The organism is Bacillus fungorum, assembly GCF_002746455.1.
Lineage (GTDB): Bacteria > Bacillota > Bacilli > Bacillales > Bacillaceae_G > Bacillus_A > Bacillus_A fungorum.
Genome location: NZ_NWUW01000023.1, coordinates 1 through 56714 on the forward strand (window position 1 = coordinate 1; position 56714 = coordinate 56714).

At 39.2% G+C, this 56714-nt stretch carries 72 protein-coding genes, 1 rRNA gene and 2 other annotated features (1 of these 75 running past the window's edge); of the genes, 2 read left to right on the forward strand and 71 right to left on the reverse strand.

Annotated elements, in window-relative coordinates; genetic code table 11:
• Together CO726_RS23550 and CO726_RS23560 are read right to left on the reverse strand one after the other, a co-directional pair.
• Window positions 1–103 (reverse strand): 16S ribosomal RNA (locus CO726_RS23550); the annotation flags it as partial.
• 225 nt (window positions 104–328) lie between these two features.
• Window positions 329–547 (reverse strand): hypothetical protein, encoded by a 219-nt coding sequence (locus tag CO726_RS23560; protein ID WP_098759783.1) that lies wholly within the window; start codon window positions 545–547, stop codon window positions 329–331.
• A gap of 170 nt (window positions 548–717) precedes the next feature.
• Here CO726_RS23560 and pdaB point away from each other — a divergent pair, with 170 nt between their 5' ends.
• Window positions 718–1482 carry a polysaccharide deacetylase family sporulation protein PdaB gene (pdaB, locus tag CO726_RS23565; protein ID WP_099685874.1) on the forward strand — a complete coding sequence of 255 codons (765 nt, stop codon included), beginning with the start codon at window positions 718–720 and terminating at the stop codon, window positions 1480–1482.
• A 101-nt stretch (window positions 1483–1583) separates the two neighbouring features.
• Here pdaB and kbaA read toward each other — a convergent pair whose 3' ends face one another.
• Complete coding sequence (gene kbaA / locus CO726_RS23570) at window positions 1584–2204, reverse strand: KinB signaling pathway activation protein KbaA (protein ID WP_099685875.1); 621 nt, start codon at window positions 2202–2204, stop codon at window positions 1584–1586.
• Between the two features lie 139 nt (window positions 2205–2343).
• Between kbaA and gerD the strand changes: the two genes are divergently transcribed.
• A complete protein-coding gene (gerD, locus tag CO726_RS23575) occupies window positions 2344–2961 on the forward strand; it encodes a spore germination protein GerD (protein WP_098759786.1) in 618 nt (205 codons plus the stop codon).
• Window positions 2962–3008: 47 nt separating this feature from the next.
• On the opposite strand, the gene CO726_RS23580 is transcribed toward gerD, so the two are convergent.
• From CO726_RS23580 to mcsB, 68 genes are all read right to left on the reverse strand, one after another.
• Window positions 3009–4076, reverse strand: coding sequence for an Mrp/NBP35 family ATP-binding protein (locus CO726_RS23580; RefSeq protein WP_099685876.1), 1068 nt, complete (start codon window positions 4074–4076; stop codon window positions 3009–3011).
• Window positions 4077–4220: 144 nt separating this feature from the next.
• Window positions 4221–4934, reverse strand: coding sequence for an N-acetylmuramoyl-L-alanine amidase CwlD (cwlD, locus tag CO726_RS23585; RefSeq protein ID WP_099685877.1), 714 nt, complete (start codon window positions 4932–4934; stop codon window positions 4221–4223).
• A 66-nt stretch (window positions 4935–5000) separates the two neighbouring features.
• Entirely contained in the window at window positions 5001–5429 is a 429-nt protein-coding gene (locus CO726_RS23590) for a DUF2521 family protein (RefSeq protein WP_074541893.1), read from the reverse strand.
• A gap of 161 nt (window positions 5430–5590) precedes the next feature.
• Window positions 5591–5983, reverse strand: coding sequence for a 30S ribosomal protein S9 (rpsI, locus tag CO726_RS23595; RefSeq protein WP_000079986.1), 393 nt, complete (start codon window positions 5981–5983; stop codon window positions 5591–5593).
• 21 nt (window positions 5984–6004) lie between these two features.
• Window positions 6005–6442, reverse strand: coding sequence for a 50S ribosomal protein L13 (gene rplM, locus CO726_RS23600; RefSeq protein WP_001260793.1), 438 nt, complete (start codon window positions 6440–6442; stop codon window positions 6005–6007).
• A gap of 152 nt (window positions 6443–6594) precedes the next feature.
• The gene (gene truA, locus CO726_RS23605; RefSeq protein WP_060633077.1) at window positions 6595–7338 is read right to left on the reverse strand and encodes a tRNA pseudouridine(38-40) synthase TruA; all 744 of its coding nucleotides are present in this window, start codon (window positions 7336–7338) and stop codon (window positions 6595–6597) included.
• A 14-nt stretch (window positions 7339–7352) separates the two neighbouring features.
• Complete coding sequence (locus CO726_RS23610) at window positions 7353–8147, reverse strand: energy-coupling factor transporter transmembrane component T family protein (protein WP_098669536.1); 795 nt, start codon at window positions 8145–8147, stop codon at window positions 7353–7355.
• Window positions 8135–9016: an energy-coupling factor ABC transporter ATP-binding protein gene (locus tag CO726_RS23615; protein WP_099685878.1), complete on the reverse strand. Its 882-nt coding sequence runs from the start codon at window positions 9014–9016 to the stop codon at window positions 8135–8137. The genes CO726_RS23610 and CO726_RS23615 overlap by 13 nt, the downstream gene beginning before the upstream one ends.
• On the reverse strand, window positions 8992–9834 hold the full coding sequence (locus tag CO726_RS23620) for an energy-coupling factor ABC transporter ATP-binding protein (protein ID WP_136699833.1): 843 nt from the start codon (window positions 9832–9834) through the stop codon (window positions 8992–8994). Before CO726_RS23620 ends, CO726_RS23615 begins: the two co-directional genes overlap by 25 nt.
• 103 nt (window positions 9835–9937) lie before the next feature.
• A complete protein-coding gene (rplQ, locus tag CO726_RS23625; protein WP_000331490.1) occupies window positions 9938–10300 on the reverse strand; it encodes a 50S ribosomal protein L17 in 363 nt (120 codons plus the stop codon).
• A gap of 35 nt (window positions 10301–10335) precedes the next feature.
• Window positions 10336–11280, reverse strand: a complete 945-nt coding sequence (locus CO726_RS23630) for a DNA-directed RNA polymerase subunit alpha (RefSeq protein ID WP_000569643.1) — start codon at window positions 11278–11280, stop codon at window positions 10336–10338.
• Window positions 11281–11460: 180 nt separating this feature from the next.
• Window positions 11461–11850 carry a 30S ribosomal protein S11 gene (gene rpsK, locus CO726_RS23635; RefSeq protein WP_000101798.1) on the reverse strand — a complete coding sequence of 130 codons (390 nt, stop codon included), beginning with the start codon at window positions 11848–11850 and terminating at the stop codon, window positions 11461–11463.
• 24 nt (window positions 11851–11874) lie between these two features.
• Window positions 11875–12240, reverse strand: a complete 366-nt coding sequence (gene rpsM / locus CO726_RS23640; protein WP_000090788.1) for a 30S ribosomal protein S13 — start codon at window positions 12238–12240, stop codon at window positions 11875–11877.
• Window positions 12241–12261: 21 nt separating this feature from the next.
• Window positions 12262–12375: a 50S ribosomal protein L36 gene (gene rpmJ / locus CO726_RS23645; protein ID WP_000868344.1), complete on the reverse strand. Its 114-nt coding sequence runs from the start codon at window positions 12373–12375 to the stop codon at window positions 12262–12264.
• Window positions 12376–12410: 35 nt separating this feature from the next.
• A complete protein-coding gene (gene infA, locus CO726_RS23650; RefSeq protein ID WP_001029884.1) occupies window positions 12411–12629 on the reverse strand; it encodes a translation initiation factor IF-1 in 219 nt (72 codons plus the stop codon).
• 68 nt (window positions 12630–12697) lie between these two features.
• Window positions 12698–13444: a type I methionyl aminopeptidase gene (map, locus tag CO726_RS23655; protein WP_099685880.1), complete on the reverse strand. Its 747-nt coding sequence runs from the start codon at window positions 13442–13444 to the stop codon at window positions 12698–12700.
• Entirely contained in the window at window positions 13444–14094 is a 651-nt protein-coding gene (locus CO726_RS23660; protein ID WP_001048989.1) for an adenylate kinase, read from the reverse strand. The genes map and CO726_RS23660 overlap by 1 nt, the downstream gene beginning before the upstream one ends.
• A 56-nt stretch (window positions 14095–14150) precedes the next feature.
• Complete coding sequence (gene secY / locus CO726_RS23665; protein ID WP_000490117.1) at window positions 14151–15452, reverse strand: preprotein translocase subunit SecY; 1302 nt, start codon at window positions 15450–15452, stop codon at window positions 14151–14153.
• A complete protein-coding gene (gene rplO / locus CO726_RS23670) occupies window positions 15452–15892 on the reverse strand; it encodes a 50S ribosomal protein L15 (RefSeq protein WP_000766080.1) in 441 nt (146 codons plus the stop codon). Before rplO ends, secY begins: the two co-directional genes overlap by 1 nt.
• 33 nt (window positions 15893–15925) lie before the next feature.
• Window positions 15926–16108 carry a 50S ribosomal protein L30 gene (gene rpmD / locus CO726_RS23675; protein ID WP_001085231.1) on the reverse strand — a complete coding sequence of 61 codons (183 nt, stop codon included), beginning with the start codon at window positions 16106–16108 and terminating at the stop codon, window positions 15926–15928.
• Between the two features lie 13 nt (window positions 16109–16121).
• A complete protein-coding gene (gene rpsE, locus CO726_RS23680) occupies window positions 16122–16622 on the reverse strand; it encodes a 30S ribosomal protein S5 (protein ID WP_000554646.1) in 501 nt (166 codons plus the stop codon).
• A 21-nt stretch (window positions 16623–16643) separates the two neighbouring features.
• On the reverse strand, window positions 16644–17006 hold the full coding sequence (gene rplR / locus CO726_RS23685) for a 50S ribosomal protein L18 (protein ID WP_000628818.1): 363 nt from the start codon (window positions 17004–17006) through the stop codon (window positions 16644–16646).
• 33 nt (window positions 17007–17039) lie between these two features.
• Window positions 17040–17579: a 50S ribosomal protein L6 gene (rplF, locus tag CO726_RS23690; protein ID WP_000086558.1), complete on the reverse strand. Its 540-nt coding sequence runs from the start codon at window positions 17577–17579 to the stop codon at window positions 17040–17042.
• 32 nt (window positions 17580–17611) lie between these two features.
• Window positions 17612–18010, reverse strand: coding sequence for a 30S ribosomal protein S8 (gene rpsH, locus CO726_RS23695; RefSeq protein WP_000245511.1), 399 nt, complete (start codon window positions 18008–18010; stop codon window positions 17612–17614).
• Between the two features lie 29 nt (window positions 18011–18039).
• The gene (gene rpsN / locus CO726_RS23700) at window positions 18040–18225 is read right to left on the reverse strand and encodes a 30S ribosomal protein S14 (protein ID WP_001085700.1); all 186 of its coding nucleotides are present in this window, start codon (window positions 18223–18225) and stop codon (window positions 18040–18042) included.
• Window positions 18226–18258: 33 nt separating this feature from the next.
• Entirely contained in the window at window positions 18259–18798 is a 540-nt protein-coding gene (rplE, locus tag CO726_RS23705; protein WP_001080829.1) for a 50S ribosomal protein L5, read from the reverse strand.
• A 26-nt stretch (window positions 18799–18824) separates the two neighbouring features.
• A complete protein-coding gene (gene rplX, locus CO726_RS23710) occupies window positions 18825–19136 on the reverse strand; it encodes a 50S ribosomal protein L24 (RefSeq protein WP_000558200.1) in 312 nt (103 codons plus the stop codon).
• Between the two features lie 38 nt (window positions 19137–19174).
• Complete coding sequence (gene rplN / locus CO726_RS23715) at window positions 19175–19543, reverse strand: 50S ribosomal protein L14 (protein ID WP_000615912.1); 369 nt, start codon at window positions 19541–19543, stop codon at window positions 19175–19177.
• Window positions 19544–19586: 43 nt separating this feature from the next.
• Window positions 19587–19850: a 30S ribosomal protein S17 gene (gene rpsQ / locus CO726_RS23720; protein WP_000004106.1), complete on the reverse strand. Its 264-nt coding sequence runs from the start codon at window positions 19848–19850 to the stop codon at window positions 19587–19589.
• A gap of 20 nt (window positions 19851–19870) precedes the next feature.
• Window positions 19871–20071, reverse strand: a complete 201-nt coding sequence (gene rpmC / locus CO726_RS23725; RefSeq protein ID WP_000855718.1) for a 50S ribosomal protein L29 — start codon at window positions 20069–20071, stop codon at window positions 19871–19873.
• Entirely contained in the window at window positions 20061–20495 is a 435-nt protein-coding gene (rplP, locus tag CO726_RS23730; protein ID WP_000928969.1) for a 50S ribosomal protein L16, read from the reverse strand. The genes rpmC and rplP overlap by 11 nt, the downstream gene beginning before the upstream one ends.
• Window position 20496: 1 nt before the next feature.
• Entirely contained in the window at window positions 20497–21156 is a 660-nt protein-coding gene (rpsC, locus tag CO726_RS23735; RefSeq protein ID WP_000529956.1) for a 30S ribosomal protein S3, read from the reverse strand.
• Between the two features lie 3 nt (window positions 21157–21159).
• Window positions 21160–21501: a 50S ribosomal protein L22 gene (gene rplV / locus CO726_RS23740; RefSeq protein WP_001148024.1), complete on the reverse strand. Its 342-nt coding sequence runs from the start codon at window positions 21499–21501 to the stop codon at window positions 21160–21162.
• Window positions 21502–21518: 17 nt separating this feature from the next.
• Entirely contained in the window at window positions 21519–21797 is a 279-nt protein-coding gene (gene rpsS, locus CO726_RS23745) for a 30S ribosomal protein S19 (protein WP_000124454.1), read from the reverse strand.
• A 60-nt stretch (window positions 21798–21857) separates the two neighbouring features.
• Window positions 21858–22688, reverse strand: a complete 831-nt coding sequence (rplB, locus tag CO726_RS23750; RefSeq protein WP_000511583.1) for a 50S ribosomal protein L2 — start codon at window positions 22686–22688, stop codon at window positions 21858–21860.
• Between the two features lie 28 nt (window positions 22689–22716).
• Entirely contained in the window at window positions 22717–23007 is a 291-nt protein-coding gene (gene rplW / locus CO726_RS23755; protein WP_001205558.1) for a 50S ribosomal protein L23, read from the reverse strand.
• Complete coding sequence (rplD, locus tag CO726_RS23760) at window positions 23007–23630, reverse strand: 50S ribosomal protein L4 (RefSeq protein WP_001127258.1); 624 nt, start codon at window positions 23628–23630, stop codon at window positions 23007–23009. Before rplD ends, rplW begins: the two co-directional genes overlap by 1 nt.
• A gap of 25 nt (window positions 23631–23655) precedes the next feature.
• Entirely contained in the window at window positions 23656–24288 is a 633-nt protein-coding gene (rplC, locus tag CO726_RS23765; RefSeq protein ID WP_000160207.1) for a 50S ribosomal protein L3, read from the reverse strand.
• Between the two features lie 34 nt (window positions 24289–24322).
• Window positions 24323–24631 carry a 30S ribosomal protein S10 gene (gene rpsJ, locus CO726_RS23770; protein ID WP_001040596.1) on the reverse strand — a complete coding sequence of 103 codons (309 nt, stop codon included), beginning with the start codon at window positions 24629–24631 and terminating at the stop codon, window positions 24323–24325.
• Window positions 24632–25030: 399 nt separating this feature from the next.
• Window positions 25031–26218 carry an elongation factor Tu gene (gene tuf, locus CO726_RS23780; protein WP_098759792.1) on the reverse strand — a complete coding sequence of 396 codons (1188 nt, stop codon included), beginning with the start codon at window positions 26216–26218 and terminating at the stop codon, window positions 25031–25033.
• A gap of 117 nt (window positions 26219–26335) precedes the next feature.
• On the reverse strand, window positions 26336–28414 hold the full coding sequence (fusA, locus tag CO726_RS23785; RefSeq protein WP_000090370.1) for an elongation factor G: 2079 nt from the start codon (window positions 28412–28414) through the stop codon (window positions 26336–26338).
• 207 nt (window positions 28415–28621) lie between these two features.
• Entirely contained in the window at window positions 28622–29092 is a 471-nt protein-coding gene (gene rpsG / locus CO726_RS23790) for a 30S ribosomal protein S7 (protein WP_001137491.1), read from the reverse strand.
• A 29-nt stretch (window positions 29093–29121) separates the two neighbouring features.
• Window positions 29122–29544: a 30S ribosomal protein S12 gene (rpsL, locus tag CO726_RS23795; RefSeq protein WP_001142341.1), complete on the reverse strand. Its 423-nt coding sequence runs from the start codon at window positions 29542–29544 to the stop codon at window positions 29122–29124.
• Between the two features lie 114 nt (window positions 29545–29658).
• The gene (locus tag CO726_RS23800) at window positions 29659–29907 is read right to left on the reverse strand and encodes a ribosomal L7Ae/L30e/S12e/Gadd45 family protein (RefSeq protein WP_098759793.1); all 249 of its coding nucleotides are present in this window, start codon (window positions 29905–29907) and stop codon (window positions 29659–29661) included.
• Window positions 29908–30020: 113 nt separating this feature from the next.
• Window positions 30021–33632, reverse strand: coding sequence for a DNA-directed RNA polymerase subunit beta' (rpoC, locus tag CO726_RS23805; protein WP_099685881.1), 3612 nt, complete (start codon window positions 33630–33632; stop codon window positions 30021–30023).
• A gap of 37 nt (window positions 33633–33669) precedes the next feature.
• A complete protein-coding gene (gene rpoB, locus CO726_RS23810) occupies window positions 33670–37203 on the reverse strand; it encodes a DNA-directed RNA polymerase subunit beta (protein ID WP_000147555.1) in 3534 nt (1177 codons plus the stop codon).
• A gap of 290 nt (window positions 37204–37493) precedes the next feature.
• Complete coding sequence (locus tag CO726_RS23815) at window positions 37494–38093, reverse strand: class I SAM-dependent methyltransferase (protein WP_000763282.1); 600 nt, start codon at window positions 38091–38093, stop codon at window positions 37494–37496.
• A 76-nt stretch (window positions 38094–38169) separates the two neighbouring features.
• Window positions 38170–38529, reverse strand: coding sequence for a 50S ribosomal protein L7/L12 (rplL, locus tag CO726_RS23820; protein WP_000159736.1), 360 nt, complete (start codon window positions 38527–38529; stop codon window positions 38170–38172).
• A gap of 67 nt (window positions 38530–38596) precedes the next feature.
• Window positions 38597–39097, reverse strand: coding sequence for a 50S ribosomal protein L10 (gene rplJ, locus CO726_RS23825; RefSeq protein WP_029439120.1), 501 nt, complete (start codon window positions 39095–39097; stop codon window positions 38597–38599).
• Between the two features lie 39 nt (window positions 39098–39136).
• Window positions 39137–39280, reverse strand: a sequence feature (ribosomal protein L10 leader region).
• 49 nt (window positions 39281–39329) lie between these two features.
• A complete protein-coding gene (gene rplA / locus CO726_RS23830; protein ID WP_099685882.1) occupies window positions 39330–40022 on the reverse strand; it encodes a 50S ribosomal protein L1 in 693 nt (230 codons plus the stop codon).
• Between the two features lie 177 nt (window positions 40023–40199).
• Window positions 40200–40625 (reverse strand): 50S ribosomal protein L11, encoded by a 426-nt coding sequence (gene rplK, locus CO726_RS23835; protein ID WP_001085872.1) that lies wholly within the window; start codon window positions 40623–40625, stop codon window positions 40200–40202.
• Window positions 40626–40792: 167 nt separating this feature from the next.
• Window positions 40793–41326 carry a transcription termination/antitermination protein NusG gene (gene nusG, locus CO726_RS23840; protein WP_000415794.1) on the reverse strand — a complete coding sequence of 178 codons (534 nt, stop codon included), beginning with the start codon at window positions 41324–41326 and terminating at the stop codon, window positions 40793–40795.
• Between the two features lie 131 nt (window positions 41327–41457).
• Window positions 41458–41637 (reverse strand): preprotein translocase subunit SecE, encoded by a 180-nt coding sequence (secE, locus tag CO726_RS23845; protein WP_001241321.1) that lies wholly within the window; start codon window positions 41635–41637, stop codon window positions 41458–41460.
• Between the two features lie 32 nt (window positions 41638–41669).
• Complete coding sequence (gene rpmG, locus CO726_RS23850) at window positions 41670–41816, reverse strand: 50S ribosomal protein L33 (protein WP_002070160.1); 147 nt, start codon at window positions 41814–41816, stop codon at window positions 41670–41672.
• Window positions 41817–41944: 128 nt separating this feature from the next.
• The gene (locus CO726_RS23855; RefSeq protein ID WP_098759795.1) at window positions 41945–42604 is read right to left on the reverse strand and encodes an RNA polymerase factor sigma-70; all 660 of its coding nucleotides are present in this window, start codon (window positions 42602–42604) and stop codon (window positions 41945–41947) included.
• 67 nt (window positions 42605–42671) lie between these two features.
• Window positions 42672–43184, reverse strand: a complete 513-nt coding sequence (locus tag CO726_RS23860) for an NYN domain-containing protein (protein WP_000997883.1) — start codon at window positions 43182–43184, stop codon at window positions 42672–42674.
• A gap of 3 nt (window positions 43185–43187) precedes the next feature.
• Window positions 43188–43931: a 23S rRNA (guanosine(2251)-2'-O)-methyltransferase RlmB gene (gene rlmB / locus CO726_RS23865; protein WP_000093759.1), complete on the reverse strand. Its 744-nt coding sequence runs from the start codon at window positions 43929–43931 to the stop codon at window positions 43188–43190.
• Complete coding sequence (locus tag CO726_RS23870; protein ID WP_000564261.1) at window positions 43928–44335, reverse strand: Mini-ribonuclease 3; 408 nt, start codon at window positions 44333–44335, stop codon at window positions 43928–43930. Before CO726_RS23870 ends, rlmB begins: the two co-directional genes overlap by 4 nt.
• 2 nt (window positions 44336–44337) lie before the next feature.
• On the reverse strand, window positions 44338–45735 hold the full coding sequence (gene cysS, locus CO726_RS23875) for a cysteine--tRNA ligase (protein WP_099685883.1): 1398 nt from the start codon (window positions 45733–45735) through the stop codon (window positions 44338–44340).
• A complete protein-coding gene (gene cysE, locus CO726_RS23880) occupies window positions 45716–46381 on the reverse strand; it encodes a serine O-acetyltransferase (RefSeq protein ID WP_000476500.1) in 666 nt (221 codons plus the stop codon). Before cysE ends, cysS begins: the two co-directional genes overlap by 20 nt.
• 139 nt (window positions 46382–46520) lie before the next feature.
• Window positions 46521–46767: a binding site (T-box leader), on the reverse strand.
• Window positions 46768–46814: 47 nt separating this feature from the next.
• Window positions 46815–48272, reverse strand: coding sequence for a glutamate--tRNA ligase (gene gltX, locus CO726_RS23885; protein WP_099685885.1), 1458 nt, complete (start codon window positions 48270–48272; stop codon window positions 46815–46817).
• A gap of 89 nt (window positions 48273–48361) precedes the next feature.
• The gene (gene ispF, locus CO726_RS23890; protein ID WP_000488386.1) at window positions 48362–48838 is read right to left on the reverse strand and encodes a 2-C-methyl-D-erythritol 2,4-cyclodiphosphate synthase; all 477 of its coding nucleotides are present in this window, start codon (window positions 48836–48838) and stop codon (window positions 48362–48364) included.
• A gap of 115 nt (window positions 48839–48953) precedes the next feature.
• On the reverse strand, window positions 48954–49634 hold the full coding sequence (gene ispD, locus CO726_RS23895; protein WP_099685886.1) for a 2-C-methyl-D-erythritol 4-phosphate cytidylyltransferase: 681 nt from the start codon (window positions 49632–49634) through the stop codon (window positions 48954–48956).
• A 16-nt stretch (window positions 49635–49650) separates the two neighbouring features.
• Entirely contained in the window at window positions 49651–50760 is a 1110-nt protein-coding gene (locus CO726_RS23900) for a PIN/TRAM domain-containing protein (protein ID WP_048526358.1), read from the reverse strand.
• 159 nt (window positions 50761–50919) lie between these two features.
• A complete protein-coding gene (gene disA / locus CO726_RS23905; protein WP_098759801.1) occupies window positions 50920–51993 on the reverse strand; it encodes a DNA integrity scanning diadenylate cyclase DisA in 1074 nt (357 codons plus the stop codon).
• A gap of 3 nt (window positions 51994–51996) precedes the next feature.
• Window positions 51997–53373: a DNA repair protein RadA gene (radA, locus tag CO726_RS23910; RefSeq protein WP_001085212.1), complete on the reverse strand. Its 1377-nt coding sequence runs from the start codon at window positions 53371–53373 to the stop codon at window positions 51997–51999.
• A gap of 96 nt (window positions 53374–53469) precedes the next feature.
• Complete coding sequence (gene clpC / locus CO726_RS23915) at window positions 53470–55905, reverse strand: ATP-dependent protease ATP-binding subunit ClpC (protein ID WP_000971179.1); 2436 nt, start codon at window positions 55903–55905, stop codon at window positions 53470–53472.
• 22 nt (window positions 55906–55927) lie between these two features.
• Window positions 55928–56714, reverse strand: partial view of a protein-arginine kinase McsB gene (mcsB, locus tag CO726_RS23920; protein WP_099685887.1) — the 3' portion only. 278 nt of this gene lie beyond the right edge of the window; 787 of the gene's 1065 nt are visible here — the last part of the coding sequence; its start codon lies beyond the right edge, outside the window; the stop codon is at window positions 55928–55930.

The following is a 56714-nucleotide window of genomic DNA, read 5'->3' on the forward strand; positions in this document are numbered from 1 at the left end:
CCGCTAACTTCATAAGAGCAAGCTCTTAATCCATTCGCTCGACTTGCATGTATTAGGCACGCCGCCAGCGTTCATCCTGAGCCAGGATCAAACTCTCCAATAAAGTTAGTTTGTCTAGCATCTAAAAATAAAAATTGACGTTTCACGTTGTTTGTTTCGTTCAGTTTTCAAAGAACTACTTGGTCGCTCATTTGCGACTTCCTTATGTTAACATCTTCGTTTTTCGATGTCAACTAAGTTTTTCAATTTCTTTTTTGTCGTTTTCTGCGTTTCCGCATCAGCGACGGTTATTAATTTATCATATAGTAACCATTAACGTCAACACTTTTTAATAAAAAGTTCTTTTTCTTACATAACGAATACATTCCTCTGCATTAGCAACTCTTCGAAACAAACAAAAAATGATTTTATATCTTTCTTCCATTGCTTTTTTTACAACGTCATGAATACGTTCATCTTCAAAATCAAATAAAAGTTCTTCTAACTCTCTCTTCAATATGTATTCCATTTCTATTTTCTCTTCTTTCGTTAACATAAATCCAAGCAACTCATCACCTCAATCATTTCTTACAGAGCGATAAACGTTCCGCTCGTTTTCATTTAACAAAATCCTATCATCCATTATATCCACTACTTACGATATTAATCCCTTGTTCTCTTTTTTATATTTACAGCATATATGTAACTGAAAAGGATTGGACAAAGGGGCGTAATATTATGTTTTTCTTTTTTATTACGAGTAAAAGAAATTTTAAACACATTAGCTTAATAGTGATACTTTCCTTATTTACAGCATGGCTACTCTTTTTGAAAACATATTCACACGAGTCTGCTTTTTCAACTGCTACAGGACCTAAGGTTATTTACAAAGGCGACACCTCAAAAAAACAAGTTGCATTCACATTTGATATTAGTTGGGGAGACAAAAAAGCAATTCCAATCCTTGATACACTTAAAGAAAGAGACATTAAGAATGCAACCTTCTTCCTTTCTGCTGCATGGGCAGAAAGACACCCTGATGTTGTTGAACGCATCATAAAAGATGGACATGAAATCGGTAGTATGGGTTATAATTACACGTCCTACACTTCTCTTGAGACAAATGAAATACGAAGAGATCTTTTGCGAGCACAAGATGTTTTTACAAAACTCGGTGTGAAACAAGTCAAGCTATTACGTCCACCTAGTGGGGACTTTGACAAAGCAACACTTAAAATAGCAGAATCACTCGGATACACTGTCGTTCATTGGAGTAATAACTCAAACGACTGGAAAAACCCTGGTGTAAACAATATCGTTTCCACCGTCTCTAATAATTTAAAAGGTGGAGATATCGTCTTATTACACGCATCCGATTCTGCCCTTCAAACAAATAAAGCATTACCACTGCTCCTACAAAAATTAAAGAGTGACGGATATGAGCAAATATCCGTATCACAACTTATTTCCAACACAAGTACGAAAAGTGAAGATGTACAGTAACTCTATTCCCTCGTGCCTTCACACATAAAAAGCTCTACTACCTTTCATTAAGGTAATAGAGCTTTTTTCATCCCGTTCAACTACTCTGCGTAAAAGCTCTCTTAATTAGGCCGACTTACTCGTCTTTCCTTTCCAATTAAACGATGTAATATAAGTAACTGATATGCGTTACATAATAAAAGTGGTATCACCATTAAATATAACCAATCTGTATCATTAATTCGAAGAGCTGGTACCCACTCAAGAATTGTTACAACAACCATAAAGAACAAGGCGGGCACAAATGCTTTGTTATTCGTTTCTTTACTTTTTATGTAAGCAACAATCGCCCCAAACACAAATAACACACCCGCAACAAGTATGTTATTTCCTAATGAAACTTCCCCATTTGCAATCAACACAGATCTTAAATACACGAAATCAAATAAAACGAATGCAATAAAAAAGAGCTGGACTGCATTCCATAAAGAAGTTGATCGGAACATACCTAGTCCAAAACGATGGATTGTTAAGTAGGCAAAAAATCCCATTTGACTTATAACACTAAAAATAAACCCTACACCCATCAACCAGAAGGAAACTGCTAGAATTTCCTTTCCGTCGAAATTTTGAAAAAATTTAACATACTTGTCCCACTCTAAAACGAACCCAATAATGACCGTACTAATCCCACCAAGAAACAACGTCGTAAAAAATAGTCGTACCCACTTGCGGCTATTCACAACACATCCCCCATTATCCTTATATTTCTAATTAAATTGTATCAATGACAATTTCAAAAAGCTAGCCATGTTCATGTATAAATTTCTTAAAGATATTTATATTAAAAAGAGAGAACTGTGCTGAAAGGAGTTCCAACTTATGAAACGGATGCTGCTCGTTTTGACCTCTTCTTTTCTATTTCTTGTACTTGTAGCATGTGCACAAGGAAAAGAAGCAAAGTCCGAACTTGATTATGATCAAACGAAGAAAATGATTGTTGATATTTTAAAAACTGATCAAGGTAAGAAAGCTATTCAAGATGTGTTAACTGATGAAAAAATGAAACAAGCACTCATACTAGATGAAACAGTAGTAAAAAAAACGATTGAAGATGCAATGGTATCCGACAAAGGGCAACAATTCTGGGAAAAGCTCTTTAAAGACCCTGAGTTCTCATCGAAATTCGCTAAAAGTATGGGAAAAGAACAAACAGCCTTAATGAAAACATTACTAAAAGACCCTGAATACCAAGCAGGCGTTATAGAAATTATGAAAAACCCTGAAGTAGAAAAAATGATGTTACAAACGATGAAAAGTAAAGAATACCGTCAATATTTACAACAAGTACTCACAGAAACCGCTGAAAGCCCACTCTTCCAAGCTAAGATGATTGATATTATTAGTAAAGGTGTTCAAAAAGCCGAAAAAAGTGGTTCTGATAAAAAAGAAGCAGGCGGTGAAGGTGGTTCCCAAGGTGGCAAAAAGGAACAACAATAATGTTAATGATGAGTGGACAATATATGTATCGTCCACCCATCATTATTTTATTTTTGCGCAACAGCTACTTTATCAATTACTGTCTCAGCTATCTTGCGATAAATAAGACCTGTCGTATGTGTATCTTCATATACTGACGGCGCAAAGTCTTCTTTATTCCAATCGGGTTGTTGAAGCGGGATTCGGCCAAGTACTTCTGTTTGAAGTTCTGTAGCCAATTTATCTCCTCCACCTCTTCCAAACACATATTCTTTTTCACCAGTTGTTTTACTTTCAAAATAAGCCATATTTTCAACAACACCAAGAATACTATGTTCTGTACGTAAAGCCATAGCTCCAGCACGTGCTGCTACAAATGCCGCTGTTGGATGCGGCGTTGTTACAATAATCTCTTTACAAGCCGGCAACATTGAATGTAAGTCTAGCGCAACATCACCTGTACCCGGTGGTAAATCTAAAACTAAATAGTCTAAATCGCCCCATTCTACTTCTGTGAAGAAGTGATTTAACATTTTCCCAAGCATAGGTCCTCTCCAAATAACCGGTGCATTATCCTCTACAAAGAACCCCATTGAGATTACCTTTACACCTAGACGCTCTACTGGAACTATTTTATCTCCTCTTACAACAGGACGTTTTTCTATTCCCATCATATCCGGTACGCTAAAACCATAAATATCAGCATCAATGATACCAACCTTTTTCCCTAGACGAGCTAGAGCAATGGCAAGGTTAACAGAAACTGTGGATTTTCCGACTCCACCTTTTCCACTCGCTACTGCTAAAAATGTCGTTTTTGAATTTGGTGACAATAAAGATTCAGTTTGCTCTTCTTCCTGCTCCGGTGCAAACTGAGCTAATTCCTCTTCTGTAAATTCTGCAAAGCGAAGCCCTACTGTTGCTGCTCCTAGTTCTTTTACTAACTTTACAATTCCAGATTGCAATTGCATTTGTTCCGCTGTACCGGTTTTGACGATTGCAATTTTAACACTTACATGTTCCTTCTCAGGCTTGACTGTTACCTCTTTAATTGACCCTGTTTCTTTTAACGTTTTATGTAAAAACGGATCTACAATCCCTTCTAATGCTTCCACTACTTGCTCTCTCGTTACCATAATTAGCCCAGCCCCCTGTATGAAAAATAACGTAATGTTAATTAAATGTATCTCTCTTTATTTTTGAAATAAATGCGTTTACATTTCCAGTATAACATATTTTCGGAAAACTTCGTTAACGAGAGAAACTCAAAAAAATCCCCCTTATTCTGGAGGATTTCCTTTTTCCGTGAAATAACGTAATATCCCACGATATACTGCAGCCGCTACCTTTTGCTGATATTTCTCCGAATTTAACATATACCTTTCATTTACATTCGATAAAAAGCCAGCTTCAATTAAAGCGCCTGGTGTTTTCGCATACTTTAATAAATACACATGAGAAATTGTTTTAGCAGAACGATTCGTATTCTCTAAACTCGTTCTCAATTCAGCTTGTATAAATTTCGCAGCACGTTCATTTTCAATCGAAGAACGGTAATAGAACGTTTGTGCGCCTTTCGATCCACTACTAGTTAAAGCATTCAGATGAATACTCGCAAAAAAGTCTACATCAGGTTTATTAATAATCTCTACACGTTTTTTTAAATCCTCTGCTTTACGTCTACTATATGATTTTGTATCTTTCTGAGCTAAATCATAATCTCCATCACGTGTTAAAATAACTAGCGCACCTTGTTCTTGTAAATAATCTTGTACCTTCTTTGTAATCTCAAGCGTAATATCTTTTTCTACAATATCCTTTCCACCAACAGCCCCTCCGTCTGGTCCACCATGCCCAGCATCTAATACAATCACTTTCCCTGATAAGGGTAAATTCCAAGCTCGCCAAGATTTTGTAATTTGAAATTCTTGTTTGACTAAAAAAAACAAAACAACCGCAGCGAGTGAAAAAGAGATAATTCGAATTCTCTTCATACCTTTCCTCCTCCAGCTAGTCCCTCTAATTACTTATATGGGACAAGAGGAAAGTTTATGCTTGTCTTAATGAAGCTTTAATCGATATCTTCTTTCACCTTTTTCATATCCTTCCTGCCACCATAAGCCGATAAACTGCTGGCAAGATTCAAAAAGTAATTCCTCATCTTGTAACTTAATTTCCCGCATGGTCATGCTCGTTAAAAATTGAAATAATGTTTCCGTTAATTGTTGCTCTTCTTCTAAAGCTCTATATTTCACGTCAAAGAACGATTCGCCATAATAACCAAATTTACTATATCTCGCTCCTAATAAATACGATTCTATCCCTAATTCAATGCAGTAATCTTCATACTGACGATGAAGCTCCTGCATCTGAAAGGCATCCCTAATATTTGAACGTAATGTTTTTAATGATAATTCCCGCAGCATCTTCCGTTCATATTTCAACTGCTTTTCTTTTTGTTTTTCTTGTAAGTTGACAATGACATTCATAGTACTTATAAACCTCCCTACTACGTATTAGTCTAAACTTCTAAAGAAGAAGCATACGCGAGCGGATAGCACTAAAATATTCCAAACTACAAAAATTGCAAAAGAGGAATGAAACACAAAAAACCCCAACCAAAATGGTTGGGGTTTGTAGTTCGCAAAAATTAACGTTTTGAGAACTGAGGTGCACGACGTGCGCCTTTAAGACCGTATTTTTTACGCTCTTTCATACGTGCGTCACGAGTTAATAGACCTGCACGTTTTAGTGTTAGACGGTATTCTGGATCAGCTTTTAATAAAGCGCGAGAAATACCGTGACGAATAGCACCAGCTTGACCAGTGTATCCACCACCATTTACGTTTACAAGTACATCGTAGTTACCTAAAGTTTCTGTTGCAACTAGAGGTTGTTTCACTACTTCACGTAATGCAGCAAATGGGATATAGTTTTCAAAATCACGACCGTTAATGATAACGCGTCCTTCGCCTGGAACTAGGCGTACGCGCGCTACTGAACTCTTACGACGTCCAGTGCCATAGTATTGAACCTGTGCCAAAGTAAGCCCTCCTTTAATTAATTATCCGCGAAGTTCGTAAACTTCTGGTTTTTGTGCTTGGTGTGGATGCTCTGCTCCAGCATACACGTTTAGTTTCTTAGAAACTTGACGGCCTAAGCGTCCTTTTGGAAGCATGCCTTTAATTGCAAGCTCTAACATTTGTACAGGGTAGTTTGTACGCATTTCTAGAGCTGTTCTTTGTTTAAGTCCACCTGGGTGGTTAGTGTGACGGTAGTAAATTTTATCGTTTAATTTATTACCTGTTAAATGAATTTTCTCAGCGTTAATAATAATTACATGATCACCCGTGTCAACGTGTGGTGTAAATGTAGGTTTGTTTTTACCGCGTAAAATGGATGCTACTTCACTAGCAAGGCGACCTAAAGTTTGACCTTCAGCATCAACCACATACCATTTACGCTCAACTTCGTTAGCTTTTGCCATAAAAGTCGTACGCATGTGTTTCCCTCCTCGTTATCTTTTCCATAGAAAAAATCTATTGTTTATCTTAAACACGATTTCCTTCCGGGGCTAATCGTGGTTTTAGAAACAATACCATATGTTATGATATACTTTTGAGTTTCTAATGTCAAGCAAATGTTACACCAGGATTAGTTGTTATAGTTTACCTGCCATAAGTAAAGCCCATGACCTGGAGCCATCTTTCCAGCAAACTGACGATTTTGTTTGGCTAGAATCTCTGGAATGCTATCCGGATCAAGCTTTCCTTGCCCTACGCTCAGTAACGTACCAACAATAATTCTGACCATATTATATAAAAATCCATTACCTACAAAACGAAAAATTAATTCATCATCTTGCTCAATTAGCTCAATTTCATAAATTGTTCGCACTTTATCTTTTTTGTCAGTTTTTGCCGAACAAAAAGAAGTGAAATCATGCGTTCCAATAAAATACGGGATCGCTTTTCTTATAGAGTTGATTTCGAGCGGATATGGATATTGATATACGTAATTTCTACGGAATACATCCGCAGTCTTTGATAATAATACACGATAACGATATTCTTTTCTCTCAACACCGTAACGCGCATGAAATTCTTCTGTTTTTTTCTCTACCTGTCTGATAACAATATCATCTGGCAACATTGTGTTTAATGCATTACTCCATTGCCACTCTTCAAGAGACAACGGTGTATCAAAGTGTATCACTTGTCCTTTAGCATGAACGGTAGAATCCGTCCTGCCTGATGCCTGAACGCGAACAAGTTCTCCTTTATGCAATTTCTGTAAAGCTTTCTCTATTTCTTGTTGAACAGTACGATGCTGCGGCTGAATTTGATAACCACAAAAATGCATGCCATCATATGCAACCGTACATTTTATTCTATCCATTTCTCTATTCTCCATTACGATCGCACCCATGCCAAAATACAAGCTAAACAAAGTAAGCTTATAATCGTTACTGTATCGCTTGTTTTCCAGCGCAGTTGCCTAAATTTAGTACGTCCTTCGCCACTTTGGTATCCACGAGCTTCCATAGCAATTGCTAAGTCCTCTGCGCGCTTAAAAGCACTGATAAATAGAGGAACGAGTAGTGAAATGATAGCTTTCATCCTATCCTTTATCGGTCCCCCTGCGAAATCAATACCACGTGACGCTTGTGCCTTCATTATTTTACTCGTTTCATCCATTAATGTCGGGATAAAACGAAGAGAAATTGACATCATTAATGCGATTTCATGAACAGGAACTTTTATACGCTTCAGCGGCTTTAATAACGTCTCCAAACCATCTGTAATCTCAATAGGTGTCGTCGTTAACGTTAATAATGTCGTCATTAAAATAATAACGAAGAATCGTATAGAAATGTATATCCCTTGCTCTAATCCTTTTTCATGTATCGAAAACCAACCAAGCTGGAATAGTACTTCCCCTTCTTTATTTGTAAAAATATGCAGGAAAAATGTAAAAAGAAAAATCCATAGAATTGGTTTTAAGCCCGAAAGTACATAACGAATCGGCACTTTTGCAAAAAATAAAGCAATGAGTGCATATAAAAATAAAAATCCATATGAAATCGCATTATTTGCTAAGAAAACAACAAATACATATAAAAAGACAATCAGCAGCTTCGTACGTGGATCAAGTTGATGAATAAGAGAATTCCCTGGAATATACCTTCCAATAATCAACTGCTGCATGATTCATGACCACCTTTTCGTAACACCTGCACAACTTCATGAGTAAGATCCTCTAAAGATAAGGTAGACTTTGGGATTGAAATGCCAAACTTCTCTTCAATTGCACGTTTATACTTTAAAGACATAGGAAGGTCCACGCCAATTTTCTCTAGTTCATCAGCATGTGAAAATACTTCCTCTGCACTTCCTTGCAAAAAGACCGTTCCTTTATGCATGACTACAATCTGCGCCGCATACTTAGCAGCATCCTCCATATTATGTGTTACTAGGATAACTGTAAGACCTTTCTCCTTATGTAGCTTATAAAACATCTCCATAAGTTCATTCTGCCCTTTTGGATCTAGTCCTGCTGTAGGTTCATCTAATACAAGCACTTCGGGTTCCATCGCCAATACGCCTGCTATCGCAACACGCCTCATTTGCCCACCACTTAACTCGAACGGTGAACGTGTTAACAGTTCTGGTTCTAACCCTACAAGTTCAATTGCCTCTCTTGCCTTTTGCTTCGCTTCTTCTACAGATAACCCAAAATTAGTAGGGCCGAAACAAATATCTTTCTCCACAGTCTCTTCAAACAACTGATGTTCTGGGAATTGAAAGACAACCCCTACCTTTTTACGTAGTGGCTTTAGCTTTTTTTCTTTCTTTCCTGCCGAAATGAAATGTTCACCAATTTGAACTGTGCCATTTGTCGGCTGCAATAAACCATTTAAATGTTGAATCATCGTCGACTTACCTGAACCAGTATGACCGATAATGGCATAATAGCCCCCACTTGGAAACGACACGTCTACATCATAAAGTGCGCGTCTTTCAAATGGAGTTTTATATTGATAACGATGTTCTACTTTTTGGAATGTAATCTCCAAAGTTCGTTCACCAAGCTTTCCATTGTAAGATGCGTATTTTGCAAGAGAATTTCATTTCTTTTTAATAATTCTGCTATTTTCACTGAAAATGGTACATCTAATCCAATTTCTTGGAGCATATGAGAGGACTTGAAAATTTGTTCTGGGGTCCCTTCCTCTAATATCTCTCCCTTATTTAAAATAATGACACGGTCTGATTGTGCCGCTTCTTCTAAATCGTGCGTAATGGATAACACGGTAATACCTTTTTGATTAACAAGTTGCCTAACCGTTTCTACTACTTCACGTCTCCCTTGAGGATCTAGCATTGACGTTGCTTCATCTAATATCAAAATAGATGGCTGAAGTGCTAAAACGCCTGCTATTGCCACTCGCTGCTTTTGCCCACCAGATAACGAATGAGGCTCATCATTAAGAAAATCTTCCATACGGACAAGTCTTAAAGCCTGATCTAATCTTTCTACCATTTGCTCTCTTGGCATTCCGATATTCTCTAAGCCGAAGACAACGTCATCTTGCACTGTCGTTCCAACAAATTGATTGTCTGGGTTTTGAAATACCATCCCAATTTGTTTTCGAACATCCCATACCGTTTCCTCTGACAAAACCATTGTATCATTTACTGTAATTGTCCCTGCTTCCGGCAAAAACAAACCATTCAATAATTTTGCAAGTGTAGACTTCCCTGAACCGTTTTGTCCAATAACAGATACCCATTCTCCTTCATATAAGGAGAATGAAACATCTTTTAATGCATAAGTGGCTGCACCAGGATATTGAAATGATATATTTTCTGTCCGAAGTTTCTCTTTTTTCAATACAAGGCACCCTTTCCTTCGCCAAGTAAGCCTATTTTTATATTTAAAAAAAAGGGCCATGACCAGTTTCTTGAAAAGAACTGTCCTGCCCTTTTAATTATCATTATACTAACTCGATAATTACCATTGGTGCTGCGTCTCCGCGACGTGGACCAATTTTTGCAATACGAGTGTATCCGCCTTGGCGCTCAGCATAGCGTGGAGCTACATCAGCGAATAGTTTTTGAAGTGCATCTTGACCAGTCTCAGCGTTAGCTACTTCATTGCGAATGAAAGCTGCTGCTTGACGACGAGCATGAAGATCTCCGCGTTTACCTAAAGTGATCATTTTTTCCACTACAGAACGAAGTTCTTTTGCACGAGTTTCTGTCGTTTGGATGCGCTCGTTGATAATTAAATCAGTAGCTAAATCACGTAACATAGCTTTACGTTGCGCACTTGTACGGCCTAATTTTCTGTATGCCATTCGTAGTTCCCTCCTTTGTTGATGGGTTTAAATCCTCAGTCGTCTTTACGTAAACCTAAACCTAATTCCTCAAGTTTATGTTTAACTTCTTCTAAGGATTTACGTCCTAAGTTACGAACTTTCATCATATCTTCTTCTGTTTTGTTCGCAAGCTCTTGTACAGTATTAATTCCTGCACGTTTTAGGCAATTATAAGAACGAACAGAAAGGTCTAGTTCTTCGATAGTCATCTCAAGAACTTTCTCTTTTTGATCTTCTTCCTTCTCGACCATAATCTCAGCATTTTGTGCTTCATCAGTTAAACCAACAAAGATATTTAAATGCTCAGTTAAGATTTTGGCACCTAAAGAGATAGCTTCTTTTGGCCCGATGCTTCCATCCGTCCATACATCAAGCGTAAGCTTATCATAATTAGCCACTTGTCCGACACGTGTCTTTTCCACTTGGTAAGTCACACGTGATACTGGAGTATAAATAGAATCAATAGGAATTACTCCTATTGGTTGATCTTCGCTTTTATTTGCATCAGCTGGCGTATACCCACGGCCACGCTTTGCAGTTAAACGCACGCGGAAATGCGCATCTTTTGCTAACGTTGCAATGTGTAAATCTGGATTTAAGATTTCTACATCACTATCGTGAGTAATATCAGCAGCTGTGACAATACCTTCGCCCTGCACATCAATTTCCAACGTCTTCTCTTCTTCAGAGTAGATTTTAAGAGCTAACTTTTTCAAGTTTAAGATGATCGTCGTAACGTCTTCTACTACGCCCTCAACTGTTGAAAATTCATGTAATACGCCATCGATTTGGATAGCAGTAACAGCGGCACCAGGGAGTGAGGATAAAAGAATACGACGTAAGGAGTTACCCAAAGTAGTACCATATCCACGCTCAAGCGGTTCAATTACGAATTTACCATATTTAGCATCTTCGTTAAGTTCAACCGTTTCGATTTTCGGCTTTTCGATTTCAATCATTAACTAAACCCTCCTTCAAAACGTCGAAACCCCGGTTAAACAAAGGTATAACCCCTGTCTAACCGAAAGTCCCCCTTAGGCAGTTCCCGATTGTGCACAACAAGCGATGTTTCTGTACGAAATTTCTCGATAATGCATCATATCCATTATAGACAAAAGGGAAAATTCTATACAGAAAAATTACACACGACGACGTTTTGGTGGACGACATCCATTATGAGGAACTGGAGTAACATCTCTAATTGCTGTTACTTCTAGACCTGCAGCTTGAAGAGCACGAATTGCAGCTTCACGACCAGCACCAGGACCTTTAACAGTAACCTCTAAAGTTTTTAAACCGTGTTCCATTGCAGCTTTAGCAGCAGTTTCAGCAGCCATTTGCGCAGCGAATGGAGTAGATTTACGAGATCCACGGAAACCAAGTGCACCAGCACTAGACCAAGAAAGTGCGTTACCGTGAGTATCTGTAAGTGTTACGATTGTGTTGTTGAAAGTAGAACGAATATGAGCTATACCAGCTTCAATATTCTTTTTCACACGTTTTTTACGAGTGTTTGTTTTACGTGCCATTGTTAGTTCAACCTCCTTTACTTATTATTTCTTTTTATTTGCTACTGTACGACGTGGACCTTTACGTGTACGAGCATTGTTTTTAGAGTTTTGACCACGAACTGGTAAACCACGACGGTGACGAAGACCACGGTAAGAACCGATCTCCATTAGACGTTTGATGTTAAGAGATACTTCACGACGAAGGTCTCCCTCAACTTTAATACGATCGATGATATCACGGATACGTCCTAATTCGTCTTCCGTTAAATCACGAACTCGTGTTTCTTCAGAAATACCTGCTTCAGCAAGAATTTTTTCAGCAGTTGTGCGACCAATGCCGAATACGTAAGTTAAAGAAATAACAACGCGTTTGTCTCGAGGAATATCTACACCTGCGATACGTGCCATTACGAATGCACCTCCTTCTGATTAACCTTGTTTTTGTTTATGTTTAGGGTTTTCACAAATAACCATTACTTTTCCACGTCTACGAATAACTTTACATTTTTCGCAGATTGGTTTAACTGACGGTCTTACTTTCATGTCTCGAACCTCCTTAAAGATTACGGAGTGCTATATTATTTAAAACGGTACGTAATACGACCACGATTTAAATCGTACGGAGATAATTCTACCGTAACTTTGTCTCCTGGTAAAATACGAATGAAGTTCATACGGATTTTACCAGAAACGTGAGCCAATACGACATGCCCATTCTCTAATTCTACTTTGAACATAGCATTTGGCAACGTTTCAAGAACGGTACCTTCGACTTCAATTACATCATCTTTAGCCATTCAATAGTTCTCCCTTCTTCAAATCAGTAACATTTTACACTGCTCTGAAATCCCGGAGAGCCAGCTACTTATAAAGTGGTAAGGATTTCGTATCCTGCTTCTGTAAGAGCAATCGTGTGCTCAAAATGGGCACACCATTTACCATCTACCGTTACCACTGTCCAGTCATCAGATAGTGTTTTTACATATCGTCTTCCTTGATTCACCATCGGTTCAACACAGATGACCATTCCCGGCTTTAATCTAGGGCCTCTATTTGGTGGACCATAGTGCGGGATTTGAGGGTCCTCATGTAAGTCTTGCCCGATTCCGTGACCAACATACTCCCTAACGATCGAGAATCCATTCTCTTCAACATGGGTTTGAACCGCATGTGAGATATTTGATAATCTCTCGCCTGGTTTTACTTGTTCTAGACCAAGATACAACGATTTTTCTGTGACATCAAGTAGCTTTTGAACAGATTCAGAAATGTTTCCAACTGGATACGTCCATGCAGAATCTCCATGGTACCCATTGTATTTCGCACCAATATCGATACTGATGATATCGCCCTCTTTGAGCTTGCGCTTCCCTGGAATTCCGTGTACAAGCTCTTCATTTACAGAAGCACATATGCTCCCCGGAAATCCGTTGTATCCTTTAAAAGATGGCGTAGCACCATATTTTTGAATCGTCTTTTCCGCTATTTGATCGAGCTCTTTCGTTGTAATTCCTGGAGTAATGTGCTGTTTCAACTCTTGATGAGTTAAAGCAACGATCCTGCCAGCTTCTCGCATGATTTCTATCTCGCGAGGAGTTTTGCAGATTATCATTACGCTAAGCCTCCGATGAGAACATCGATATCAGCAAATACTTTATTGATATCTTGCTCACCATTAATGCTTTGTAAGTAACCAAGCTCTTCGTAGAAATCAAGCAAAGGTTTTGTTTGCTTAATATTTACATCTAAGCGATTCGCTACAGTTTCTTCATTGTCATCAGAACGTTGATATAATTCGCCACCACATTTATCGCACACATCAGCTTTTGCTGGTGGATTGAATTCTAAGTGGTAAGTCGCACCGCACTCTTTACAAATGCGACGGCCTGTAAGGCGTTTTAATAACAACCCTGAATCCACATTAATGTTTAAAACATAGTCGATTTTTTTGCCAAGATCTTTCATAATTTCTTCAAGAGCTGATGCTTGTGCAACAGTTCGTGGGAAACCGTCTAGTAAGAAACCTCTTACGCAGTCGTCTTGACTCAAACGTTCACGAACGATTCCGATTGTAACTTCATCTGGAACAAGTGCACCTTTATCAATAAAAGATTTTGCTTGTAGACCCATTTCAGTTTCAGCCTTCATAGCTGCACGGAACATATCTCCTGTTGAAATGTGAGGGATGTTATACTTGGCAACAATCTGTTCGGCTTGTGTACCTTTACCAGCACCAGGAAGCCCCATTAAAATTAAGTTCATCCTTGTTCCCCCTCAGAGTACATGAGCATGTAGGGAAGACAATACTTCCCACTTACTCACTGCTTGATAAACCCTTTGTAATGGCGTTTTACCAGTTGGCTTTCTAGCTGCTTCATTGTTTCTAAAGCAACGCCGACAACGATTAACATACTCGTTCCACCAATCTGTGCAGATGGAGGAAGATTTCCCAGCTTCGTAAAGATAACTGGTAAGATTGCAATCGCTGCTAGGAAAATTGATCCTACAAAGGTCAAACGATACAAGATTTTTGTTAGATATTGTTCTGTATTCTTACCCGGACGAATACCTGGAACATATCCACCTTGTTTGTTTAGATTCTCTGACATTTGCTCTGGATTAACCTGAACAAACGCATAGAAATATGTGAAGGCTACAATGAGCGCAACATATATGATCATTCCCACTGGGTGAGAATAGTTAAAGTTTGCAATAATCCACTGCGATACATCATGTTTCGGGAAGAACTGTGCAATAGTCGGAGGCGTAATTAAGAATGAAACAGCAAAAATTACTGGAATAACACCAGCACTATTTACCTTAAGCGGTAAATGTGTGTTTTGTGCTCCAGCATAACCGCCATTTCCTCCTGTTACACGCTTCGCATATTGAATTGGGATCTTTCTAACAGCCTGTTGAATGAAAATAACACCCACAATAACTGCTAGCACAGCTAGTAAGATCAATGCAACTTTAACGATACTCATGAACAATTGATCTCCGATATTTTGAAACTGTTGCTGATACACTTGAGATATAACACTTGGGATCGCTGCGGCAATACCACCAAAGATAAGGATGGAAATACCATTACCTACACCTTTAGCTGTAATCTGTTCACCTAACCACATTAAAAATGCAGTACCAGCAGTCAGTACCGTAGCAATGTATAAATAAGTGCTCCAACCAGGATTCAAAATTAATTGCCCACCTACCATACCGTTAAAACCGATTGACATACCAAACCCCTGAATAAACGCAAGAACAATTGTAAAATAACGCGTGAATTGCGTTAGTTTACGACGGCCCATTTCACCTTGCTTCGACCATTCCGAAAATTTAGGAACAACATCCATCTGCAATAATTGCACGATGATGGATGCTGTAATATACGGCATGATTCCCATCGCAAAGATGGAGAAGTTTTTCAAGGCTCCACCGCCAAATGTATTTAGAATACCTAAAGCATTTAATTGATCTTGTGCTTTCAGTACGTCTCCATTTGTAAATGGCACGGGGATAAACGTGCCAATCCTGAATACGATTAACATCGCTAAAGTGAATAATATTTTACGTCTTATCTCAGCAACGCGCATAAAGTTGGAGATTGTACGAAACATTAGATCACCTCAACTGATCCGCCAGCTGCTTCAATTGCTTCTTTAGCACTTGAAGAGAACTTGTGCGCTTTAACAGTTAGTTTTTTCTCTACTGCGCCGCTTGCAAGAATTTTAACACCGTCGTTTAACTTGCTGATAACGCCAGTTTCCAGCAATAATTCAGGTGTTACTTCTGTACCATCTTCAAAACGATTTAACGTTGATAAGTTTACAATAGCAAACTCTTTACGGTTAATGTTTGTGAAGCCGCGTTTTGGTAAACGACGGAATAATGGAGTTTGACCACCTTCGAAGCCAAGACGAACACCGCCACCAGAACGTGCGTTTTGTCCTTTATGACCTTTACCAGCAGTTTTACCGTTACCAGAACCGATACCACGACCGACACGGTTACGTACTTTACGAGAACCTTCTGCAGGTTTTAATTCATGAAGTTTCATTCCCAGGCACCTCCTTATATTAATGAGTTATCCTTAAGCTTCTTTTACAGTTATAAGGTGAGAAACTTTGTTGATCATACCAAGAATAGCAGGAGTTTCTTCCTTAACTACAGTTGAATTCAACTTTTTAAGACCTAAAGCTTCTACCGTCGCACGTTGATCTTGTGGACGACCAATTACACTACGAGTGAGGGTAATTTCTAACTTTTTCGCCATTTGTTTTCCCTCCTTAACCTAGTAGCTCTTCTACAGATTTACCGCGTAATTTTGCAACATCTTCAGCGCGCTTAAGTTCGCTTAATCCGTTCACAGTAGCGCGAATCATGTTGATTGGTGTGTTAGAACCAAGAGATTTCGAAAGAATATCTTGTACACCAGCTAATTCAAGAACCGCACGAACAGGTCCACCAGCAATAACACCAGTACCTTCAGCAGCAGGTTTTAAGAATACTTCACCAGCTCCAAAGTGACCGTTGATTGTGTGTGGAATTGTTGTACCAACTAATGGTACAGCGATTAAGTTTTTCTTAGCGTCTTCGATAGCTTTGCGGATTGCGTCTGGTACCTCTTGTGCTTTACCAGTACCGAATCCAACATGACCGTTTTTATCGCCAACTACAACTAGTGCAGCAAAGCGGAAACGACGACCACCCTTAACAACTTTCGCGACACGATTTATCGTAACTACACGTTCTTCAAGTTCTAATTTACTTGGGTCAATGCGATGCATCAATTTTCCCTCCTTTGACCATTAAAATTGTAATCCAGCCTCACGAGCAGCTTCAGCTAGAGCTTTAACACGGCCATGGTATAAGTAACCACCGCGATCAAATACTACTTCTTTAACGCCTTTCTCTACAGCACGCTTAGCAACTGATTCTCCAACTTTCGTAGCAGCTTCAGTATTGCTAGTACCGTTAAGAGCAAGGTCTTTATCAAGAGTAGATGCACTTACTAACGTTACACCATTCACATCATCAATAACTTGAGCGTAAATATGTTGGTTAGAACGGAACACGTTTAAACGTGGACGCTCTGCAGTACCAGTAAGTTTAGCACGTACACGCGCATGTCTTTTCTTACGAGTCGCATTTTTATCAGCTTTAGTGATCATTTTCTTGTCACTCCTTTCTCTCACCTAACGGGTTTACTTAGCAGTTTTACCTTCTTTACGACGAACAACTTCGCCTTCGTAACGAATACCTTTACCTTTGTAAGGCTCAGGAGCACGTACAGCACGGATGTTAGCAGCAAATTCGCCAACACGTTGCTTGTCGATACCTTTGATTACGATCTTAGTTGGTGCAGGTACTTCAACTTCAAGACCTGCTTCCGGAGTCATTTCTACTGGATGAGAATAACCTACGCTTAATACAAGTTTATCACCTTGTTTTTGAGCACGGTAACCAACACCGACTAATTCAAGTCCGCGTGCGAAACCTTCAGTTACACCTTCAACCATGTTTCCGATTAAAGCACGAGTTGTACCGTGTAATGCACGGTGTTCCTTCTGTTCAGATGGACGCTCAACTGTTAATGTATTCTCTTCAATTTTGATAAGCATATCAGCATTGAAAGTACGAGTTAATTCACCTTTAGGGCCTTTTACTGTTACAGTATTGTCTTCTGCAACTGTAATAGTAACACCTGCAGGGATTTCAAGAATCTTTTTACCAATACGAGACATGTGGTCACACCTCCGTTCGTTTTAAATATATATTACCAAACGTATGCTACTACTTCTCCACCAGTTTGTAATTGACGAGCGTCTTTGTCTGTCATTACTCCCTTAGATGTAGAAACAAGAGCGATACCTAATCCGTTAAGTACACGTGGTACTTCATCAGCTTTAGCGTAAACGCGTAAGCCAGGTTTACTGATACGTTTTAATCCAGTGATTACACGTTCATTGTTTGCACCATATTTCAGGAAAATACGAAGGATACCTTGTTTGTTATCCTCGATGTATTCTACATCACGAATGAAACCTTCACGTTTTAAAAGTTCAGCGATCTCTTTTTTGATTTTAGAAGCAGGAACCTCTAATTTCTCATGACGTACCATGTTCGCATTACGGATGCGAGTAAGCATGTCTGCAATTGGATCTGTCATCACCATGTGTTTTACCTCCTTCCCATTTGTGGGTTTTACCAACTAGCTTTTTTAACACCAGGAATTTGACCTTTATATGCAAGTTCACGGAAACAAATACGGCAAAGTTTAAATTTGCGGTATACAGAATGCGGACGACCGCAGCGTTCGCAACGTGTATACTCTTGTACTTTAAACTTAGGAGTACGCTTTTGTTTCGCTATCATAGATTTTTTAGCCACGTTTTCGCCTCCTCTACTTAGCGTTGGCTTCCATTATTTTTGGAATGGCATACCGAATTGTGTTAAAAGTTCACGAGCTTCTTCATCAGTTTTCGCTGTAGTAACGATTACGATGTCCATACCGCGTACTTTGCTTACTTTATCATAATCAATCTCAGGGAAAATAAGTTGCTCTTTAACACCTAATGTATAGTTTCCACGACCATCGAATGATTTCTTAGAAACACCACGGAAATCACGTACACGTGGTAAAGAAACTGATACTAATTTGTCGAAGAACTCATACATTTGCTCGCCGCGTAAAGTTACTTTCGCACCGATTGGCATACCTTCACGAAGACGGAAACCAGCGATTGATTTTTTAGCACGAGTTACAACAGGTTTTTGACCTGCGATTTGTGTTAATTCTTCTACTGCATTGTCTAAAGCTTTTGAGTTAGATACCGCGTCACCAACACCAGTGTTGATTACGATCTTTTCGATTTTCGGTACTTCCATCACAGATTTATAGTTAAACTTGCTCACTAGAGCAGGAGTAATTTCCTTTTGGAACTTCTCTTTAAGGCGATTCAATGAAGTGACCTCCTTTCTTAAGAAAATTATTTATCTAATAATTCACCAGATTTTTTTGCAATACGAACTTTTTTACCATCTTCTACTTTGAAGCCTACGCGAGTAGGTTCACCTGTTTTCGGATCTAAAATCATAACGTTAGAAACGTGAATAGGTGCTTCTTTAGTAATAATTCCACCTTGTGGATTTAATTGAGATGGCTTAGAGTGCTTCTTAACGATATTGACACCCTCAACGATAACACGGTTTTGCTTTGGGAAAGCCACAAGGATAACGCCTTGTTTTCCTTTGTCTTTACCAGTGATTACCTGTACTTTATCACCTTTTTTTACATGCATCTTAATTCTGCACCTCCTTAGCAAGGCAATACCTTAAATTATAGAACTTCTGGAGCTAAAGAAACGATCTTCATGAAGTTGCTATCACGTAATTCACGAGCTACTGGTCCGAAGATACGAGTACCACGTGGGCTCTTATCGTCTTTAATGATAACCGCTGCGTTTTCATCAAATTTGATGTAAGAACCGTCCGGACGACGAGCTCCGCTCTTCGTACGTACTACTACTGCTTTAACAACGTCACCTTTTTTAACAACGCCACCTGGTGTTGCTTGTTTTACCGTAGCAACGATAATGTCACCAATGTTAGCATATTTACGACCAGAGCCGCCTAATACTTTAATTGTTAAAAGTTCACGTGCACCAGAGTTGTCAGCAACTTTCAAACGAGATTCTTGTTGGATCATGTTATGAAACCTCCCTTCGGACTAAAAATTCCGATTCGTCTATTTAGATAATAACCGCTTCTTCAACGATTTCAACTAAACGGAAACGCTTAGTAGCAGAAAGCGGGCGAGTTTCCATGATTTTAACGATATCGCCAAGTTTCGCTTGGTTTTGCTCATCATGGGCTTTGTACTTCTTAGAATACTTAACACGTTTTCCGTACAAGGAATGAGTTTTGTAAGTTTCAACTAAAACTGTAATCGTTTTGTCCATTTTGTCAGACACAACACGACCAGTATAAACTTTGCGTTGGTTACGTTCGCTCACTATGCAAACCTCCCCTCAATTTATCGATTAATTCCGATCTCTCTTTCACGAACTACAGTTTTCATACGAGCAATTGCTTTACGCACTTCACGAATGCGAGTTGGATTCTCTAATTGTCCTGTAGCAAGTTGGAAGCGAAGATTAAACAACTCTTCCTTTAAAGCTTTAACTTTTGTTTCGATTTCGGCAGTGGTTAATTCACGAATATCATTAGTTTTCATTAGATTCACCACCATTTTCTTCACGTTTTACGAATTTACATTTCACAGGTAACTTGTGAGCTGCAAGACGTAATGCTTCGCGTGCTACCTCTTCAGATACACCCGCGATTTCGAACATAATTTTCCCAGGTTTTACTACTGCTACCCAGCCTTCTGGTGCCCCTTTACCGGAACCCATACGTACTTCTAGAGGTTTTGCAGTGTAAGGTTTAGAAGGGAAAATTTTAATCCATACTTTACCGCCACGTTTCATGTAACGAGTCATTGCACGACGAGCAGCTTCGATTTGACGGTTTGTAATCCATGAAGCAGCTTGTGCTTGTAAACCGAATTCACCGAAAGCAATTTCAGTTCCACCTTTAGCACGACCACGCATTTTACCACGATGCTCTCTACGATATTTTACGCGTTTTGGCATTAACATATTATTTTCCTCCTTCCTCAGAAGCTTTCTTTTTTGTAGGAAGGACTTCTCCACGGTAGATCCATACTTTTACGCCTAATTTACCGTATGTTGTATCAGCTTCAACTGCTGCATAGTCAATATCAGCGCGAAGTGTATGAAGTGGAACAGTTCCTTCACTGTAAGATTCTGCACGAGCGATATCAGCTCCGCCAAGACGACCAGAAACCTGTGTTTTAATACCTTTAGCACCTGCACGCATAGCACGTTGAATAACTTGCTTTTGTGCACGACGGAATGATACACGGTTTTCTAATTGACGAGCGATGTTTTCGCCTACTAATTTAGCGTTAAGATCAGCTCTCTTAACTTCTAAAATGTTGATGTGTACACGCTTGCCTGTTAATTGGTTAAGAGCTTTACGAAGTGCTTCAACTTCAGTACCACCTTTACCAATTACCATACCAGGTTTTGCAGTGTGAATTGTAACATTTACACGATTTGCTGCACGTTCGATTTCTACTTTAGCAACAGCAGAATCTTTTAAGCGTACATTAATGTACTCACGGATTTTGATGTCTTCATGTAGTAATGTAGCGTAATCTTTCTCAGCGAACCAACGAGATTCCCAATCACGAATAACGCCGACACGAAGACCAATTGGATTAACCTTTTGACCCATCGATTATCCCTCCTTCTTTTCTGATACCACAACTGTGATGTGGCTTGTGCGTTTGTTAATTTGGCTTGCACGACCCATTGCACGTGGACGGAAACGTTTTAACGTTGGACCTTCGTCAACGAAAACTTTTTCAACAACTAGGTTGTTAATATCCATCTCATAATTGTGCTCTGCATTTGCGATTGCAGATTTTAAAACTTTTTCTACAACTGGAGAAGCAGTTTTTGGTGTGTGGTTAAGGATAGCAATCGCTTCACCCACTTGCTTACCTCGGATTAAGTCTACTACTAAACGAACTTTACGAGGAGCAATACGAACTGTTCTCGCTACTGCTTTAGCTTGCATTGAAGTGCCTCCTCTCATTATCTTCTAGTTTTCTTATCGTCAGCAAGGTGACCTTTATACGTACGAGTTGGTGCGAATTCACCTAACTTATGGCCAACCATATCCTCAGTGATGTACACAGGTACGTGTTTACGACCATCATATACAGCGATTGTGTGTCCGATGAACTGAGGGAAGATTGTTGAACGGCGAGACCAAGTTTTAACAACTTGTTTTTGCTCAGATGCAACTAATTTTTCCATTTTGCTCATTAAGTGATCATCGACAAATGGTCCTTTTTTTAAGCTACGAGCCATTTTGGTGCCTCCCTTCGTGATTGGCGTACGGTTCTAGAAATGAACCGTACTACAATCCCATTATTTTTTACGACGACGAACGATGAATTTGTCAGACGCTTTGTTTTTCTTACGAGTCTTGAATCCAAGAGTTGGTTTACCCCATGGAGACATTGGAGACTTACGTCCGATTGGAGAACGTCCTTCACCACCACCGTGTGGGTGATCAACCGGGTTCATTACAGAACCACGAACTGTTGGGCGTTTACCTAACCAGCGAGAGCGACCTGCTTTACCGATTTTGATAAGTTCGTGTTGTTCGTTACCTACTTGACCGATTGAAGCGCGACAAGCAGATAATACAAGACGTACTTCACCAGAAGTTAAACGTACAAGTACGTATTTACCTTCTTTACCAAGTACTTGAGCAGATGTACCAGCAGAACGAACTAATTGTCCGCCACGACCAGGCTTAAGCTCGATGTTATGAACAACAGTACCTACTGGAATGTTGATTAATGGTAATGCGTTACCGATTTTGATGTCAGCTTCTGGGCCAGACATAACTTCCATACCTACTTCTAAAGATTTAGGAGCAAGAATGTAACGTTTTTCACCGTCAACGTAGTTAATTAATGCGATATTCGCAGAGCGGTTTGGATCGTATTCGATCGTAGCAACGCGTCCTGGAATTCCATCTTTGTTACGCTTAAAGTCGATGATACGGTATTGACGCTTATGTCCGCCACCTTGATGACGTACAGTGATTTTACCTTGGTTATTACGACCAGCCTTCTTGCTTAAAGGAGCAAGTAATGACTTTTCGGGTCTGTCAGTCGTGATTTCAGCGAAATCATTCGTAGTCATATTACGACGACCGTTAGTAGTTGGATTATACTTTTTAATTCCCATCTCAATTTCCCTCCTTCTTTAGTAAGAATTAAACGCCTTGGAAGATTTCGATTTCTTTGCTGTCAGCAGTTAGCTTAACGATTGCTTTACGACGACGGCTAGTAAAACCAGCGTGACGACCAACGCGTTTTGCTTTCGGCTTGTAGTTCATGATGTTCACTTTTTCTACTTTAACACCAAAGATCGCTTCAAGAGCATCTTTAACTTCTGTTTTATTAGATTTAACGTCCACATCGAACGTGTATTTTTTTTCAGCCATCATTTCCATAGAACGTTCAGTGATAACTGGGCGCTTAATGATATCACGAGGATCTCTCATTATGCAAGCACCTCCTCTACTTTTTCCACTGCCGCTTTTGTCATGATTAGCTTATCATGATGAAGCACGTCTAAAACGTTTACGCCATCAGCAGTGATTACTGTTACTCCAGGGATATTGCGAGCAGATAACTCTACAGATTCGTTTGCATCAGCAGTTACGATAAGAGCTTTCTTCTCAACAGTTAATCCTTTAAGTACTGCTAGCATATCTTTTGTTTTTGGTGCATTTAACACTAGGTCTTCAAGAACTACAATGTTGTTCTCAACTACTTTAGTAGCTAATGCAGATTTGATTGCTAAACGACGAACTTTCTTAGGAAGTTTGTACGCATAGCTTCTTGGTGTAGGTCCGAATACCGTACCACCACCACGCCATTGAGGAGAGCGGATAGACCCTTGACGAGCACGTCCAGTTCCTTTTTGACGCCATGGCTTACGACCACCACCGCGAACTTCAGAGCGAGTTTTTACTTTGTGTGTACCTTGACGTAAAGATGCACGTTGCATCATTACAGCTTCGAAAAGTACAGCTTCATTTGGTTCGATACCGAAAATAGCTTCAGCTAATTCGATTTCACCAACCTGTGAACCAGTTTGGTTATATACAGTAACTTTTGGCATTGGAATTCCTCCTTCCTATTGTGAATTATTTGCTAACCTTCACAGCGCCTTGAACAACTACAAGAGATTTCTTAGCACCTGGAACGTTACCTTTTACTAATAATAAGTTGCGCTCAGTGTCAACTTGAACGATTTCTAAGTTTTGGATAGTAACTTGGTCTCCACCCATACGTCCAGCAAGTTTTTTGCCTTTGAATACACGGTTCGGAGCAACTGGGCCCATTGAACCTGGACGACGGTGATAACGAGAACCATGAGACATAGGTCCGCGAGATTGTCCGTGGCGTTTGATAACACCTTGGAAACCTTTACCTTTAGAAATTCCTGTTACATCAACGATTTCACCTGTAGCGAATACGTCAACTTTTACCTCTTGACCAACCTCTAATCCGTCCACGTCTGCATCGCGGATTTCGCGAATGAAGCGCTTAGGAGTTGTAGATGCTTTGGCAGTGTGGCCTTGTTCAGGTTTGTTAGTTAACTTTTCACGTTTATCTTCAAATCCTAACTGGATTGCATTGTAGCCATCAGTTTCAGTTGTTTTCTTTTGAAGAACAACGTTTGGATTAGCAGCGATAACTGTTACTGGGATTAACTCACCGTTCTCAGCAAATACTTGAGTCATACCGATCTTTCTTCCTAAGATTCCTTTGGTCATGAGTTACACCTCCTACATTTTTAAGTTATATAAATTATAATTTGATTTCGATATCTACACCAGATGGTAAGTCTAAACGCATTAATGAATCTACTGTTTGTGGAGTAGGACTCACGATGTCGATTAGACGTTTGTGCGTGCGCATTTCGAATTGCTCACGAGAATCTTTGTACTTATGAACAGCACGAAGAATTGTGTAAACAGTCTTCTCAGTTGGTAATGGGATCGGACCAGAAACTGTTGCCCCAGAACGCTTAGCTGTTTCTACAATTTTCTCAGCTGACTGATCAAGAATACGGTGATCGTAAGCTTTTAAACGGATACGAATTTTTTCTTTTGCCATTATTTTCCCTCCTTCGTTCGCCTATTTCTAAAATAGACCTTCTCCATGGAAATTTCCCCACACCATGCCATGGCAAAGCGGCCGGGTGTGTCAGCAACCTTCCACTTCATCGCAGTCAAAGACCAACATTGTCTATTATACAATGTTATTCGTCTAGATGCAAGCATCTTTTTGTTTGTATCTGCTTTTCTCTACTTTTGCTATTATACATGGCACTTTAAAGAATTTCAAGTTTTCATCTACTAGAATTCGTTTTACAGTTTCTGGGTTTTATTTCATTGCTTTTTATATATTATAGAAGAAACTCGTCAAAACATAAAAATATGATTTCATTCATTATATAAATCCAAACAAAAACCCCAAGGGAAAATCCCTTGGGGTTTTTTATATCAGTTAAGATTACTCAACGATAGTAGCAACTACGCCGTAACCTACTGTACGTCCACCTTCACGAATAGAGAATTTAGTTCCCTCTTCGATAGCGATTGGAGCGATAAGTTCGATAGTCATTTCGATGTTGTCACCAGGCATTACCATTTCAGTACCTTCTGGTAATTGGATGATACCAGTTACGTCAGTTGTACGGAAGTAGAACTGAGGACGGTAGTTAGCGAAGAATGGAGTGTGACGTCCACCTTCTTCTTTAGATAATACGAAAACTTCAGCTTTGAATTTAGCGTGAGCTTTTACAGAGCCAGTTTTAGCAAGTACTTGTCCACGTTGGATGTCTTCACGAGCAACCCCACGAAGTAAAGCACCGATGTTGTCTCCAGCTTGAGCTTGGTCAAGAAGTTTACGGAACATCTCTACACCAGTTACAGTTGTAGAAGCATTTTCTTCAGCAAGACCGATGATTTCTACTACGTCACCAACTTTAACGATACCGCGCTCAACACGACCAGTAGCAACTGTACCACGACCTGTGATAGAGAATACATCCTCTACAGGCATTAAGAATGGTTTGTCAGTTTCACGTTCTGGAGTTGGGATGTAAGCATCAACTTCAGCCATTAATTCAATGATTTTTGCTTCCCAATCAGCTTCTCCTTGAAGAGCTTTAAGAGCAGAACCTTTGATTACAGGAATGTCGTCGCCTGGGAATCCGTATTCAGATAATAGGTCGCGAACTTCCATTTCTACTAATTCTAATAATTCTTCGTCGTCTACCATGTCGCATTTGTTTAAGAATACAACGATGTAAGGAACACCTACTTGACGAGAAAGAAGGATGTGCTCACGTGTTTGAGGCATTGGGCCATCAGCAGCAGATACTACTAAGATACCGCCGTCCATTTGAGCAGCACCAGTGATCATGTTTTTAACATAGTCAGCGTGACCTGGGCAGTCAACGTGTGCATAGTGACGAGTTTCAGTTTCGTACTCAACGTGTGCAGTTGAGATTGTGATACCGCGCTCTCTTTCTTCTGGAGCAGCATCGATTTGATCGTATCCGCGTGCTTCAGCACCACCAGCTTTTGCAAGAACTGTAGTGATCGCAGCAGTTAATGTAGTTTTACCATGGTCAACGTGGCCGATTGTACCGATGTTAACATGGGGTTTAGAACGTTCGAATTTAGCTTTAGCCATTCTAAATTCCTCCTTAGTTTATATAGGTTATTTTATATTTAGTCTAGAAAGCGAAACTTGCGTCCCACTTTCTAAGCTTACATAAGTAGTTATACTTGAACAATCGATAAAAATCAATTATTCACCTTTATTTTTTTTGATAATTTCTTCAGAAACAGACTTTGGTACCTCTTCATAGTGGTCAAACACCATAGAGAATGTTCCGCGTCCTTGAGTGTTAGAACGTAATGACGTTGCATAACCGAACATTTCAGAAAGTGGAACCATAGCGCGAACAACTTGAGCGTTACCGCGAGCTTCCATACCTTCTACACGTCCACGACGAGATGTTACGTCACCCATAATGTCACCCATGTACTCTTCAGGAATTACAACTTCAACTTTCATCATTGGCTCAAGAATTACTGGGCTACATTTAGAAACCGCAGCTTTAAGTGCCATAGATGCAGCGATTTTGAACGCCATCTCAGATGAATCGACATCATGGTAAGATCCGTCAACTAATGCAGCTTTAATGTCAACTAGTGGATAACCAGCTAGTACACCATTTTTAAGTGCATCTTCAAGACCTGCTCCAACAGCTGGGATGTATTCACGAGGAACTACACCACCGACGATCTTGTTTTCGAATTCGAATCCTTTACCTTCTTCGTTAGGTTCAAACTCAATCCAAACGTGTCCGAATTGTCCACGTCCACCAGATTGACGAGCGAACTTACCTTCAACTTTCGCAGCAGCGCGGAAAGTCTCACGGTATGCTACCTGAGGAGCACCAACGTTTGCTTCCACTTTGAATTCACGGCGCATACGGTCAACGATGATATCAAGGTGAAGTTCACCCATACCAGCGATGATTGTTTGGCCAGTTTCTTGGTCAGTGTGAGCACGGAATGTTGGATCTTCTTCAGAAAGCTTAGATAATGCTGTACCCATTTTATCTTGGTCAGCTTTTGATTTTGGTTCGATAGCTACAGAGATAACTGGCTCTGGGAATTCCATAGACTCAAGGATAACAAGGCTCTTCTCGTCACAAAGAGTATCACCAGTAGTAGTATCTTTTAAACCTACAGCAGCAGCGATATCACCAGCGTAAACTGTTGAAATCTCTTCACGGCTGTTAGCGTGCATTTGTAGGATACGACCTACACGCTCACGCTTACCTTTAGTTGAGTTTTTCACGTATGATCCAGAGTTTAACACACCAGAGTACACACGGAAGAACGTTAACTTACCAACATAAGGGTCAGTCATGATTTTGAATGCTAAAGCTGCGAATGGCTCTTCATCGCTAGACTTACGTTCTACTTCTTCATCTGTATCCGGAAGAGTACCTTTAATAGCAGGTACGTCTAATGGAGATGGTAGGTAGTCGATAACTGCGTCTAACAGAATTTGAACACCTTTGTTTTTGAATGCAGAACCACAGATTACTGGGAAGAATTCTACAGAAGTTGTAGCCTTACGGATACCAGCTTTAAGCTCTTCTACAGTGATTTCTTCACCTTCTAGGTACTTCATCATCATTTCTTCATCAAGCTCAGCTACCGCTTCAATAAGCTTTCCACGGTATTCTTCAGCTAATTCTTTGTGCTCTTCAGGAATTTCAACACGTTGAATGTCTGTTCCTAAATCGTTACCGTACATGTAAGCACATTCTTCAACAAGGTCAATGATACCATTGAACTCATCTTCAGCACCGATTGGTAACTGGATTGGGTGTGCGTTTGCTTGTAAACGATCGTGGATTGTTCCTACAGAGTATAAGAAATCTGCACCGATTTTATCCATTTTGTTAACGAATACGATACGAGGTACGCCGTAAGTAGTAGCCTGACGCCAAACAGTTTCTGTTTGTGGTTCTACACCAGATTGTGCATCAAGTACTGCTACCGCGCCATCAAGTACGCGTAAAGAACGTTCTACTTCTACTGTGAAGTCTACGTGACCTGGAGTGTCAATGATGTTTACACGGTGACCTTTCCATTGTGCTGTAGTTGCAGCAGAAGTAATTGTGATACCACGCTCTTGCTCTTGCTCCATCCAGTCCATCTGAGATGCACCTTCGTGAGTTTCACCGATTTTATGAATACGTCCTGTATAATACAGAATACGCTCAGTTGCTGTTGTTTTACCAGCATCGATGTGAGCCATGATACCAATATTACGAGTGTTTTCTAAAGAGAACTCTCTTGCCATTTGGTGTCTTGCTCCTTCCATATATGGATTGGATTTTTTATTTTAAGTAGCAAAAAAGCCACTTTATATTGTTACACATGTCAGTATGTCCAGTACTCTCATTATGTAAAACGAGCGCCCAACGAAAGGGAGAGGCATTCTCCCTCTCCACACTTCCATAAGCGACAAATAAAGCGGTTTATGCTTACATTTATTTTACGTTGAATCCTACCAACGGTAATGAGCAAATGCTTTGTTAGCTTCTGCCATTTTATGAGTGTCTTCACGTTTCTTAACAGATGCACCAGCGTTGTTAGCTGCATCTAAGATTTCGTTAGCAAGACGCTCTTCCATAGTTTTTTCACCACGAAGACGAGCGTAGTTTACTAACCAACGAAGACCTAAAGTTGTACGGCGTTCTGGACGAACCTCAACTGGAACTTGGTAGTTAGCACCACCAACACGACGAGCGCGTACTTCAAGAACAGGCATAATGTTCTTAAGAGCTTGCTCGAATACTTCCATTGGCTCTTTACCAGTACGTTCGTTTACGATATCGAACGCATTATAAAGAATTGTTTGAGATTTACCTTTTTTACCGTCAACCATCATTTTGTTGATAAGGCGTGTTACTAACTTCGAATTGTACATTGGATCTGGTAACACGTCACGTTTCGCAACAGGTCCTTTACGAGGCATATTGAGTTCCTCCTTTCATTTTAAAGTTATTATTTTTTAGCAGGTTTTGGTCTCTTAGTACCATATTTAGAACGTCCTTGCATACGTTTGTCAACACCAGCTGTGTCAAGCGCACCACGAACGATGTGGTAACGTACCCCCGGTAAATCCTTTACACGACCACCGCGAATTAATACTACGCTATGCTCTTGTAGGTTATGACCGATACCTGGGATGTAAGCTGTAACCTCGATACCGTTTGTTAAACGTACACGAGCGTATTTACGTAACGCTGAGTTAGGTTTCTTTGGAGTCATTGTACCAACACGAGTACATACACCACGTTTTTGAGGTGCAGAGATATCAGTTGATTTTTTCTTTAAAGAGTTGAACCCTTTGTTTAACGCAGGTGATTTAGATTTCCATACTTTATCAGTACGACCATTTCTCACTAATTGGTTAATAGTAGGCATTTGATTATCCTCCCTTCGCATGTTTGTATGACCACATATCCAGGTGGTTCATTATTAGTTGAAAACAAAGTTTTTGCAAGGGAGAGCAAATGCTCTCTCCTCACAAAAACAGTTTTAACTTATTATTCCTATTGCTGAAGCTCCCACTTGAATCCCCGCAACTTTTCCAAGTTTACGAACTGATTCAACTTTGGTTATGGGTATGTTATGTTGCAATGCAGTATGAATGATAATATGGGTTAACCGCATATCAGCATCTTCCGCAATGACAACTTCTTTAACTATACCATTTTTGATTGCTTCCAATGTACGTTTATGACCAACGACTACATTTTCAGCATTTGACACTTTTTGATAAGACATATAAATATCCTCCAAAGCATCGTTCAGGAGCAACCTTGCTTATAGTAACATTTTGACTCATACAATGTCAACTAGGATTAACTGTTTTTATACAAAATTTACGACGGAAAATTTTACTGTTCCACATAAACTTCATCGTTTTCTACATTCGTGTCACCTTGTGTTGTTTTAACAAGATCCACTTTGCGATAACGATTCATACCTGTTCCAGCAGGAACAAGTTTACCGATAATAACATTTTCTTTCAATCCTAGAAGCTCATCGCGTTTACCCTTAATTGCTGCATCAGTTAAGACACGAGTTGTTTCTTGGAACGATGCTGCAGATAAGAATGAATCTGTTTCAAGTGAAGCTTTTGTAATACCAAGTAGAACAGGTCTAGCTGTTGCTGGTTGTTTACCTTGCAGTAACACCTTCGCATTCGCATCAGTAAACTGATGGATATCTAGTAATGTTCCTGGTAATACATCTGTTTCACCTGCATCACTTACACGAACTTTACGTAACATTTGACGTACCATTACTTCTACGTGTTTGTCACCAATTTCTACCCCTTGCATACGGTATACTTTTTGAACTTCACGTAATAAGTATTCTTGAACCGCCGTAATGTCCGTTACTTTTAGTAATTCTTTCGGATCAATAGAACCTTCTGTTAACTCTTTACCGTGGCTAATTTGCTGTCCTGGAATTACTTTCAGACGAGCACCGTAAGGAATAGCATACGTACGAGCTTCAACTTCACCCTGTACAACTACTTCTTGGCGATCTTTAACATCGTTGATCGCTGCGATAACACCGTCGATTTCACTGATAACTGCCTGACCTTTCGGATTACGAGCTTCGAAGATCTCTTGGATACGAGGTAAACCTTGAGTGATATCATCTCCGGCAACCCCACCTGTATGGAATGTACGCATCGTTAACTGTGTACCTGGCTCACCAATAGATTGAGCTGCGATAATACCTACCGCTTCCCCTACTTCTACGTCTGTTCCAGTTGCTAAGTTACGACCGTAACACTTCTTACATACACCGTGGCGAGTGTTACACGTAAACGCTGAACGAATGTTTACAGTTTCAACACCCGAATTTTCAACGATATGAGCGATATCTTCAGTAATTAATTGATTTTCAGCAACTAATACTTCACCTGTTTCAGGATGTTTTACAGTTTTTCTTGCAAAACGTCCAACAAGACGATCATATAATGACTCAATAACTTCATTACCCTCTTTAATCGCACCAATTAATAAACCGCGATCTGTTCCACAATCATCTTCACGAACGATTACATCTTGTGCAACGTCAACAAGACGACGTGTTAAGTAACCAGAATCGGCAGTTTTTAGTGCTGTATCGGCAAGACCTTTACGCGCACCATGCGTAGAGATGAAGTACTCAAGTACTGTTAAACCTTCACGGAAACTTGATTTGATTGGAAGTTCGATGATACGACCAGATGGATTGGCCATCAGACCACGCATACCAGCAAGCTGAGTAAAGTTTGATGCGTTACCACGGGCACCGGAATCACTCATCATGAAGATTGGGTTGCGTTTATTCAAGGACTTCATCAGTTTTCCTTGGATAACATCTTTTGCATTACTCCAAATAGAGATAACGCGATCGTAACGTTCTTCTTCCGTGATTAAACCGCGACGGAATTGTTTAATTACATTATCTACTTTTGCTTGTGCTTCATGGAGAATTTCATCTTTTTCGCCTAATACAAGAATGTCAGATACCCCAACTGTAATACCAGCTTTTGTAGAGTACTTGAATCCTAAGTTTTTCATACGGTCAAGCATGCGAGACGTTTCTGTAATTTTGAAACGTTTAAACACTTCCGCAATGATGTTACCAAGGATTTTCTTGCTGAATGGCGCCACTTCTTCGCGACTAGCAATAATTTCTTTAATGTTCGCACCTTTTTCAACGAAATATTTCGCTGGTGTTTCTTTTTCAAGGTTTGAATTTGTTGGTTCATTAATATAAGGGAACGACTCTGGTAAGATTTCGTTAAATATCAATTTACCAACTGTTGTTAATAGAAGCATACTCTTTTGCTCTTCAGTGAATGTTGCGTTGTTTACTGCGCTTGCAGCTACTGCAACACGTGTATGAAGATGTACATATCCATTTTGGTATGCAAGTAATGCTTCGTTTGCATCTTTGAAGACCATACCTTCACCGATTGCGCCTTCACGCTCAAGTGTTAAGTAGTAGTTACCTAATACCATATCCTGAGATGGAGTAACAACTGGTTTACCGTCTTTCGGGTTCAAGATGTTTTGTGCCGCTAACATAAGAAGACGAGCTTCAGCTTGTGCTTCTGATGATAAAGGTACGTGAACGGCCATTTGGTCACCGTCAAAGTCCGCGTTGTATGCAGTACATACAAGTGGGTGAAGACGGATCGCGCGACCTTCTACTAATGTAGGTTCAAACGCCTGAATACCAAGACGGTGAAGTGTTGGTGCGCGGTTTAGAAGTACTGGATGTTCTTTAATCACAGATTCTAAAACGTCCCAAACTTCAGGTTGTACACGCTCGATTTTACGTTTCGCACTCTTAATGTTGTGTGCTAATCCTTTTTCAACTAACTCTTTCATTACGAAAGGTTTGAACAGTTCAAGCGCCATCTCTTTCGGTAATCCACATTGATACATCTTTAAGTTCGGTCCTACAACGATTACAGAACGACCAGAGTAGTCAACACGTTTACCTAATAAGTTTTGACGGAAACGTCCTTGTTTACCTTTAAGCATGTGAGATAGTGATTTTAATGGACGGTTACCTGGTCCAGTAACTGGACGGCCACGACGACCATTATCGATTAATGCGTCTACAGCTTCTTGTAACATACGTTTTTCGTTTTGAACGATGATGCTTGGTGCACCTAAGTCCAATAGACGTTTTAAACGGTTGTTACGGTTAATTACACGACGGTATAAGTCGTTTAAGTCAGAAGTAGCAAAACGTCCACCATCTAACTGTACCATTGGGCGTAGTTCTGGTGGGATTACTGGTAGAACATCTAAAATCATCCAAGATGGTTCATTTCCAGAGTTACGGAATGCTTCTAATACTTCTAGACGTTTAATAGCACGAGTACGGCGTTGTCCTTGTGCTGTTTTTAATTCTTCTTTTAAGAAGTCTACTTCTTTATCTAAATCGATGTCTTGTAGTAGCTTTTTAATCGCTTCTGCACCCATAGTAGCTTGGAATGTACTACCATATCGATCACGATATGCACGGTATTCTTTTTCAGAAAGTAATTGCTTCTTATCAAGTGGTGTATCTCCACTTTCTGTTACAACATAAGAAGCGAAATAAATTACTTCTTCAAGCGCGCGAGGGGACATGTCTAAGACAAGTCCCATGCGGCTCGGGATACCTTTGAAATACCAAATATGAGATACAGGAGCAGCTAATTCGATATGACCCATACGTTCACGACGTACTTTCGCACGCGTTACTTCAACGCCACATCGATCACAAACTACACCTTTATAACGTACACGTTTGTATTTTCCGCAATGACATTCCCAGTCCTTTTGTGGTCCGAAAATACGCTCACAGAACAAGCCATCTTTTTCAGGCTTTAACGTACGATAGTTAATCGTTTCTGGTTTCTTAACTTCACCGTATGACCAAGAACGAATCTTGTCAGGTGAAGCAAGTCCAATCTTCATATATTCAAAGTTATTTACATCTATCAAGGGGCCTACCTCCCTTTTAGTCTACAGGTTATCCCAATTATTCCTTAGTTGTCTCAACTTCGACATTCAATTTATCTGCTGATTGATGATCATCGTCATCTTCCGTATCACGCATTTCAATTTCTGTATCGTCGCTAGACATCATTTTAACGTCCATACCTAAACTTTGCAGCTCTTTAATCAATACTTTGAATGATTCAGGAACGCCTGGTTCTGGAACATTTTCGCCTTTAACAATTGCTTCATACGTCTTAACACGTCCAACAACATCATCAGACTTCACTGTTAAGATTTCTTGAAGAGTATAAGCAGCACCGTAAGCTTCAAGTGCCCAAACCTCCATCTCACCGAAACGCTGTCCACCGAACTGAGCTTTACCTCCAAGAGGCTGCTGCGTTACAAGTGAGTATGGTCCAGTAGAACGAGCATGAAGTTTATCGTCAACCATGTGCGCAAGTTTGATCATATACATGACACCAACAGATACGCGGTTATCGAATGGTTCACCAGTACGTCCGTCATACAGGATTGTTTTCGCGTCATTTGCCATACCAGCTTCTTCAATTGTGCCCCAAACATCTTCCTCACGAGCACCATCGAATACTGGTGTTGCAATGTGAATGCCAAGGTATCTTGCTGCCATACCAAGATGAAGCTCTAATACCTGACCGATATTCATACGAGATGGTACCCCTAATGGGTTTAACATGATATCGATTGGCGTACCGTCTGGTAAGTAAGGCATATCTTCTTCTGGTAAAATACGAGAGATAACACCTTTGTTACCGTGACGTCCGGCCATCTTGTCACCTTCAGAAATTTTACGTTTTTGAACGATATATGCACGTACAAGTTGATTCACGCCTGGTGGCAACTCGTCGCCATCTTCACGGTTGAATACTTTTACGTCTAAGATAATACCGCCACCACCGTGTGGTACACGTAGTGATGTATCACGTACTTCACGCGCTTTTTCTCCAAAGATAGCATGTAATAGACGTTCTTCAGCTGTTAATTCTGTTACACCTTTAGGTGTTACTTTACCAACAAGTAAATCTCCATCTTTTACTTCCGCACCAACGCGAATGATACCGCGCTCGTCAAGGTTGCGTAATGCATCTTCCCCAACGTTTGGAATGTCACGTGTAATTTCTTCTGGTCCAAGCTTCGTATCACGAGCTTCTGATTCATATTCTTCAATATGAATAGAAGTGTACACATCATCTTTTACAAGGCGCTCACTCATAATGATCGCATCCTCGTAGTTATAACCGTCCCAAGTCATGAAGCCAACAAGCACGTTACGTCCAAGTGCTAGTTCACCTAATTCCATAGAAGGACCATCCGCAAGGATTTCACCTTTTACAACTTCATTTCCAACACTTACGATTGGACGTTGGTTGTAGCAAGTTCCTTGGTTAGAACGAATGAATTTTTGCATTTTGTAGCGATCTAAGTCGCCTTTTACTGTTTGACCGTCAACTTCTACATAGCGACGTACCCAAACTTCACGTGCTTCTACGCGTTCAACAACACCAGGGTGTTTACAGATTACTGCAGCACCTGAGTCTTTCGCTGATACGTACTCCATACCTGTACCTACAATCGGAGATTCCGGATTCATTAACGGAACCGCCTGACGTTGCATGTTCGCTCCCATAAGTGCGCGGTTAGAGTCATCGTTTTCTAAGAACGGAATACAAGCTGTCGCTGCCGACACTACTTGTTTTGGTGATACATCCATGTAGTCGATGCGTTCTTTATTTGTGACAATGTTTTCACCACGGAAACGAGCTACGATATCTTCATCAAGGAATTCTCCTTCTTCAGATAATTTCATATTCGCTTGGGCTACAACATAATTATCTTCTTCATCTGCCGTTAAATAATCAACATGCCCTGTTACAAGACCAGTTTCTGGGTCAACACGACGGTATGGTGTTTCAATGAAACCAAACTCATTTACTTTCGCGAACGAAGATAATGAGTTGATCAAACCGATGTTTGGTCCCTCTGGTGTTTCAATCGGACACATACGACCATAGTGAGAGTAGTGAACGTCACGTACTTCAAAGCCTGCGCGCTCACGCGTTAAACCACCGGGTCCTAATGCAGATAGTCTTCGTTTGTGAGTTAACTCTGCTAATGGGTTTGTTTGGTCCATGAACTGAGATAACTGAGAACTTCCGAAGAACTCTTTAATAGATGCAATAACAGGACGAATATTAATTAATGCCTGTGGTGTAATTGCATTTGTATCTTGGATCGACATTCTCTCACGAACAACACGTTCCATACGAGAAAGACCGATACGGAATTGATTTTGTAATAGTTCTCCAACAGAACGCAGACGACGGTTTCCTAAGTGGTCAATATCATCTGTATCCCCTACTTTGTATAGTAGGTTGAAGAAGTAACTGATAGAAGCAAGGATATCACCTGGTGTGATGTGTTTTACATCACGAGTAATATTTGCATTACCAATTACATTAATTACGCGTTCGCCTTCTGACTCAGGAGCATAAATCTTAATAGATTGCAGCTCAACATCGCCTTCTACCACTCCACCCATTGGTTTCGCTGTTTTGAATCCAATGTTTTTCTCTAAGTAAGGTAAAATGCGATCAAGTGTACGACGATCTAAGATTGTTCCTTCTGCCGCTAAAATTTCACCAGTTTCTGGATCCACTAATGTCTCAGCTAAACGTTGATTAAACAATCTGTTTTTAATGTGTAACTTCTTGTTGATCTTGTAGCGACCTACATTTGCTAAATCGTAGCGCTTTGGATCAAAGAAACGAGACACAAGTAAGCTCTTAGCATTTTCTACTGTTGGTGGTTCACCAGGACGTAGACGCTCATAAATTTCAAGCAATGCTTTTTCTGTGCTATCTGTGTTGTCTTTTTCTAATGTGTTGCTTAAGTATTCGTTATCACCTAAAAGCTCGGTGATTTCTTGATCAGAGCCAAACCCTAATGCGCGTAACAAAACAGTTACAGGAAGTTTACGCGTACGGTCAATACGCACATATACAACATCCTTAGCATCTGTCTCATACTCTAACCAAGCTCCGCGGTTTGGAATTACAGTAGCAGTAAAACCACGTTTTCCGTTTTTATCCACTTTGCCACTATAGTATACGCTTGGAGAGCGAACTAACTGGGAAACGATAACACGTTCTGCACCGTTAATTACGAATGTTCCAGTCTCTGTCATGAGTGGGAAATCTCCCATGAACACATCTTGTTCTTTTACTTCACCAGTTTCCTTGTTGATTAGACGCACTTTTACACGAAGTGGTGCTGCATACGTCACATCACGCTCTTTGCATTCGTCTACAGAGTATTTAGGTTCACCTAAGCTGTAGTCGATAAATTCAAGCGATAGATTTCCCGTAAAGTCTTCAATCGGAGAAATGTCTTGGAACATTTCTCGCAAACCCTCATCAAGAAACCACTGATAAGAAGAGGTTTGAATTTCGATAAGATTTGGTAACTCTAATACTTCACTAATACGGGCATAACTTCTTCGTTGGCGGTGGCGTCCGTATTGAACTAGTTGACCTGTCAACTGCTTCACCCCTCAAATCATGAGTATTATAAATGCACAAAAAAATTTGTGCAAAATCACAAATAAATACAACTACTGCTATTAGCGTAGTTTTTTCTCTTAAAGATAAATACGTTGAGTCTTTCTACCTGCTCAAAAAAGAAAAATGGCTTCTAGAAGAAAACCATCATTCTGTTTCATAATCTGCTGATTTTACTATCTTTTCCAAGAGAAACAAAAATATACATCTTTCTCAACGCAGAAAATCATATATTGGCATTGTATAATGTTAACATAGCCAAAAATAACCGTCAACGTTTTTTTGATTTTATGATATAATATCCTTTTTTCTTTTCTACAACTTCGACTTCAGAAAATACTTCTTCTAGTTTCTTCAGTGCAGATGGTGCACCTTGCTTCTTTTGAATAACAATCCACAACTCTCCACCTGGAACTAAATGCTCTACAGCCTTTTCTAAAATCTCATGCACGATATCTTTACCTGCACGAATTGGAGGATTAGATAGAATAGCAGCATACATACCATCTACGTTTTCATAGACGCTACTTTGAAAAATGTGTACATTTCCAATTCTATTGTTAGCGGCATTTTCTTTCGCAAGCTCAAGTGCCCTTTCATTCACATCCACCATGTGAACTTTACGGTCTTGAAACTCTTTCGCCAACGATAAACCAATTGGTCCATATCCACAACCTACGTCTAATATATCACCTTTAATATCTGGCACTTGAAACGCTTCAATTAAAAGACGAGAACCAAAGTCCACTTCGTTTTTCGAGAACACCCCACGGTCAGATAAGAAAGTAAATTGAGATCCACGAAGTGTAAATTCCCATCGCTTACGATCACTTTTACTAGAAGGGTCGTTAGAAAAATAATGGTCTGCCATATGGCCACCTCTTTTCTTTACAGTTAAAAAAAAAGCTCGCATGAGAGCGAGCTTTTTTTAAAGCATCAAAAGTTAATTACTTAACTTCTACAGCAGCGCCAACTTCTTCAAGTTTAGCTTTGATTTCTTCAGCTTCTTCTTTAGCAGCAGCTTCTTTGATTACTTTTGGAGTGTTGTCAACTAATTCTTTAGCTTCTTTTAAGCCAAGACCAGTGATTTCACGAACAACTTTGATAACTTTGATTTTTTGTGCACCAGCGCTAGTTAGTTCCACATCAAATTCAGTTTTCTCAGCAGCAGCTTCTCCAGCGCCACCAGCAACTGCTACAGGAGCAGCAGCAGTTACGCCGAATTCTTCCTCGATAGCTTTTACTAAGTCGTTAAGTTCTAATACAGTCATAGATTTAACTGCTTCAATGATTTGTTCTTTAGTCATTGTAAATATCCTCCCTTAAATAGGTTTGTATTGTTTTATCGATAATACGTAATTATCTTTTAAAAAATTAAGCGCCTTGCTCTTCCTTTTGGTCTGCAACTGCTTTAGTAGCAAGTGCAAGGTTACGGATTGGAGCTTGAAGAACGCTAAGAAGCATAGAAAGTAAGCCTTCACGTGATGGAAGAGTAGCGATAGCTTTAACCTCATCAAGTGTTACAAGTTTACCTTCGATTACGCCCGCTTTAATTTCTAAAGCTTCATGATCTTTAGCGAAGTCGTTTAATACTTTCGCAGGAGCAACTACATCCTCGTTACTGAACGCGATTGCGTTTGGTCCTGTTAAGAATTCATTTAACTCAGCCATTTCAGCAGATTCTGCAGCACGACGAGTTAGAGAGTTTTTGTAAACTTTGAACTCAACGCCAGCTTCACGTAAGTTTTTACGTAATTCTGTTGCTTCAGAAACTGTTAAACCACGGTAGTCAACAACGATTGTAGATTTACTAGCGCGAAGTTTGTCCGCGATTTCAGTCACAACTTGTTGTTTAGTTTCGATTACTTTGCTCATGTTATTACACCTCCTGTAGATTATATAGAAGATGTACCGAAAGTGCACTAAAAACCTCCATGCCCAACTTGTAGACATGGAGGCATATAGTCACAGAAAAAAATTCCGTTTCGTATATTAACACCTAGGTAGGAAATTAAGTCTATCGACACCTACTGTCTACGGTACACTATTTAAATTCACAACATAAATGATTATATAAAAACTTCTTTATGAAGTCAACTTCCAAAATTTACGCTAATGTAGAAACGTCTACACGTACGCCAGGTCCCATTGTAGAAGCAACTGTTACGTTCTTCATGTAAGTACCTTTTGCAGCAGCTGGCTTAACTTTTTGTAAAGTGTCAGCGATTGTTCTGAAGTTTTCTACTAATTTAGCATCTTCGAAAGATACTTTACCGATTGGAACGTGGATGTTACCAGCTTTATCAACGCGGTATTCAACTTTACCAGCTTTGATTTCGTTAACAGCTTTAGTTACATCGAAAGTAACTGTTCCAGTTTTAGGGTTTGGCATTAAACCTTTAGGTCCTAATACGCGACCAAGTTTACCAACTTCACCCATCATGTCAGGAGTTGCTACTACTACATCGAAATCGAACCAACCTTGTTGGATTTTACCGATGTAATCTGTATCGCCTACGAAGTCAGCTCCAGTAGCTTCAGCTTCTTTAGCTTTTTCACCTTTAGCGAATACTAATACACGTTGTACTTTACCAGTACCGTGCGGAAGAACAACTGCACCACGGATTTGTTGGTCAGCTTTCTTAGGGTCAACACCTAAACGGAATGCAGCTTCTACAGTTGCATCAAATTTAGCTGTGTTTGTTTTCTTTACTAATTCTACTGCTTCTGTTGCAGAGTAAGCAGCTGCACGATCAACAAGCTTCGCAGCTTCTACGTACTTTTTACCTCTTTTAGCCATTTTTATTTCCTCCTCGAATGTGGTTTTAGCGGAATAACCTCCCACGTTTACGCTTATTTTCAGGTATAACCTGAGGATGCGCGCCATCCATTTATTTAAAAAACGATAATCATTTACGATAATAAAGGTTGCGAATTGGAATTCCAGACCCGCAACCTTTTTTAAAAACAAATCGAATTAGTCTTCGATAACGATGCCCATACTGCGTGCAGTACCTTCAACCATACGCATTGCAGCTTCTACGCTAGCAGCGTTTAGGTCAGGCATTTTAGTTTCAGCGATTTCGCGTACTTTATCACGCTTAACAGTTGCCACTTTATTACGGTTTGGTTCACCAGAACCAGACTCGATACCAGCTACTTTCTTAAGAAGAACAGCAGCAGGAGGAGTTTTAGTAATGAAAGTGAATGAACGGTCCTCAAATACCGTAATTTCAACAGGGATGATAAGACCAGCTTGATCTGCTGTACGAGCGTTAAACTCTTTACAGAAGCCCATGATGTTAACACCTGCTTGTCCTAATGCTGGACCAACCGGTGGAGCTGGGTTAGCTTTACCTGCAGGAATTTGAAGTTTTACCATTTTAATTACCTTTTTAGCCACGAGACACACCTCCTTAAGTCCGTGATGTGGTCAATTGGACAGTGATTTGCCCTCCCACGTCATATTTTATCTGTAAGGATAAAATCTTTCAAAAAACGTCTCCGATAACGAAGACGTACTGACTTAAAAGATATTATCACTTTTTACAATTCATTTCAAGTTTCATTTTATAATTTTTCAATTTGGTGGAAGTCAAGTTCAACTGGAGTCTCGCGACCAAACATGTCCACAAGCACGCTAACCTTTTTCTTCTCCACATCAATTTCTTCGATAGCACCTGTATAATCTGCGAATGGCCCCTCATTTACACGTACTGTCTCATGAAGTTCAAAGTCGAAATCAACCACTTCGTTGTCCATTCCCATATGTTTCATAATGGTAACAACTTCCTCTTCTAATAGAGGTGATGGTTTAGATCCAGAACCAGAAGAACCAACGAACCCAGTTACACCTGGCGTGTTACGTACAACATACCAAGAGTCATCAGTCATGATTAATTCTACTAATACATAACCTGGGAACACTTTTCTTTTCATTAATTTTTCTTTACCGTTTTTCATTTCTACTTCTACTTCTTCCGGGACAACAACACGGAAAATTTTATCTTGCATACCCATTGATTCTACACGTTTCTCTAGGTTTGCTTTTACTTTATTTTCATATCCAGAATAAGTATGGACAACATACCAACTTTTTTCCATTCATTTAGGACGAGCGTCCTTCCCTCCCTGACGTACATTTTTTTGCGCAAATGAAAAAACCCGTTCACCGGGCTTTTACACAGTTCTTATAAATAACATTATATCATGGATAAGTGCTTCTTATTCAAGAATTAACCAAGAATTAACCGAATTAAAGAAGAAATGCCCATATCAACCACTGCGAAAAAAATCGCAAAGAAGACAACTGTAGCGATAACAGTCGCTGTTGAACGGAGTAATTCATCTTTTTTAGGCCAACTTACTTTTTTCATTTCGCGACCTACATCGCCGAAAAAGTTCGTTAAACGCATCTACGGGACCTCCAGTGTATTATTTCAATTATTTATTTTGTTTCCTTGTGAACTGTATGCTGATTACATGTTTTACAGAATTTCTTTATTTCAAGTCGCTCTACTGAGCTCGTATCTTTCATCGTAGAGTAGTTTCGATTTTTACACTCTTCACATGAGAGTACAACTTTTTTCCTCATCAGTTACACCAACCTTGTAACATTATGTCCCTAAAAATGTATCATACAACAAAAGACAATGTCAATGACATGCCTTTTGTACTCTCTACAAAAAGAAAACAGGTGATTTTTTACACCTGTAGCACTTGTTATGAATTTAAAGTGGTACTCTCTCTCATTTCCATATATCGTTCCAATTTCCGCTTCACCCTCTGTAAAGCGTTATCAATAGATTTCACATGTCTATTTAACTGTTCCGAAATCTCTTGATAAGAACGACCGTCTAGATATAAAGAAAGCACTTTTCTTTCTAAATCGCTTAATAATTCAGATATTTTAGATTCTATGTCTGTATATTCTTCCTGACTTATAATCATTTCTTCAGGATCAGTTACCTTCGCTTCCGAAATAACATCTAATAATGTCCGATCAGATTCCTCATCATAAATCGGCTTATCTAAAGACACATATGAATTTAACGGAATATGTTTTTGCCTGGTTGCTGTTTTAATAGCGGTAATAATTTGTCGAGTGATACACAGTTCAGCAAATGCTTTGAATGAAGACAGCTTGTCCTCTTTATAATCACGAATCGCTTTAAACAATCCAATCATACCTTCTTGAACAATATCTTCTCGATCGGCACCCACTAAGAAATAAGATCTTGATTTCGCGCGAACAAAGTTCTTATATTTGTGAATCAAATATTCTAGAGCGTCAGTATTACCTTTTCGAACTAACTCAACGATTGCCTCATCCTCTAAATCACGAAATGTAACGTCGCCTACACCTACGAAGCCTGCTTCCACCTTGATCCCTCCGACCGCTATTTATTTAGCAATATTATACAGTAAAAAGATAAAGAGCGTCAATGCTTCAACGCTCTCCTCTTCTTAATTTTTCTAACTTTTCTGTAATATCTTTACTAAATATCTTTCGCATGGCGGGTTGCTTTTCTTTTGTGTCTTGCGTACGCCTTCTTACTTGTTGCTCCATCGCTTGTACTTCCAGCTCTAATTCACGTGCAGATTTCCGAAGAGCACCTTGTGCAAATATAACCCATTGTTCCGTATAATCAGAAGTCGCAACATATATTTGCGTATTTATATTTCTAAGCTCAATCGCAAGTTGCTCTATCTTTTCATCTGCAGTTTGATTCTTCCTCGTGAATATGACTTCCACACGCGATTGTTTCATCTTTTTTTCAATACCGTGGACTGTATAAGCATCAAAAACTATCATTACCTTTGTACCTGTGTAACCTTGGTAATCCGCCATCTTATCAATCAGTGCATCTCTTGATGATTGCAAATCTACATCCCGTAGTTTCTTCAAGTCTCCCCAAGCTCCGATAATGTTGTAACCGTCAACGATTAAAATATCGTTCATTTTTTATTTACCAATTTCGTTACGTTTACGATATACCTCATACATTAACAAACTTGCGGCTACTGAAGCATTTAAGGATGTAACTTTACCAACCATCGGTAAAGTGATTAGGAAATCACATTTTTCACCAATAATACGACTCATACCTTTTCCTTCACTTCCAATTACTAATCCAATTGGCATTTTACCATCTAAATTGCGGTAATCCGTTTTCCCTTTGGCATCTGTACCAGCAATCCAAAGTCCACGTTCTTTTAATTCATCGATTGTACGAGATAAATTCGTTACGCGCGCAACAGGAATATATTCAATTGCTCCAGTAGATGCTTTCGCAACTGATGCTGTAAGTCCCACAGCTCTTCTTTTCGGAATAATAATTCCATGAGCTCCTGTTGCATCCGCAGTACGCATAATAGAACCTAGGTTATGCGGGTCTTCAATTTCATCTAAAATTAAGAAGAAAGGGTCTTCATTACGCTTCTCTGCTACTTTGAATAGATCTTCTAGCTCAGCATATTGATAGGCAGCCACTTGAGCAATTACACCTTGATGGTTTCCCTCAACTAATTGATCTAACTTCTTTTTTGGTGCATGTTGTAAAATAATCTTATTTTCTTTCGCTAGTGCTAGTACAATTTGTACTTGTCCTTTGGCAGCACCTTCTGCGATCCAAATTTTATTAATATCTCTTCCTGATCGTAACGCCTCGATTACAGGGTTACGTCCAATAATATATTCACTACTCATGATGATGTGCCCCCTTCCTTTTCTTCTAAAACAGCAATTGCCTTATATACAATTTCGTCTAATCTTTCACGATTATTTAATAAGTGATGATAGCCAATTAGCGCTTCAAAGGCTGTACTATGTCGATATGTTTGTACATCCGTATTTTTCGGAACAGTACCTGAATTTGCATTACGCCCTCTTCGTAGTACCGCTTCTTCTTCCTCAGTTAAAAATGCTGTCTCTAATAAATGATAAACAACTTTCGCCTGTGCTTTTGCCGAAACAAAGCTCGTCCCTAATCGGTGTAATTGATTAGGACGAACTTTCCCTTTTTGAAGTAGGTGGTAGCGGATATATTGTTCATATACCGCATCACCCATATATGCTAACGCTAAGCTGTTTAATTGCTTTGCATCAATCATTCTTATCCTCTTTTCCATCTTGTACCTTGAGCGGTATCTTCTAAAATAATATTACGGTCTTTTAAATCATCGCGAATTTTATCTGATAATGCAAAATCACGATTTTTACGAGCTTCAATTCGTTTTTGAATAAGTGCCTCAATTTCTTCATCAAGCAACTCGTCTTGTGCCAATTCTAACCCTAAAATATCAAATAATGTTTCAAGTTGTTTTACATATGCTTCAATTACCACTTTAGACGTATGCTCTTCCAGTAAATATTGATTTGCATGATTTGCTACATTATATAATTCAGTGATTGCATTAGCAGTGTTGAAGTCATCATTCATTGCTTCTTCAAATGCAGTCTGGAATTTTTCCAGCTCAGCTAACCATTTCTCATTATGGTCTGTTAAATCCGTACTACTTTCCATACGGTGTTTTAAGTTACCGTAAGCCGTTTTAATTCTTTCCAGTCCGTTATTTGTACTTTGTAATAACTCTTCACTGAAATTAATTGGGTGACGGTAATGTACTGATAGCATAAAGAATCTAATTAACTGTGGATCATATTGCTTAATAATATCGTGAACCAAAATGAAGTTCCCAAGTGACTTAGACATCTTCTCATTATTAATATTAATATATCCATTGTGCATCCAATAACGTGCAAATGTTTTTCCTGTTAACGCCTCAGACTGCGCAATTTCATTCTCATGATGAGGAAATGCCAAGTCTTGACCACCAGCATGAATATCGATTGTATCCCCTAAGTATTTACGCGCCATTGCCGAGCATTCAATATGCCAGCCTGGACGACCTTTACCCCAAGGGCTTTCCCAGAAGATTTCTCCTTCTTTCGCAGCTTTCCATAAAGCAAAATCAAGAGGGTCTTGTTTCTTTTCTCCTACTTCAATACGCGCACCGTGACGTAATTCTGCGATTGGTTGATGCGATAATTTACCGTACCCTTCGAATTCCTTCGTTCTAAAGTACACATCACCTTCTGATTCATATGCATATCCTTTATTCACAAGTTCCTGAATAAATTCAATAATGGTATCCATATTTTCCGTTACACGAGGATGAACCGTTGCATGTTTGCAACCTAGTGCCGTTACATCTTCAAAGTACGCTTCAACGAAACGGTCAGCTATTGTCGGCACATCTTCACCTAATTCATTTGCCGCTTTAATTAATTTATCATCTACGTCAGTAAAGTTAGATACGTACTGCACATCATACCCTTTATATTCTAAATAACGGCGTACCGTATCAAATACCATAGGTGGTCTTGCATTCCCAATGTGAATATAGTTATAAACTGTAGGTCCGCACACATACATCTTTACCTTATTTTCTTCTAATGGAGTAAACTCTTCCTTTTGACGTGTTAACGTATTATAAATGTGAATAGTCATTTTTATCCTTCCTTTCTACCTTTACTTCAAGTTGTTTTTTCAATTTATCAAGTTCTACTTCCATGACCTTTAATTTATCAAAAATTGGGTCGGGAAGATCAGAATGATTTAATTCTTGACCGATCTTCACTCCATTTTGAATAACGACTCGGCCAGGTATACCTACAACTGTAGAATGTGCAGGGACTTCTTTTAATACGACAGACCCTGCTCCAATTTTAGAATTCTCTCCAACTGTAATAGAACCTAGCACTTTAGCACCTGTTGCAATTAATACATTATCCTGAATTGTAGGGTGCCTCTTTCCCTTTTCTTTACCCGTACCACCTAATGTAACCCCTTGATAGATCGTTACATTATCACCAATTTCGCACGTTTCTCCAATTACAACCCCCATTCCATGGTCTATGAAAAAACGACGACCAATTGTTGCTCCTGGATGAATCTCAATGCCAGTAAAGAAACGACTAACTTGTGAGATCCAACGTGCAATAAAGAAGAAATTCTTTTTATAAAAAGCATGTGCAATTCGATGGGCCCAAACTGCATGTAATCCAGAGTAAGTCAAAATGACTTCGAAATAACTTCTTGCCGCTGGATCCTGTTCAAAAACGACTTCAATATCTTCCCGAAGCCTCTTAAACATCGACGTTCCCTCCCCTTTATGGGCTGCTTTTTCGAGTGAACTAAACTCCCTACTTATCCCCCTAAATCTTTATACACGGGGATAAAACTTATACTCATACCCATTTTTACGGTATAAAAAAAGACGCCTCTGTCATATTGACAGAGACGCCTTATAAGCGCGGTTCCACTCTGTTTAGGCTAAAAAAAGCCTCAAACTCATCTCTGATAACGGTGTACACCGCTTCTGCTTACTTTACGCCCTAAGACGTTTCGCAAAACAATTTGCTGTTCAGCAGAAGACTCGAAGGGGCATTTCAAAAATCCGCTTATAAACCACTTCCAGCCTAAAGGTGGTTCTCTCTGTAAAAAGCCTGATTTTCTACTTCTCCTTCTCGTCGCTTTTCCTTATTAGGTTTTAAGTATACTTATTATATTTCTAAACCTAGAAAATGTTAACCAATTACTTTTTGAAGACGATTTAAAACTTTTTCTTTTCCAAGAAGTGCAATAGCATTAGGAAGTTCTGGGCCATGTGTTTGACCAGTAGTTGCAACACGGATTGGCATAAATAAATTTTTACCTTTATGACCTGTTTCCTTTTGGACTGCTTTAATAGCCGCCTTAATTGCTGCTGGCTCCATCGCTTCTAGTGCTTCTACTTGACCAGCAAATGCACGAAGTACTTCTGGTACTTGTTCACCTTTTAATACTTCTTGTCCTTCTTCTTCATGATCAACATGATCTTTGAAGAACATTTCAGAAAGCTCTACAATTTCAGCTCCAAAACTCATTTGCTCATGATATAACGCAATTACATCACGAATCCAAGCTTGTTCTTGTTCACTTAGAGTTTCGCCTATACGTCCAGCTTTCACTAGATGCGGTAAGCTCAATTCTACCACCGTATCTAAATCTTGCTTTTTCATATATTGGTTGTTCATCCATTTTAGTTTTTGAGAATCAAATAATGCAGGTGATTTTGATAAACGAGCTGCATCGAACATTTTGATAAACTCTTCTTGAGAGAAGATTTCTTCTTCTCCTACTGGCGACCAACCTAGTAGTGCAATAAAGTTAAAGATTGCTTCTGGAAGATATCCAAGCTCTTTATATTGCTCAATAAATTGAATAATAGATTCATCACGCTTACTTAATTTTTTACGGCTTTCGTTTACAATTAAAGTCATATGACCAAATTGCGGAATATCCCAACCGAAAGCTTCATAAATCATCATCTGTTTTGGCGTGTTTGAAATATGATCATCACCACGAAGTACGTGTGTAATTTCCATTAAGTGATCATCTACTGCTACCGCAAAGTTATAAGTTGGAATTCCATCTTTTTTCACGATAACGAAATCACCGAAATCATTTGAATGGAATGCAACTTCATCTTTTACAATATCTTTAAATGTGTAATCACGGTCAGCTGGTACACGGAAACGAATACTTGGAATACGCCCCTCAGCTTCAAATTCTTTCACTTGTGCTTCAGTTAAATCACGGTGGTTACCTGCGTAACGAGGTGTTTCACCACGAGCGATTTGCCCTTCACGTTCTGCTTCTAGCTCTTCTTCTGTCATATAACATTTGTAAGCTAAACCACGCTCTAATAAATCTTCATATAATTTTTTATACATATCTAAACGCTCTGTTTGACGATATGGTCCAAATTCACCACCAACATCAACACCTTCATCCCAGTCCATACCGAGCCATTTCAAGTATTTTAATTGGCTTTCTTCTCCACCAGCAACATTACGTTTTACATCAGTATCTTCAATACGAATAATAAACTTACCATCTTGATGACGAGCAAATAAATAATTAAATAATGCCGTACGCGCATTTCCGATATGTAAGTGTCCTGTTGGACTTGGCGCATAGCGCACTCTCACTTGCTTTTCCATAATTGGTACACCTTCCATTCTTAATGTCAACACATTCTATAATTGTACACCAAAAAAATGTGATTATCCATCTTACGAATTAAAAACCATTATTTTTTCTGTAATAAAACAACTGCTTGAGAAGCAATTCCTTCTTCCCTACCTGTAAATCCTAATTTTTCTGTTGTTGTTGCCTTTACATTGATATTATCAATAGACGTTTCTAATAGTTCGCTAATGCGTTTACGCATACTTTCAATATGCGGTGCCATTTTCGGCTTTTGGGCGATAATTGTACAATCTAGGTTCCCTAGCTCATAACCTTGTTCACGTACAAATTCCCAAACCTTCTGTAACAATACAGCTGAATCCGCATCTTTAAAGGCAGGATCTGTGTCAGGGAAATGTTTTCCGATATCCCCTGCTGCAATTGCACCTAAACATGCGTCTGCGATCGTATGTAACAATACATCTGCATCCGAGTGACCGATCAATCCTTTCTCATGAGGAATTGTAATTCCACCGATAATTAACGGTCTACCTTCCGCAAATTCATGTACGTCAAAACCTTGTCCAATTCGAAACATTCTTTACATCCTCCTCAAGCTAAACTACTGAGCTTTATGACTCTATATTATATCGCTATCCCTATAAAGAAAAGCCCGGCCTTTGCCGAGCTTTTCTTCGCTATAATCATTACTATCATTTCTTTTGAACGTGAAGAAAGCTTTCAGCAATTAGTAAATCCTCTGGAGTCGTCACTTTAATATTATAGTAACTCCCCTCTACTACACCTACTTGCTTCCCGATACGTTCCACGAGACTTGCATCATCTGTACCAAGGAAACAACTCTGCTTCGCACTTCTATGAGCTTCTAGCAAAAGAGAAACAGAGAACCCTTGCGGTGTTTGTACAGCTTTAAGCTGAGATCTTTCTACCGTTTCGACAACAACACCCTGCTGTACTTTCTTAACGGTATCTTTCACTGGCACCGCACAAATGGAAGCCCCATATTTTTCTGCTGCAGTTAATACATCTTGAATCACTTTATTTGTTACGAACGGGCGCGCACCGTCATGTACAAGAACATACTCAACATCACTCGTATGCTGAATCGCGTTATACACACTATCTTGTCTTTCAGCTCCACCCTGAATAAATTGTACTGGCTTTTCAACTGGATACTTCTGCATTAGCTCTTCAAAATAAGGGCTTTCTTCTTCGTTAATTGCCATGATAATATTTTTACATGCTTTATCCTTTTCAAAAGCACGTAACGTATGCACAATAATCGGTACTTCATTAATAAGTAAGAACAACTTATTTTTGCCAGCACCCATACGCTTTCCTTGACCAGCTGCTGGAATAATTAATGTATACATATTAATAATCCTCTACTTATAATGCTTTTTCTAATAATTTACGTTTGGCGAAAATCATACGACCAGCCGATGTTTGTAACACACTAGTTACAAGTACATCGAGTTGTGAACCTACGTATTCCCTACCATCTTCTACTACAATCATTGTGCCATCATCTAAATATGCAACACCTTGATTTTGTTCTTTCCCATCTTTTACAACATAAACGCTTAGTTCTTCACCTGGGAGTACAACAGGTTTAATCGCATTAGCTAAATCGTTAATGTTTAACACTGTTACCCCTTGTAATTCAGAAACTTTGTTTAAGTTGAAATCATTCGTTACTACAGTTCCACCAGTGATTTTTGCCAACTTTACAAGTTTGCTATCCACTTCTTGAATATCATCGAAATCGCCTTCATAAATTTCTACCGGAATCGGCATCTCTTTTTGAATACGATTTAAAATATCTAATCCTCTGCGACCACGATTACGCTTTAAAGCATCAGAAGAATCGGCAATGTGCTGAAGTTCTTCTAACACGAATTGTGGGATCACAATTGTTCCTTCTAAAAACTTCGTTTGGCAAATATCAGCAATACGTCCATCGATAATTACACTCGTATCGAGAATTTTCCAATGAGTTGTAGATTCTTCTACCTCAGTTTCAGTTTCTTCATTCTCACTATTATTATTTTTCTTCTTACCACGTTGTGGTAATGTAAATAATCCTAGCAATTCATTCCTCTTTTTAAATCCTACTTGGAATCCTAAATATCCTAGTAAAAGAGTAAAGAACACTTGCAACACTGTACTAATAACTGGAATTGTAAATTCACGAATTGGTATTAAAATTAAATATGCAACAATAAGGCCAGAGATTAAACCTAATGTACCAAATAAAACATCTGCTACAGGCGCCTTTACAAGAGCCTCTTCAATATGCTTAATAAGTTGAACAATATAATCTACAAGCCAAAATGTTGTTAAAAATAAAATAATTGCACCAATAATTGCACGAGCATACGATCCTTCCAGTAAAGGAACGGCACCGATGTCTAATACATTAATAACTTTTGGGATTAAGTAAATCCCTAACGCTCCCCCGATTACTAGAAAGAAGAGCTGTACAATCCGTTTTAACATCCAACCACCTCCTACTCATTATTAACCATTGTTTCGCTAATCAAAACGCCGAATGCAAAAGCGGACGTGTTTTTTATAAATAGTTTTATTTACCAATATATCATATCATATACCAAAAGTGTTCTAGTGTCGTTATATTATGGAATCAATGTAATATTCTTAATTGTGTCTACTCATATAGAGATGCTCTTGAATTCTTTTTAGGCCTTCTCGTATTTTCTTCGCCCTGACTTCTCCAATTCCTTCCACATCATCCAATTCATTAATAGTTGCACGGCAAACGCCTTGCAACGTTTTAAATCGATTAATTAAATTTTCAATGATAAGTGGTGGAACACGCGAAATTTTGCTTGTGATTCTGTATCCTCTCGGTGTTACAGTTTCTTCTAAACTCGTTTGTCCCGGGTATCCAAGCAATTTAACTAAATCGCTATCCTCTAGAAGTTGTGTATTTGCAAGATCTTGTAACTTTTTCAAAATTTGATGATGATCTTGCGTTTTCTCCTGGTGATAATCCTTAATTAATAACGCTGCCTCTGCCTCTAAATCAGCTAGTAGCTCTGTAAGTTGTAGACGTATTAGCCTACCTTCTGTTCCTAGCTCATGAATATAGCTCAATATTTCATTTTTAATACGCAACACCATTTCAACACTATGTAAAACGTGAACTACCTCGGACATTGTAACGACCTCTTCAAATTCTAGAATGCCCAAATTCGTAATCCCATCATTCCATACAGCCTTATATTTTTCTAACGTTTGAATAGCTTGGTTTGCCTTTGTTAAAATAACACCTATATCTTTTAGTGTATACCGTAAATTCCCTTGATATAGCGTAATTACGTTACGTCTTTGTGAAATAGCCACAACAAGACTACCTGTTTGCTTTGCTACACGCTCTGCCGTTCGGTGGCGCATCCCTGTCTCAATAGAGTCGATAGATGACTCTGGCACTAACTGTGCATTCGCAATTAAAATTTTACTTCCAGTTTCATTTAAAATAAGTGCTCCATCCATTTTTGCTAACTCATATAAACTAGCAGGAGAAAATGCACAATTAATATGAAACCCTCCATCAACAATACTTTTTATCTGCTCATTATATCCAAGAACAATTAATCCCCCTGTTTGTGCGCGAAGCACATTATCTATTCCTTCGCGCAGTGGTGTTCCCGGGGCCACGAGCTGTAAAATATTAATCATACTTTTGACACGTTGCTTGTTTTCTTCCATAGCCTAGCCTCCTAATGTCAAACGAAGCGCTTCTCCTAAATTGGATACACCTACTACCTCAATCCCATCTGGAATTGTCCATCCTCCTAAATTTTTCCTAGGAATAATAGCGCGTTGAAATCCTAATTTAGCTGCTTCTTGTACACGTTGTTCAATTCTTGATACTCTTCTTATTTCTCCAGTTAATCCCACTTCTCCTATTACTGCATCGGTTGGTGCCGTAGATTTATCTCTAAAACTTGAAGCTATACTTAAAGCCACAGCTAAATCAATTGCTGGTTCATCTAACTTCAAACCACCTGCTACTTTTAAATATGCGTCTTGATTTTGCAATAATAAACCTGTTCTTTTTTCTAGCACCGCCATAATAAGCGATACACGGTTATGGTCAATTCCCGTTGCCATTCTTCGAGGATTTCCAAAACTAGTAGGGGAGATTAATGCTTGTATTTCTACTAAAACCGGTCTTGTCCCTTCCATTGAGGCAACCACCGTTGATCCTGCAACCCCAACCGGTCTTTCCTCAAGGAAAATTTCAGAAGGGTTTAAGACTTCTGCAAGACCAAGTTCTTTCATTTCAAAAATACCCATTTCATTCGTAGAACCAAAACGATTCTTCACAGCTCGCAAAATACGATATGTATGATGACGATCTCCTTCAAAGTAAAGAACTGCATCGACCATATGTTCTAACATACGAGGTCCTGCAATTGCACCCTCTTTCGTCACATGTCCAACGATAAAAATAGGGATTCCTTTCGTTTTTGCAAGTTTCATTAATTCTGCTGTACATTCACGTACTTGCGCCACACTTCCCGGTGCTGACGTTACCTCAGGTAAATGTATTGTTTGGATGGAATCAATAACAACAAAGGCTGGGTTCACCTCTTCAATGTGTGTTGCAATTCGTTGTAAATCCGTCTCTGATACAACAAATAGATTACTACCATTTACATGTAAACGATCCGCACGCAGTTTAATCTGTTTTGCTGATTCTTCACCCGATATATATAGTACATCATATGAAGAATCTGCTAATTGCGATGATATCTGTAATAGTAACGTTGATTTTCCAATCCCAGGGTCTCCACCTATGAGTACTAAGGACCCATCTACAATCCCACCACCAAGTACACGGTTAAATTCTTGAAATTTCGTTTCAATACGCGCCTCAGACTTTGTTTCCACTTCTGTTAGACGTCTTGGTTTTGTTACTTCAGTTTGAATTGCATTGGCATAATTAAGGCGCCTTGATGATACAACCGGCTCCATCTCTTCAACAAGCGTATTCCATTGGCCACATCCAGGGCATTTCCCCATATATTTTGGTGACTGATAACCACACTCTTGACATGTAAATTTTGTTTTCTTTTTAGCCATATCGTTTTATATTTCACTTCACTTTCATCTATAAACAGTTTATCCTTCTCGTACAAGAAAGAGGGCTATCTCGTAGCCCTCTTAGTTTGTCTATACTTATTTTACCTTTTCAGCACTATGAATGACAAATGATTCTCCTTCAACATCAAAGATAACTTTTTGTCCTTTCTCAATAGCACCTTTTAAAAGTTCTTCCGATAGTCTATCTTCTACATGTTTCTGAATTGCTCTACGAAGCGGGCGCGCACCGTACTCTCGGTCAAATCCTTTATCAGCAATAGCTGAAATCGCTCCTTCTGTTAAATGCAATTCAATTTCTTGTTCTTTTAAGCGATTTACTAACTGATTCACCATAAGCGTTACAATCTCTTGAATGTGTTTTTTCTCAAGCATATGGAACACGATAATTTCATCAATACGGTTTAAGAATTCTGGACGAAACGCCTTTTTCAGTTCATCCATTACTTTACCTTTCATATCTGAATAATCGCGACTCTCATCTTGTACGTTAAATCCAAGATGTTTATTACGTTTTAACGCCTCTGCACCAACATTAGATGTCATAATAACAATTGTATTACGGAAATCAACTGTACGCCCTTTAGAATCTGTTAAGCGACCATCTTCTAATACTTGTAGTAAAATGTTAAACACATCAGGATGAGCTTTCTCTACTTCGTCTAATAGGACAACTGAATATGGCTTACGGCGAACTTTTTCTGTTAATTGCCCACCTTCTTCATATCCAACATATCCTGGAGGAGATCCAACTAAACGAGAAGTAGAATGCTTCTCCATGTACTCAGACATGTCGATGCGAATCATTGCATCCTCATCACCAAACATAGATTCTGCTAACGCTCTTGCTAGCTCCGTCTTACCTACACCTGTTGGTCCTAAGAAAATAAATGAACCAATCGGACGTTTCGGATCTTTCAATCCTGCTCTAGCACGACGAACAGCTTTTGCTACAGCTACTACTGCTTCATCTTGACCAATAACACGATCGTGAAGAATGGATTCTAAGTTTAATAATTTATCAGTCTCTGTTTGTGCAAGTTTAGAAACCGGGATACGAGTCCACGTAGAAACGACATTTGCAATATCTTCTACTGTCACTTCTGAGTTTTCTTTTCCTTGTTGCTCTTTCCATTGACGCTTCGTATCTTCTAATTTCTCACGTAAGCGTTGTTCCATATCACGTAAGGAAGCAGCTTTTTCAAATTCTTGACTTTGTACAGCTGCATCTTTTTCTTTTCTAATTTCCTCAAGCTTCACTTCAAGCTCTTTTAGATTTGGTGGTGTTGTATAAGAGCGTAAGCGAACCTTTGAAGCAGCTTCATCAATTAAATCAATCGCTTTATCTGGTAAGAAACGATCTGTAATATAACGATCTGAAAGCTTTACAGCTGCATCAATTGCATCATCTGTAATAGATACACGGTGATGTGCCTCATAGCGATCACGTAAACCTTTCAAGATTTGAGTTGATTCGTCTAAACTTGGCTCATCAACGTGAATTGGTTGGAAACGTCTCTCTAAAGCCGCGTCTTTTTCAATATATTTGCGATATTCATCTAACGTTGTCGCCCCAATACATTGTAATTCCCCACGAGCTAAAGATGGTTTTAAAATGTTCGATGCATCAATGGCACCTTCTGCTCCACCTGCACCAATTAATGTATGAAGTTCATCAATAAATAGAATGATATTTCCTGCTTGACGGATTTCATCCATTACTTTCTTCAAACGATCTTCAAATTCACCACGATATTTTGTTCCAGCTACCACTGTACCCATATCTAGTGTCATAACGCGCTTATCTCTTAAAGTTTCAGGAACTTCATTATTTACGATTTGTTGTGCTAATCCTTCTGCGATTGCTGTTTTACCTACACCAGGCTCCCCAATTAATACAGGATTGTTTTTTGTTCTACGGCTTAACACTTCAATTACACGCTGAATTTCTTTACCGCGCCCAATAACAGGGTCTAAACGATTTTCACGTGCAACAACTGTTAAATCACGTGCTAGGCTATCCAATGTTGGTGTATTTGCATTTGTTGAAGAACCACCTTGGTGGCCTGAACTTGCTTCATTACTTCCAAGAAGTTGCAATACTTGTTGTCTTGCCTTATTTAGGCTAACACCTAAGTTATTTAAAACACGTGCTGCTACACCTTCACCTTCACGGATTAAACCAAGTAAGATATGTTCTGTTCCAACGTAAGAATGACCTAATTTACGAGCTTCATCCATAGACAACTCAATAACCTTTTTAGCACGCGGTGTATAATGTACAGTTTGAGAAGCTTCTGTTCCGCGTCCAATTAACGCTTCTACCTCTTTTTGAACTTTCTCTGGACTTAACCCAAGAGCAATTAACGCTTTTGCTGCAATTCCTTCACCTTCGCGTACAAGCCCAAGTAAAATATGTTCTGTTCCAATATTATTATGCCCAATACGAATTGCTTCCTCTTGAGATAAAGCTAATACTTTCTGTGCTCTTTCTGTAAATCTTCCAAACATCATAGAAATCGCCTCCTACTTGCGCTTAGTTTTTTTCAATACGTAATCGCTCACGGATTAAGGTTGCTCTTCGATAATCTCTTTCTTCTGGCCCTAAAGGTCCTCCAGCATATTGTTGTAAAATGCCTGGTTGTGTAAGAACCATTAGCTCAGTCAAAATATTTCTCGATATACCTTTTATATATCCTAAATCAATACCAAGTCGTAAATCTGATAAGCAATTGGCTGCTTCCGCAGATTGAATTAAACGACTGTTGGCTAGTATGCCATAAGAGCGATAAACTTTATCTTCAAGTTCAATACTTGAATTTTGTACGATTAATTCTCTAGCCATTTTTTCTTGCTGTATGATTTGTTGAATGACACTCTTTAAATCTGTAATAATATCTTCTTCAGATTTTCCTAATGTCATTTGGTTTGACACTTGAAATATATTACCTAACGCTTCGCTACCTTCACCGTATATTCCTCTTACTACTAACCCTAATTTTTGAATTACTTGTATAATACGACTAATTCTTTTCGTTAAGACCAGCCCCGGTAAGTGAATCATTACAGAAGCCCTTAATCCTGTACCAACGTTAGTAGGACAACTCGTAATATATCCAAGTGATTCATCAAAAGCATATTCAACCTCTTTCTCTATCCAATTATCTATTTGATTGGCACTGTGAAGGGCCTCTGATAATTGCAACCCTGAAAATAAGCACTGAATCCGAATATGGTCTTCTTCATTAAGCATAACACTAATATGTTCGCTTTCTGACAATAGACATGCTCCATATTCTGTTCCTGCAAGGTTAGGGCTAATT

Bases quoted from the DNA above. Each gene is read 5' to 3' on its own strand.
- CO726_RS23610 (WP_098669536.1), bottom strand. From the start codon at position 8,147: ATGCAGCAGTTGATTATTGGAAGGTATATTCCAGGGAATTCTCTTATT.
- rplM (WP_001260793.1), bottom strand. From the start codon at position 6,442: ATGCGTACGACTTTTATGGCAAAAGCTAACGAAGTTGAGCGTAAATGG.
- gltX (WP_099685885.1), bottom strand. From the start codon at position 48,272: ATGGAAAAGCAAGTGAGAGTGCGCTATGCGCCAAGTCCAACAGGACAC.
- radA (WP_001085212.1), bottom strand. From the start codon at position 53,373: ATGGCTAAAAAGAAAACAAAATTTACATGTCAAGAGTGTGGTTATCAG.
- rpmD (WP_001085231.1), bottom strand. From the start codon at position 16,108: ATGGCGAAAAAGTTAGAAATTACCCTCACTCGTAGTGTAATTGGTCGT.
- rplF (WP_000086558.1), bottom strand. From the start codon at position 17,579: ATGTCTCGTATTGGTAAAAAGATTCTTGAAATCCCTGCAGGTGTTACT.
- CO726_RS23860 (WP_000997883.1), bottom strand. From the start codon at position 43,184: ATGAACGATATTTTAATCGTTGACGGTTACAACATTATCGGAGCTTGG.
- rpsK (WP_000101798.1), bottom strand. From the start codon at position 11,850: ATGGCACGTAAAACAAACACTCGTAAAAAACGTGTGAAAAAGAATATT.
- rplW (WP_001205558.1), bottom strand. From the start codon at position 23,007: ATGAGAGATCCTCGTGATATCATTAAGCGCCCAGTTATCACTGAACGT.
- rpmG (WP_002070160.1), bottom strand. From the start codon at position 41,816: ATGAGGAAAAAAGTTGTACTCTCATGTGAAGAGTGTAAAAATCGAAAC.
- rplA (WP_099685882.1), bottom strand. From the start codon at position 40,022: ATGGCTAAAAGAGGTAAAAAGTACGTAGAAGCTGCGAAGCTTGTTGAT.
- secY (WP_000490117.1), bottom strand. From the start codon at position 15,452: ATGTTTCGTACAATCTCCAACTTTATGCGCGTTGCTGAGATAAGACGT.
- rplO (WP_000766080.1), bottom strand. From the start codon at position 15,892: ATGAAACTTCATGAATTAAAACCTGCAGAAGGTTCTCGTAAAGTACGT.
- CO726_RS23900 (WP_048526358.1), bottom strand. From the start codon at position 50,760: ATGTTAAAACGGATTGTACAGCTCTTCTTTCTAGTAATCGGGGGAGCG.
- CO726_RS23630 (WP_000569643.1), bottom strand. From the start codon at position 11,280: ATGATTGAAATCGAAAAGCCGAAAATCGAAACGGTTGAACTTAACGAA.
- gerD (WP_098759786.1), top strand. From the start codon at position 2,344: ATGAAACGGATGCTGCTCGTTTTGACCTCTTCTTTTCTATTTCTTGTA.
- rpsS (WP_000124454.1), bottom strand. From the start codon at position 21,797: ATGGCTCGTAGCTTAAAAAAAGGACCATTTGTCGATGATCACTTAATG.
- rplP (WP_000928969.1), bottom strand. From the start codon at position 20,495: ATGTTAATGCCAAAACGCGTAAAATATCGTAGAGAGCATCGTGGTAAA.
- nusG (WP_000415794.1), bottom strand. From the start codon at position 41,326: ATGGAAAAAAGTTGGTATGTTGTCCATACTTATTCTGGATATGAAAAT.
- clpC (WP_000971179.1), bottom strand. From the start codon at position 55,905: ATGATGTTTGGAAGATTTACAGAAAGAGCACAGAAAGTATTAGCTTTA.
- rpsL (WP_001142341.1), bottom strand. From the start codon at position 29,544: ATGCCTACTATTAACCAATTAGTGAGAAATGGTCGTACTGATAAAGTA.
- tuf (WP_098759792.1), bottom strand. From the start codon at position 26,218: ATGGCTAAAGCTAAATTCGAACGTTCTAAACCCCATGTTAACATCGGT.
- CO726_RS23800 (WP_098759793.1), bottom strand. From the start codon at position 29,907: ATGTCTTATCAAAAAGTGTCAAATGCTGAAAATGTAGTCGTTGGTCAT.
- rpmC (WP_000855718.1), bottom strand. From the start codon at position 20,071: ATGAAAACTAATGATATTCGTGAATTAACCACTGCCGAAATCGAAACA.
- rpsE (WP_000554646.1), bottom strand. From the start codon at position 16,622: ATGCATCGCATTGACCCAAGTAAATTAGAACTTGAAGAACGTGTAGTT.
- rlmB (WP_000093759.1), bottom strand. From the start codon at position 43,931: ATGAGTAGTGAATATATTATTGGACGTAACCCTGTAATCGAGGCGTTA.
- cysE (WP_000476500.1), bottom strand. From the start codon at position 46,381: ATGTTTAAGAGGCTTCGGGAAGATATTGAAGTCGTTTTTGAACAGGAT.
- disA (WP_098759801.1), bottom strand. From the start codon at position 51,993: ATGGAAGAAAACAAGCAACGTGTCAAAAGTATGATTAATATTTTACAG.
- rplV (WP_001148024.1), bottom strand. From the start codon at position 21,501: ATGCAAGCTAAAGCAGTAGCGAGAACAGTTCGTATTGCTCCTCGTAAA.
- rpmJ (WP_000868344.1), bottom strand. From the start codon at position 12,375: ATGAAAGTAAGACCGTCAGTTAAACCAATCTGCGAAAAATGTAAAGTT.
- rpsH (WP_000245511.1), bottom strand. From the start codon at position 18,010: ATGGTGATGACAGATCCAATTGCAGACATGCTTACTCGCATCCGTAAT.
- rplC (WP_000160207.1), bottom strand. From the start codon at position 24,288: ATGACCAAAGGAATCTTAGGAAGAAAGATCGGTATGACTCAAGTATTT.
- CO726_RS23580 (WP_099685876.1), bottom strand. From the start codon at position 4,076: ATGGTAACGAGAGAGCAAGTAGTGGAAGCATTAGAAGGGATTGTAGAT.
- rpsC (WP_000529956.1), bottom strand. From the start codon at position 21,156: ATGGGTCAAAAGGTTAATCCAATTGGTCTTCGTGTCGGCGTTATTCGT.
- cwlD (WP_099685877.1), bottom strand. From the start codon at position 4,934: ATGAAGAGAATTCGAATTATCTCTTTTTCACTCGCTGCGGTTGTTTTG.
- truA (WP_060633077.1), bottom strand. From the start codon at position 7,338: ATGGATAGAATAAAATGTACGGTTGCATATGATGGCATGCATTTTTGT.
- rpsG (WP_001137491.1), bottom strand. From the start codon at position 29,092: ATGCCTCGTAAAGGACCTGTTGCGAAACGTGACGTGTTACCAGATCCA.
- CO726_RS23660 (WP_001048989.1), bottom strand. From the start codon at position 14,094: ATGAACTTAATTTTAATGGGGCTTCCTGGTGCTGGTAAAGGTACACAA.
- rplB (WP_000511583.1), bottom strand. From the start codon at position 22,688: ATGGGAATTAAAAAGTATAATCCAACTACTAACGGTCGTCGTAATATG.
- rplQ (WP_000331490.1), bottom strand. From the start codon at position 10,300: ATGGCATACAGAAAATTAGGCCGTACAAGTGCGCAACGTAAAGCTATG.
- rpsJ (WP_001040596.1), bottom strand. From the start codon at position 24,631: ATGGCAAAAGAAAAAATTCGTATCCGTTTAAAAGCTTACGATCACCGT.
- pdaB (WP_099685874.1), top strand. From the start codon at position 718: ATGTTTTTCTTTTTTATTACGAGTAAAAGAAATTTTAAACACATTAGC.
- rplL (WP_000159736.1), bottom strand. From the start codon at position 38,529: ATGACTAAAGAACAAATCATTGAAGCAGTTAAATCTATGACTGTATTA.
- cysS (WP_099685883.1), bottom strand. From the start codon at position 45,735: ATGACTATTCACATTTATAATACGTTAACACGTCAAAAGGAAGAGTTT.
- fusA (WP_000090370.1), bottom strand. From the start codon at position 28,414: ATGGCAAGAGAGTTCTCTTTAGAAAACACTCGTAATATTGGTATCATG.
- CO726_RS23590 (WP_074541893.1), bottom strand. From the start codon at position 5,429: ATGAATGTCATTGTCAACTTACAAGAAAAACAAAAAGAAAAGCAGTTG.
- rplD (WP_001127258.1), bottom strand. From the start codon at position 23,630: ATGCCAAAAGTTACTGTATATAACCAAACTGGTTCACAGGTTGGTGAA.
- infA (WP_001029884.1), bottom strand. From the start codon at position 12,629: ATGGCTAAAGATGATGTAATTGAAGTCGAAGGTACCGTTCTTGAAACG.
- map (WP_099685880.1), bottom strand. From the start codon at position 13,444: ATGATAATCTGCAAAACTCCTCGCGAGATAGAAATCATGCGAGAAGCT.
- rplX (WP_000558200.1), bottom strand. From the start codon at position 19,136: ATGCATGTAAAAAAAGGTGATAAAGTACAGGTAATCACTGGTAAAGAC.
- rplJ (WP_029439120.1), bottom strand. From the start codon at position 39,097: ATGAGCAAAGTAATCGAAACTAAACAACAAGTTGTGACTGAAATCGCG.
- secE (WP_001241321.1), bottom strand. From the start codon at position 41,637: ATGCGTTTAACGAACTTTTTCGGCGATGTAGGTCGCGAAATGAAAAAA.
- CO726_RS23870 (WP_000564261.1), bottom strand. From the start codon at position 44,335: ATGATTGATGCAAAGCAATTAAACAGCTTAGCGTTAGCATATATGGGT.
- rpsM (WP_000090788.1), bottom strand. From the start codon at position 12,240: ATGGCACGTATCGCAGGTGTAGATATTCCTCGAGACAAACGCGTTGTT.
- CO726_RS23815 (WP_000763282.1), bottom strand. From the start codon at position 38,093: ATGGCAGACCATTATTTTTCTAACGACCCTTCTAGTAAAAGTGATCGT.
- rplN (WP_000615912.1), bottom strand. From the start codon at position 19,543: ATGATCCAACAAGAATCTCGTTTGAAAGTTGCTGACAACTCTGGTGCA.
- rplR (WP_000628818.1), bottom strand. From the start codon at position 17,006: ATGATCACTAAAGCTGATAAAAATGCGACTCGTAAGAAAAGACATGCG.
- ispD (WP_099685886.1), bottom strand. From the start codon at position 49,634: ATGTATACATTAATTATTCCAGCAGCTGGTCAAGGAAAGCGTATGGGT.
- ispF (WP_000488386.1), bottom strand. From the start codon at position 48,838: ATGTTTCGAATTGGACAAGGTTTTGACGTACATGAATTTGCGGAAGGT.